Origin of the sequence: Bacillus sp. RE35 (genome assembly GCF_052146655.1) — a bacterium.
In the GTDB taxonomy this organism is placed as follows: Bacteria; Bacillota; Bacilli; order Bacillales; family Bacillaceae_G; genus Bacillus_A; species Bacillus_A cereus.
This window is the reverse complement of the sequence record NZ_CP197377.1, coordinates 2,530,582-2,588,252: the sequence shown is the minus strand read 5'-3', so window position 1 is coordinate 2,588,252 and position 57,671 is coordinate 2,530,582. Positions and strand designations below refer to the sequence as shown.

Here is a 57,671-nt window from a genome sequence, read left to right as displayed (position 1 = left end):
GTTGCAATAGGACTATACGCATGGCATGGTCGTCATCATACCGCTCATATTACCTCGTTAAGAAAGCGACTTAATTGGTAACATGGAGATTACATTAGAGAAGGCGACAGAAAGTGATGCAGAAGTTATATTTCAAATGCAAATAGACTCATTTAGCCCTTTATTACATAAATATAAAGACTATGAAACAAATCCAGCAAATGAAACTATCGAAAAAACTATTTGTAGAATAAATCATGTAGACGGTGGCTTCTATAAAATAATAGTGGCAATGAATCTTGTTGGAGCGATATGCATTTCACAAAAAGAAACACCCTCTAAATTTTGGATCAGTCCAATGTTTATTCACCCGAGTTATCAAGGAAAAGGAATTGCCCAAAAGGTACTTACATTAATTGAGGAAATGTTTCCTGAAGCAACGAGCTGGGAACTTGCTACTATTTTAGAAGAAGAGAAAAAAAGAAATTAAATGATGAAACTACACTTATTTATTACAAAAAAGAAAGGTAAAGCATATAAAATACGCTTTACCTTTTTATGTTATTTTAGATTAAATATACAAAAACAATGTATGTTCTTCCAAAATACTCGGGTTAGTAATTTTAAAAAATGAATAAAAATACAAAAACCACTACTTTGTCGTAAAGGTTACTAACGCTTTTTGAATGCTTAAAATACTATCGTCACCTTTAAATTCTTTCGTAATTGGATCCTCCATACTAGACACCCAAATTTTAAGTTCTGCATCTAAATCAAAATGCCCAGCCGTTTCGATGCTATATTGTGTAATACTTTTATAAGGAATAGAATGGTATTCTGTTTTTTTGCCAGTTACTCCTTGTTTATCTACTAAAATAAGACGACGATTTGTAAATACGATTAGATCACGAATTAATTTATAAGCATGCTCTACTTTTTCATCATCTAGCATAATCTTCTCTAAATCACGTTCTACACTTTCAGAACTCGTATTTGATGCATTTCCTAAAATACCGCTAAATAAACCCATATTAAATTCCTCCTTTAATATATGTGGAATGAATTACTTATATTGTAACATGTTACTCACAAAGATATTATGACATTACTTTAGTAGTTTCTGGTTATTGTTGTAATTAGTTTATATAACCTCATCTTAAAATCTTATGCTAATATGAAATTAAGAAAAAAGAAGCAGAGGGATATAACATGAAGAATATTGGTTTAGTATTAGAGGGCGGAGGAATGAAAGGTTTATATACTGCAGGTGTACTCGAATATTTCATGGAAAAGAACTTATTCTTTCCGTATGTAGTCGGCGTATCAGCTGGAGCCTGTATGGGAGCAACCTATTTGTCACGTCAAAAAGGTAGAAATAAGAAAGTAAATACAGAGCTAGTATCAGATTACAGGTATATATCTTATCGAAACTTAATTCGAAAACGTGAATTATTCGGAATGGATTTTTTATTTGATGAAGTACCTAATAAAATTGTACCATTTGATTTTCAAACTTTCTTAAAATGTAATGAACAGTTTGTCATAGGGACGACTGATTGCGAATCAGGACAAGCCATTTATTATAATAAAGCAGAACATGGAAATGATATTTTAAAAATCATTCGCGCCTCAAGCTCTGTACCGTTTATAGCACCTGCTGTAGAATATAATAATCGAAAATTATTAGATGGAGGGATTATAGACCCTATACCAGTTTTGAAAGCCCAAAAGGATGGTTATGAAAAGAACGTTGTCATTATGACAAAGCCAGAAGGATATGAGAAGCAGCGAAATAAATTTTCAGGCCTGGCTAAAATTTTATATAGAAAATATCCGAAAATCGCAGAGAATTTAGTAGACCATTATCGTTTTTATAATGAGACGATATCTTATATGAATCGAGAAGAACAAAAAGATAATTTTTATGTAATTCAACCAAGTGTACAGCTTCCTATAAGCGGAATAGAAAGAAATAAGGAAAAGCTCGTTAATCTATATAATCTTGGGTATATCGATGCTCAATATCATTATGAAAACTTATTAAATTGGATAGATAAATAAAGGGGTGGAAAGTTGAAGTTAGGAAAACGAATTATTTTTAAGGAATTGCAGAAAATGCATAGTCCACTTCATAAACCGTTTCCTTATCGTGCTACAGCAAAATTGCAGCGAAACTTAAAAAGTAAATTTACCGAAGATGACTGTATAAACGCTGATTTTAATCATTATTGGATGCATACAGCAGCTACTTTAAATTCTATACTAAATGGAAACGAACAGAACATTACGTTTCAACAAATAAAGTGGTTAAGAAAATCGTTTTTTGAGTGGTTTCCGCAATATCGTTTTCTAGAAACAGAAATTGTGAATTATCCCATTTTGTATAGAGATTTCATAAGTTATGAGAAGACCAGGAAGCTATTACTTTATTACCTTATTGAATAAAAGCGAAAACGTACAGGTTACATTACTTGTACGTTTTTTTGTTCATAAAACATTCAATATTAACAACTAGTTTATATAGGAATTCTAATGAGAAGAAAGAAGTAAAGATAATAGAATGATACAGGGGAGGAGAGAGGAATAGCTGTTTTACTTTAAGTTATTGTCCAACTCGAATACAGTTAGTTATTTATGTTAAAATATTTCGAGTGAAATCAAGCTTTTAAGGATTTCATTAAACATTAAACAAAACAAGTTAGCAACGTAGAAGGGATAACATTAACATGAAAAACGTATCAAATATAGATAAAGTAGAATCAATAAAATCTTTACAGTCAACAATTAGTAAACTTGAAAATGCCTTATCACAGATGACTCAAAAAGGATCAAATACTACTTTAGTGAAAAAAAGACTCAAAGCAGCTAGTATCGGCTTAGCTATGTTAGAAAGTGTTTGGAAGCAAGAAACTCATCATTATACTCAGGAAGATTTAGCAGAAGCTCGTAATGTTCTAATTGGTTTGCTTCCATCAATTGAAAAGATTTACGTTAAGTCAAAGCTTGGGAGTCCTCAAAGAACGCTTTTAGAAAGAAGAATAAAATCATTAGAACTTTCTATTCAGGCAATTGATTATTTTTCTAATAAATAACTTCGCTAAACAAATAACTTACGACTACTTTTATATAGGGATTCTAATGAAAAAAACTACATATAGAATACTACAAAGGAGGAAGAGAGGTGACTACAATAATCAGTCCTAAGTTAGAGAAGCTTAAAAATCAATTAAAGAATGGAAACGAAAAAGCTCTTTATACTTTTTTGCATGAAATAAAGTCAAATCACACACCACTAATAGAACAATGCCCTGCAGATAATCAGTATAAGCTTATAACGTATATATGGTTAGGGGATCAAAACACTGAAAACGTTTATGTATTCGGTAGTTTTCCTGGTTGGGATTTGTCTGTAAATCAATTACAACGATTGTTACAGACAGATATTTGGTATGTTACGTTTAGAACAAATAAGAGTTTTATTTCAACTTATTATTTTACAGTAAATGATTTTTTCGAAAATAATTGGATAAAGCGTAGTGAACAGTATCGATTAGACCCATTTAATAAAAATACATTTGGAGAAGGTACCAATAAAGCGTCTGTGTTAAAAATAAGTATGGACATGCAGTATAGCAGTCGTTTCCCTTCAAATCATTATCCATCTGGGAGAATTGAAACATATTCTTTTCATAGTTCGATTTTAAATAACACACGTAAAATTCATATTTATACGCCTCATGATTATTCTCACACTCCACATCTTCAAGAACTTCTCATTGTATTTGATGGGAATTCATTCAGAGCCTTTCAATTGAAAAAACACTTAATTATTTAATTTACGAAAAAGAAATCCCATCTTGCATTGCTGTTGCTATAGATCCTGTCGATCGATTAGAAGAGCTAACTTATAACGATAAAATGAATGCATTTTTAACGAAGGAATTACTTCCGTGGATTCAAGCTAAGTATCACGTTTATCAAGAAAAGAATCATACAACAATTGCTGGTTTCAGTCTTGGTGGCTTAGCAGCTTTTTATGCAGCACTTCAAAATCCACATATTTTCGGAAATGTGTTGTCAATGTCTGGATCCGTACATTGGAAAAAGGATAATTATGAAAATACAATTCCTTGGATTGAAAATCAAATTTCATCAATAAATTCTAATGCGACTCATCTACATTCTTACATAGCAGTAGGTGAACTCGAAAACGAACCTCTTTTAACGGCTAATAGACGGCTATATAAAGCTTTAGAAGCAAAGAAATACCAAACCACTTACGAAGAGTTTCAAGGTGGACATGATAGCGTATGGTGGCGAGAAAAGCTATTCTATGGATTAAGGGCATTAGAATTTACAAAAACGACATTAGAAAATAAAAAGGAGAGAGAATCTATGAATCAAGAAGAACTAGATAAAAAACTAAAAAAACAAGAGATTTTAGTAAAAGATGAGAAAGTTTGGTCTTATACGTATGAGGATCATATTAGTTCTATCGTTAAACAAGCAGAACAGAAAGGAGCTTTTGATCATTTACCTGGTAAAGGGAAACCTCTTAATCTTGATAAAGATCTTTCGTACAATCCTGAAAAGCAACTTTATAGAACTTTAGCAAATAATCACGTTTTACCTAGGTGGATTGAGCTTTCAAAAGAAATTGATGATTTAAAAGAAAAGCTAAAAGAAAATACAAATACTGCAGAAGCAGCGGATTTAATTCGAACTATTAATAAAAAGGTATTAGAACATAATCTACTTTGTCCACCAAGCGCGCAAAAAATGAGGGTGAAAATGGATTTTTAACGATTTTCAATTAAGCTATCGCTTACTATATAATTAAGTTAGGCATTTTCAATTCATTACTAAAAGGAGGCAAATATAGTGAAGAATACGTATCAACTTCAAATTCCGAAAGAACTAGAACAGTATCGTAGTATTTTAGAAGAAAGTGTGAAACCGTATGTTAAAGTGTCTGGAACATTAGCAGAGACAACGCTTTTTGAAAGTAAGTTTGGTGGATATCCGTATTTACCTATAGATCAAGAGCATCCTAAAGACTCAAACGGACAACCTATGATGCTACTTGCGCAGTTAAACCTTGAAGAAATACCAAACATTGAACATATGCCTCAACATGGAATGTTACAGTTTTTCATAAGTGCTGAAGAAGATCTTTTTGGAGCAGATTTTGATCATCCCACAACCCAAAAAGACTTTCGAATTGTTTATCATTCTACAATCACAGCGGATTTAACTAAGGTGATTACTGATTTTAGTTATTTAAACACTTTAGATTTAGAGAATTTTATCATACCCAAAGCAGCAAAACTAAAGTTTGAGTTGGCATATCAACCAGTAACACCAAGAGATTATCGATTTGAAATGATTTTTAATGATAACATTGATTGGGAAGAAATTGTTGATGAAGAAAATAATACAGAATTAGGCGAACTGTATGATGATTTATGTAAGGATCAAGGACATAAAATTGGTGGTTATCCATTTTTCACACAGACAGATCCAAGGGAATGGGAAGAAAAATACCAGCAACATGACATATTATTGATGCAAATCGATACAGACGATTCATTAAATATTATGTGGGGTGATTCTGGGGTTGCTAATTTCTTTATACGTAAGGAAGATTTGTTAAATCTAGATTTTTCCAATGTCATTTACAATTGGGATTGTTACTAGAAGATATAAATAAAATAATAGCAAACAAAAAATCTTCCTGAAGGTGAGGAGGATTTTTTTATGTTAAAAATAAGCGTTATGTTAACTAGAATAAAAAACAATGAGTGTAATGAAAGTCAAGTCTAAATGACAGAAATAACAACAAATAATGTAAAGTTGTAAAACATGTGCAAATAGCAATTAATTCATTAAGTAAAACATAAAATAAAATTACTAATTTATATTTTGTATAGAAATAATTTTTCTGTATAAAAATTTCTTGCCAATCAAAAATGTTTTTAATTCGTTAAATCTTAAGCGATTATTGATTAAGATTTGCTGTGATGAATTTATAACAAATAAAAACGATAAAAACTGAAGAAATTTGTTTAGATAAGATTTAATGTAAATCTCACCAAAAATCTCCGTTTCGTCTCATTAAGTATAGTTTACTTGGGTTTTGATACCTGGTATTGCTTTGTTTCTATAACTGCCTATAATATATATTATGTTAACTAACTTTAAATAATAAACTTATTATAGGTAAGTTAGTTTTTGTGATTAGCCTCCCCTCGTTCTTTTTAATCATTCTGTGTGATGGATTGTTTAGTTATTTATTTTATAAGTTGTTGATGAAAATGTCTCCAGATATAAATTATATTTAAGACAATAAAAAATGCAATTCGTTTTAACTGAACACATTAAACGAATTGCATTGATATGATTCATAATAAGTTTTTAAAATTAGTTTGCTACAGCAATTGCTTCGATTTCAATTAAAAAGTTATCGTTAATTAACTTTCTAACTTCTACAGCTGAACTTGCTGGTGGATTTTTAGTATCAATGTATTGATCTCGTATATCTCTAACAGTGGCCATTTGAGAAATATCTGTTAGGAAAAATGTTAATTTTACTACATCATTAAATCTTAATTCCGAAGTTTCTAATGCACTTTTAATATTTTCGAAAACTTGTCGCGTTTGTGTAGCTAAATCACCAATGCCAACTATTTGACCATCAGTGTTAATCGCTACTTGTCCAGATATGTAAATTGTTCGTTTAGCGTTACTAACTTCCACTACATGTGAATATCCAGAAGTTGGTGGCATCGTTTCTGAATTGATAAATTTCTTTTGCAAGGTGTCTCTCTCCTTTTTTATCAAGACAATTGTAAAATCTATGTATTTACTATATTCAATCAATAAAATTAAGAATCCTTTATGATTTAAAAATAAAAAACCTTAGAATAGCTATCTTCATACCTATTCTAAGGTTTTTTAGGATTTTATATTTAGTTATCGCTAGTGGACATTGTTAAATTAATCTTTTCATAATCTCTTTTAAATTGATTATCATTTTTTAGCCAACGTTTGAAAGGCGATTCGCTTATTTCTAAATTTGAACAAGTTATAGCATTACATTTATTTTTCATATATTCTTCAAGGAAACTTTGTTTTCTTTGCTTAACAGCAGTTTGAGTTTGTTTTAATTTTCGATCTTGTAATTGATCTAAACTCAGACTTTCTTTCTGAAACACTTCATATTTTCTATGCAAATAAATATCTTTGTCTTTATAAATCCAATTTGAAAATAGTTGTATTGATTTTCTTCCAGATAAAATAACACGATAATGTTTGTTTTGATTTAGTAAATCGGCTCGTAAATTGCGATTTTGAAGAATTTGATGTAAAGAATTCATAAAGTTATATGATCCACCTACGAAATTAACTGTATAAGTTTCATACTTGACGTAACCATCCCCATCAAAATATCCACGAACAAAATGATGTAAATATTCTTCTGGTACTAAAGGAAATTCAATGTTAAAAGATTTACATGGCATGATTCCGTGAATATTCATTAGATCGTCTTTTATTACTTTACTATTAATGTTTAGCATATATACGCCTGTTTTTTTGTTTTGATAAAGTGGCTGGTTTGTTTTTAGTTCTTTTTTTATATCTTCTAAAATATAACTTTCTTTTTGAGATATACTGACACATTGATTTTCTTTCTGTATAACACCATCTGCTGCTATAAACCCTAAAATATAAGCCATATTGTTTGACCACGTTTTAAAATAATCTTCTGTTATGTCATACTTTCTCTTCCAACTCCCTATAGCACGTCTTGGTACGTTATTGTCTGATAAAACCATACGAATATACCTTGCAGACACATTAGCAAGCATGGCGATTTCTGAGGTGCTCTTCCCTTCAGTATACAAATGCATGATTTCAGATTTTGATAGTTTACATTTTGATTTCTTTTTTCGCTCTATGTGCACTTACATCCTCTCCTTCCTTTCTTTTATTAGAGACATATTTTCTTCTATAACATACAACGAAACGTATGTTCTTTGTTGCGTATAAGAAGGAATTTACTAAATAAAAACAATTTACATGTACTTAATATTTGTTTTAGCTGCCACTGTGCAATTTGTACTTTATAGATACAAATAATGAATTTGACGAATTTATGAAACACAAGGCAATTTAGATGAAAGGTAAAATAATATAGTTTAAACTACAAATAGCTACAATAACAACATACATAAATTGTTAATCGTAAAAAGGAGAACGAATGAATAAGAAATATACAAATCAAATTCATACTGATATGAGTTTTAAACCGAAAGATATTATAAGTTTAATGACGGATTACTTTAAAATAAAATCAAAGCTGCGTCCTATAAAGGATTTGCCTATCGTTTTATCAAATAAAGATAATGAATCGTTAGAGAGTGTTACATGGTTTGGCCATTCTGCTTCTCTTTTGAAAATAGAAGGTAAAAAACTATTATTAGACCCTATGTTTGGAGATGCCTCTTCCCCATTTCCTTTGTTTAATAGTAAACGCTATAGTGGTACTTTTTCTTTAGAACGTGATGACCTTCAAGAAATTGATGCGATTATCATTTCTCATAATCACTATGATCATTTGAATTACAAAAGTATTATGCAGTTAAAAGATTGCGCAAAGCACTTTTATGTTCCAACTGGAGTTGCACAATATCTTATTAAATGGGGTGTTTCGCCTAGTAAAATTAGTGAACATAATTGGTGGGACGAAATTACGTTTGATAATATTAAGTTAGTATGTGCGCCTGCAAGGCATTTCTCGGGACGTGGTATGACAGATAGAGATCGTTCATTATGGTGTTCATGGCTTATTCTTGGTCAAGAGACTAAAATTTTCTTTAGTGGTGATAGCGGTTATGCCCCTCACTTTAAGGAAATTGGTGATAAATACGGTCCATTCGATCTTACATTAATGGAATGCGGGCAATATGATCCGAGGTGGTCTGCTATTCATATGTTGCCTGAAGAAACGGTACAAGCTCATATTGATGTTAAAGGAGAATTACTTCTTCCGATTCATTGGGGTGCCTTTACGTTAGCATTACACGAATGGAGTGACCCGATAGAACGTGTTACGAAAGAAGCTAACCGTTTAGGAGTTAAAATTACAACGCCTCAAATTGGTGAATCTATTACGTTAAAATCTACAAATTATCCTTCATCCGCTTGGTGGAAGGAAATTTAATTTTAAAATATAAAAAGAGCGAATCCTCTTATAAAGAATTCGCTCTTTTTTCTGTATTTAAACTTATTTCACAATATTGGATTTCCCACTATCTAAAACTCTATTTGCTGGTACACTGGACATTTCAACCACTGTATTCATACTCTTATCAGTCAGTTCAATGAGTTCGGTTTCATGTTTTATTTTATTTAAATCCCACACCATCCCATGAAATTCATTATACTGACCACTTACTTTTATAATGCTTTTTGTTTTATTTGAAGGCTGTATTTGAAGATTTGTAAATTGATTCCCACTAATTTCATTTGGCGTAGTTACTTGACTATCCATATAAATCATATTTACACAGTCTTCTAAAGAAAAGTTCATAAAACGATTGGCATTTATCCAAGCTTGTCCGGTGCTCGGTTTTTTTGCTACTAATTTTAGTCCGGTTTCCATTCCTACAATTTTAATGTTTTCGAAGTTAACAAACGAAATTTCATTTTCTTTTCCAGCAGAGTATAAAGAAATTCCGGTACCTTTATTCGTTTCCGTCCAATTGATAATATTTATATCTTTTATTTGTGTTTTGTTCCAAGTGTTATAATATTTATTTTTACCGTCTAAATAAATAACTTCAGAGTTAAATTTAGGATCGTCAATAGCTATATACGCTCCTTCAATGGATGCGTTGTTCTCCAGTTCTAGAACTCTAAAGTTTCCCTCAACTACAAATTGGGATCCATAACCAAATAATAATTTCACACCTTTTTTAACAATGATTGGTGACGTAATTTTATACTTCTTATCATCAAGTAATACCGTTTTAATTTTACTAGATTCTGCTTTATTAATAGCAGATTGTATTTTTATTGAATCATTTTCCCCTTTAAAGTTTTCTACATACAAGTTAGTACTTTTAGCTGCATAGTCTTTTTTGTTGTATTGATAAAAAGCAAAAGTAATTAAAACTATACCAATGAGTAAAACAATTATTTTCTTCATCATACTCACCCCATATCGATTAATCTATGGCTTTTATATTGAGGTTATTATTATTTTGCTTTGTATTTCAGATTATCATTGCTGCTTTGTCTATGATTGAATTATATTATGTAGGATTTAGTAAACTGTTTGCTTTACTAATACATCATTCTTATAATGTATTGATTTATGATTTCATAAATCAAAAGTCTGCTTGTACATAATGTAATTCCTTCCTCTATCCCTAATACGCTCTTACTGGTGATATAAGATGTACTGCTGCAGATTGTTCTCCTGCTTCAATCAATATCGGTCTCATAGAACCGCCAAAGCTTAAAGTAATCGTTTCTTCTTTTATTGCTCGTAAAGCATCAACCATAAAATGCCCATCGAAAGATATATTTAATTGTTTTTCACCTTGAATTGCATCTATTTGTTGCGTTTCGGATATTTGCCCAATTTGAGAAGCGTTTGAAGAAATTTTAATTGTGGATTCGTTTATGATTTCTAAGTTAACATTGTTATTGGCCCATTCACTTGCTAATAAACTTGATCGGTCTACACCTTGTAATATCTTTTTTCTATCTACGTTAATAATCGTTTTAAAATCATTTGGAATAAGGTTAGAAATATTAGGATATTTCCCTTCAATTAGTCTTGAATATAATGTAGTTGTTCCAAACGTAAATATAATATGACTCTCCGAAAAGTAGATATATACGAATTCCGAATTGCTGTTCATTAATTTTAGAAGTTCATTAATGGTTGCGCTTGGTACAATACAATTTGCTTTTACATCTGATGAAAGTAGCGTTTCACGTATCGCTAGTCTATGTGAGTCAGTTGCAGCACAAATTAACTTATTATTAGATAACTCTATATGCACCCCAGTAAGAACAGGTCTAGATTCATTTTTTGCTACCGCAAAAACTGTTTGTTTAAATACTTCAATCAATTGCTCTGTCTCTACTTTGATTTCTGCATGATTGTCTATAAGTGGTACATTCGGAAACTCATCTGCAGGAAATCCATTTAAACTTAATGTGATTTCTTCTGATTGTATCTTAATAATTTGCTCATTCTTACTTTTTATTGCTATATCACTTGGCATTTTCTTTATTATTTCAATGAAATACTTTGCAGGTACAACAATAGTTCCTGCCTTTAAAATAGTTGCAATCTTTTCGTCTTCAATTAAAACAGGAATGAATTTTTCAATAAAAATATTCGAGTTACTTGCAATTAAAGTAATTCCAGATTGATCTGCAGTTATTTTTATACCAGATAATATAGGAATTAAAGATTTTGTTGATATTGCTTTGTTGACTTCTGAAAGTGCTTGAGTGAATTGTTTGTGATTAACGATAAACTCCATGTTTTCCCCGCCTTACATGAGATAATATTTTTATGAAGATTGATGAACGATTGTTCCGTTAAAAAAATAAGGTACTGTTTCTTTCTTTTGTAATAAATCTAGTAAATGTTCTGGTATGCGTAAATATGGAGCTGCTATATGTAATTCCATCCAAGTAATCTCTTCAATTTCTTTTGGCCTTGATATATATGTCTCTCCGCCAATTATTTCACCTAGAAAATTAAAGAAAATTGCATGATGATCTCTTTCCTCGAAAAAGGCTTCGCTGATAGAACAAATCCCTTTTACGTTTATATGTAACCCTGTTTCTTCTTTTACTTCTCGAATTACTGCTTCTTCCAATGTTTCTCCTAATTTAACTGCGCCACCTGGTAATGTATAATAAGAACCATTTTCCCCTTTGTTTTTTACCATTAAAATCTTTTCATTAGTTTTATCGTACAAAATCGCGTATGTAACATTAACTTTTTTCATATGTACCTCCTCTATTTTTAATAAAAGGAATTTTCTGTCTCCTATTCATTCTACCATTAACTCCTTTTAATATATATAAGTTAGTTAAGTCTTGCCTTTACCACTATTGGTGGAGTTAATAAGAATAGGCTACTGATATAAAAAAAGAACGTACCTTAGGAAGATTATCCAAAGTACGTTCTTGCAGTTTTAGAATAAAAATTGATTCAATTAATACTGAAATTAATAATAACCTCGCCCTTATTGCATGTGTATTCCAAATACTAATGTTAACAAATTCTATATACTTTTTAGCCGTTTTTCTAAATAATAATGATTATGTCCTTTCGGATGATCTTCACTTACTCCGATTACTTTATATCCATGCTTCTTATAAAAATCAGGCGCCTGAAAACTAAAAGTATCTAAATTAATTAACCTACACCCTTTTTCAATTGCAAATTCTTCAATAAGTTTTATTAACTTGGTTCCATAACCTTCGTGTCTATATTCTTCAGAAACCCACAGGAAATCAACATGTACGTGGTGCCAAAATGTAATTGCAGTTATTCCACCTACAATTTTTCCCTTTTCATTTCTCACTATAAAACTAATTTTTTCTGAAGGCTTTTTCTCTTCATCTGAAATATGTTTTTGGTTATATTCAATTACTTTTTCTCTTATGTAATCACTATCTTCTTGGACCCATTGTTTTACTATTTTCATTTTAATTATCACGCTCCTTTTACGATAGCTATTCAACTTCATAATGCTAATGTCCTGTCTAAATAATAGTCGTAGATCACTAATACAATTGTTTCATTTCACTAAAATAAAAAAAGCCCTACTACATTTCATCTGTAATAAGACTTATATACATTGTGTAGAATCTAATTAATCTCAATGAATATAATTGCTCAAAAAATATTAAAATTGTTCAATTCTTTTTTATGAAAACTTCCGTTATTTCAACACCTTAGGAGAATAGTCCAATTGTACCACTACGAAAAAGAATGAACATTCCTAAACCAATTAGAACAATTGGAACAATAATATGACAGTTTTCCTCAAGTACTTTAGCTAGTATAGGAGCTTTTATCAATTTGTAGCTAATAAAACACCATATCGCTATCATGGAAAAAAAGATAACTAATGTAACGATATTTGTTTCAAGAGTTTGACTAGCAAACATTGGTATATAAATCGAAATATTGTCAGCTCCATTAGCTAATGTAATTGAAGCTACTTTAAATAATGAAACAGTAACGTTATCGATAACTTCATTACTTTTATAAGAACGAAGTGACAATAGTCCTTTAACCCCCATATAAATTGGCACGAATCCTAATAATCCAATCCACGAAACAGGAATGAAAAAAGAGCTTAAAGACCCAATGATACTTAGAAAAATAATCATACTAAATCCTAAATATTGTCCAATAACAATATAAAGTTTTTTTCTCGTAGCTTTTTCGCGGACAGCTCTTCCTTCTTTCCTAATTACTTCTGTTCTTACTTTTGAAAATAAAACAAGTAGTATAAAAATGTCATCAATATTTGTTGTAGCGAATGCCACAACAGAAGAAATTATGGTTGTAATCAATAAAAGCCAACTACTTTCATTGTAAACTGATAAGAAAATAATGGTCTATGAATGAAGTGCACGTTCCATCACAAAGTTTGTTAACTGTAATTTTCTAAATGTTTTTAGCAACATGTTAGTTCCTTTATAAAACAATATGAATATTCTAAGTATCTGCTACTCATTTCATTTTAAATTAAATAACTCTATTCTCTCTACACAAAAAATGTTTTGTACTAAAAAGAGCCCTATATTAGGACTCTTTTTAGTATTACGCCACTTTCCGATGTAAATGTTTTAGTTCCTTTTTCTTCTCTGCATTTGGTGGACGGATTAATATTGAAATAATGAAGGAAATAACACTTAAAACACCAATTATAATGAAAGTTGGTTGAAATCCTCCAAGTATCGCTCCAATGAATGATCCTGCAAGCGCACCAAATCCGAAACCTTGGTAGACAATCCCGTAATTTGTACTATGGTTTTTTAATCCAAAGAAATCTCCGACAATAGCTGGGAATATAGTTATATTACCGCCGAAGCAAAAGGCGACACTTGCTACACAAGCAAAATAGATTCCGTAATTTAGCGGAATAAAACTTAAAGTAAAGACTGACAATCCTATAATAATAAACGTTGCAGAGACAATTTTCATTCGCCCGATTTTATCTGATAACGTCCCAAGAATGATTCTACCTACTGTATTAAAGATTGCAATCATAGCAACGGCGTTTGCAGCGGTTGCTGCGCTAAGTCCAACGAGTTGTACACCGATATCTTTTACCATACTGATTAAATACAAACCACCCATACACGAGGTGAATAACATAAAAAATAGCAGATATACTTGTTTCGTTCGCATCATTTCACGCGGAGTATAGTCATTGTGTAATGTTTCAGTTACAGCATTACTTACAATTGCCTCACGTAAGAAGAACGATCCGATTAACACTAAAAGTAACACGATAATACCCCAATATAAGAATGCTTGTGATACACCAAGGTTATCGATAAGATTTCCGTTTATATATCTAAAGATTAAGCTGCCCATTCCATACGCTGATACAGATATACCTGAAATAAGCCCTTTCCGATTTGGAAACCATTTAATTAAATTAGATAGTGATGTAATATAAGCTGTTCCATCCGCATAACCAACAACGACACCAGCTAATAAATATAATAGTGGTAAGGAAGAAACTTGTGAACTAAGTATTAAGCCGAGTCCTAAAACAATTCCTGCAGTAGCAATAAGTTTCCGAAGTCCTAATTTTTTCTGTAACTTTTCTGCAAATAAAGTTGAGAATGATAAAGAAAAACTTGTTATAGAGAAAGTTATCGCTACTGCATTAAGATTCCATCCAAACTTACTTACAAGGGGTTGATTAAATAAACTCCATGTATAAATTGTTCCAAGTCCAATTTGAACAATGATTGTACCTAGAACAATTAGTAACGGATTTATAGAAGTTTGTTTCATACTAACTGTCCCCTTCTTTTATCTTGACATGAATTTTCACAGTTAGTATATCCATCATAAATTGCAAGATACTGTACGGAAAATGGTAATTAAGTTCATATACACAAAAAGACACTTCATAAAGAAGTGCCTTTTGCAGGTTATATCAGATGTTTCTAAAGAAAGCTTTGTTAAGATAAGCCATTTTCAAATGCTTATGTATATATGTTATCAAATAATTTCTTAAATGTGATGAGACTTAAGACGTATTTTTCATTCATCATATAGTCGGATGAAAAATTAATATTCGATTTCATCAAAATCCTTCGGCTGCGGTACAGTTTGCATATTAGCTGCATCTTTAGGATCGCTATAAATCGCATTTTGCTCTGTATTTACATCTTTTATATTTTGTTTTTTATTTTTGTTCACTTTATCTTTCACTTTCAATCACTCCTTTTTGTTATAGGAGTAATTATGCCCTATTACCGTTACTAAATGTATCAGCGACTAAATTACTAAATTCACGTAAATAATATAAGTAATTATCACCGCCGTAGTTATATCTTTTGTTATACATTTTTGCAACAACTACATTATATTCAGGTATTACTAAAATGGTCGGTCCAGTAATCCCTAATATTTGATACGACCCTTTTGGAACACGTTCACCAAGTTCGCTTAATTGCGCAGGCTCATTTTGGATGAACCAAAACAATCCATTTTGTGGTAGCTCTTTGTTTATATATGTTGGACTCTGCAAACTCGTAGCGATTTTTATAACTTCTTTTGGAACAATTTGTTTATCATCTATCCTACCTTGATTTAAATGAAGATTGCCCCACTGCGCAAATTCTCTAGCTGAGACAAACAAATTTTTTTCAGTACCGTCATCTACCGTACCAATTTCACTAATTGCGTCTTCATTTGGATTATTAACAACGTCAACTAAATTTTCATCACGCTGAACTCTCCAACCTGTTTCTTGAAAATTAGCAGACTTAAACACACGCTCCTTTAACAATTCAGGAAAACTTTTGTTATATAGCTGATAAATAAGACGTGTCATCATTCTTACATTAATATCTCTATACGCCCATGATTGCCCCGGTGCAAATTCACGAAAAATTGTCCTGTCATTCGTTTCTTCTAATCCGTGCGAATGTGTTACTAAATGTCTTATCGTCGTTTTACTAAGCAATGCAGGATCAAAGTCTTTAAAATATTTTATCGCTTCATCATCAATAGAGTTTATTTTCCCCTCATAAAGCGCATACGCTATCATTAATCCTAAATAACTTTTTCTAGCAGAAGCAACGTTAAATTGTGAAGATGCTGTTACTCTCTTGGTTGTAGATGTATTTGAGTGATAACCACTATAATGCTCTAGTACGATTTTATTATCTTTTATAATACAAAGTGCTGTAGCAGAACTATGATTTTTTTCTTTTATATCCTCTACCCAAGAAATCAACTTATCATATGTATACAAATAAATCCCCCTTAATACACATCAAAATTACAGCATGAAAGAAAAGTGCAAAATAGTTTTTACACCTTTCTTTCATATAAAATAACTTGAATTTTCTATACTTAAATAATCCACCAGTTCCAGCAATTAAAGCAACTGAAACATCCTGCGCATCCTATGCATCCGCCGCAACGACCTGCACAACCACCACATCTACCGCCACATCCACCGCAACGTCCACCACATCCGCCGCAACGACGTGCATCGTCTTGAATGTAATAGTATGGATATTGACTTTGTTGTTGATCCCAATACACAACATTGCCAGTTTGATAATCATTAAGGTTTAATGATTGTAGTTCTTGTTGAAACTGATTCATTATGAAACCCTCCATTTATAAATGTAAATTCCGTCCAAATATTAAAGTTAATAAATTCTTTTAAACAAAGTAGAAACAAGACTATAGACTAAATGCGTACATCAACAAAATATGAACTTACACTAGGTGATGTACCTTGTTTTTCAGCCTATTTTCTTTATATTCATTCGATGGACGTATTTACTATAAATAAAGTGATTTAAAAATTACTAATCCAACAATTTAGGAGTTCATCATTTAACTTACTTTCTAGTAATTCCTTTACTAAAGGCATTGGCATGATTTCATAATGATTTAAGGCTTCTTGATTATAAGCTATCCAGTGAAATACTAAATGAGACTCGCTAGATTGCGGTGTTAAGTCCGTATGTAAATCTTGTGACTCTACTTCAAAAATGTGGTTAATTTCATGATGAAGAATTTCTTTATCTTGCCATTGATTTTCTATGACGCCTAAAAATTGTTGTATACTACAGTTTACTCCAAGTTCTTCTCTTAACTCTCTTTTTAATGCATTCTCTGCTGATTCTCCAATTTCAACATGGCCACCAGGTAAAAAATAATGATGGCCGATATATTCAGCAACTAATAATTTTTCATCTTTTATCATGACTGCTCGTACAATATGATGAAATTTACTTTTCAATTGATATTCCTCCTAGTTATTTAATGTATAGTTTCTCAAAATAGTCATTTAGTATTGGTATAATATAAATCATAGGTGTTTCATACGGATGAATATCATTAATAACTTCAAGAGCATCTTTTACAAGTTCTCGTTTACACTTTATTTCAACTTTACATTCTTGTCCTTCGCATATTTGACCAATTTCTCCATTAAAAGGAGATGCCTCTTCTAAAGGTCTCCAATATCCTTTCACTGAACTATAGGAAAGACAATGGTCATATTCGCCCGTTTTACATGCTCCAATTTTATTTAATTCATCCCTTAATGTTTCAATATATTCTTCAGGAATGAACACTTCAATTTTCACTTCAGTAAATTGCATATTTCATTTCACACCTTTACTTCTTAATAGTTAAACAAATAAACGGTATACTTGCTCACCATCATACTCCTGTCCTAATGATATGAAACCATATCGTTCATATAATTTCTTTGCAGAGAGATTATCTTTATGTACGGTTAATCTTATTTCTTTACACGATTTAAAAGTATTTTTTATTATATCAATACTTTCTTGTAATGCTGCTTTTCCATAACCATTACCTTGTTGCGATTGATCAATAATAAATCCGTTAATCCAATACATATCCGATGTCTCTATTACAACAGCATGCATAACAAAACCAACCATAAGGTCACCATCGTATATAGCGAATGGTATGTACTCTACATTGTCACCATCTGGTTTTATATATACTTTAGCAAGTGAAACTGCTACAGCGGGGACAAATTTTCTTTGATCTTCTTTAACTTGTAACTTTAATGCATCTTCCCAATTGTCTCTCGTAACAACCTTTAACTGGACATTCAATATTGTAAGCTCCTTTATCTAGAGGATGTATTTTTATATTCAACGCATTGAAATAATTCCCTTTTTCGACAGCAACTTATAACATAATTTTTATAAAATCTTGAATGAATTTTTCTGCATCTATTTCTAAAGCTATACGGGCTCCTTCAGATTTAGAGTTAGGGCGAAAATCAGCAAATGTTTGTCCTTTCGTATCTCCGTATGTATCTACATTTACTGTACGATGCACAAATTCAAAAAAACTTGGATTTACTAATCCGCTTATTGCAACCACATCATGTAGCAAAGGTCCTTCCATAGATGGATTAAGTTTTTGGTATGCGGATAGATAGTAGTCATACATTGGTTTCATTATCATATGAAATGGATTCTTTGCATTAGCTTGAATATAGTTAAATACATTTGGTGTTAACACAGCTTTGTTTGTTACATTTAAAGGGAATATGAATAAATTCTTTGCTTGATGGAAAACAATTTTACTTGCTATCGGATCTCCATACACGTTTGCCTCTGCTAATGGCGTAACGTTTCCTACTTCTAAAAAAACACCACCCATGAAATAGATTCCTTTTACATTTAGCATTAAATCATTCCATAAATTAAAAGCAATTGCTAACGAGGTAGATCTTCCTACATCAACAATCGTTAAATCTTTTCCGTACTTTATAAGAATCGCAGCAATACTGCCGAAATTATATATTGGAATAGATAATATATTTTCTGGAACATGGATGGGCCCTAATCCTTCTGCTCCGTGAATTTCAGGATAGTACGTAGTGATTTCTTCTGTCAGTGGTTTTGTTGCACCACTAATGACAGGAATGTTTTGTCTATTTGCTAACTGTAAAATATACGCTGCATTATGTGCAGCATGTATATGCTCAACATTTCCGTATCCGGTTACAATACCGACAATTTCAATTTCGGGATGCAGTAAACCATACATAATGGCAAATGAGTCATCAATACCTGGATCTCCGAAAAATAATACTTTTTCCAAGAAATACTCTCCCTTCATAAAAACATAGAGTCATCAATAACTATGTATATGAAAAAAGCAAGTATATCTATGCGAATTTTAGAATGGATAATGTTTTACAAAACATTAAAAAGGAACTAGCGAATGCTAATTCCTTTCTTCAGTAACCATTCTCAAATTTAATTAATTATCGTATCCTTCATAAATCGCATCATTTGTTAGATTTTGTGTTTTTTTATCATCAGGTACAGGCTTCCACCAATTTCCTGTAATAAATAACATAGTTAATAAATTATAACTATCACTAAAATAACTTTCTCTCTTATTCTTCATCCAATCCCAACCACTATTTACCCACTTTTGATTATTGCTACTCGTTATACTTGCAGCAATAAACGGTGAAACAAATACAGCAGTTGGATAACTACCAATATTGGATCCATTTAATTGATAACCATCCACAATTTTAGAAGGATTTCCATTCGTTTTATTTTGAATCCATGAAGAGACTTTATCAGAAATGACTTTACTTCGCTTCTCGCCGTACATCGCATAGTCCATTACAATTCTTAAAGGTACTCGACTAGCATTATAATAATATGCATTTGTATATTCTGACTCATCTAAGAAGTCTTTAGGTGCGGGTTGTGGTGGGTTTTTTACAACGAAATCTGAAATAAGTCCTGTATTTGGAGAGTACTTATTACTAAATTGCGTATAAACATCGTACAAATTATTAATAACAGTAAGCCAAGTTTTATCACCTGTAAATTCATAAAATGCTCTAAGGTGTGACATCATCCAATCAGATGGTCTCGTATCAAGTGAACTTTTAGAATCCCAATCTCCTAAATTTAGTCGGTTATTATTTGTAACATTACTAGCTTTAATACCTTTTGTAATCATGTCTTGTGCTTCTTTCAAATAATTAACTGTTCCATTAGATCCCCACTGCTTATGAGCAAGAAGAAGAGAATACGCAATATCTAAATCTCCATCAGTAGCAGAATCAAAATGACCTTGTGCTTTTTTACTATCTGCGACAACCCATCCCATTAAATTAGGATTTTGAGAGCTTTTAAAAGTTCTTGCTGTTTTAAATAATCCGTCATATATTTTTTGAGCATTCGAATCATAACCAGCCATTAATACTGTAATTATCATCCCATACCCTTGACCTTCTGAAGTTCCAAGTGGCTTAAACCCATCCGCATCACCTGTAATCTCTCCTTTTACGTAATAACCACCAGGTAAAGAAGATAAATCATTTTTCAAATATTTCTTTTTCCAATTATCGTAGTAACTTCTTACAGAAGCATTTAAACTTTCCTGTGTAACATGATTCGGTTTTATAACACCTGCATAATTAACTTGCTGGGGAAATGGTTTCATTTCCTTTGCAGCAGCTACTTGTTGATTAACTACGGGAATAGAATTTTGTATTGAATTGTCCGTTACACTTGCTGCGAAACTAGAATTAGAAAAACTAGCTAGTCCGATTCCTACAATAGAAATACATGTAAAAATATTTCTTTTTCCATTCATTATGTTGTCAGCTCCTTTTAAAATGCTTACTGCATAAAATGTAACATACAATATTTAACTGAAATACAAAATATTATATTTATCAACATAAGAAAGAAACTATATAAAAAAGTATCATAAAATTATTATTGAATTACATTATACGGATTGATTATTTGCTAAATTCCTATGTTTTTCTTTTCTTAATATTGGTATATGAGCAATCACAATTCCAAGTATAGTAATTCCTCCGCCAATTATCGAAACTAAAGTTGGCACTTCTCCTAACCATATCCAAGCAATGAAACACGCAGTTATTGGCGTTAAATATAGAGAACTTGTTGCTTCAGAAGCACCAGCACGAGATATAATATAGGCCAATGCAATATACGGGAGTACTGTTGGAAAGACACCTAAATATATAACGCTCAAGTTAACTTCAAGAGGAGCTGCTAGTATTTCTTGATAAACTCCGGGTAAGAAAATAAGCATACATACAGTACTAGACAAAATTGTATATATGGTAAATGGTAAGAAGCCGTATTTTTCTAAGTAAGATGTTTGGAAAACGAAAAATAGACTTTCTGAAATCGCCGCTAATAATATAAATAATCCCCCGCTATTCAATTGAATAGCATCGCCCTGGCTAAATGAAATTAAGGCAATTCCTGCAAAACTAATTACACCACCAAGCCAACCATTTAATTTCATTTTTTCATTCAAAAAAACAGAAGCAAGAATTGCCGTTACTATTGGAGTGACTGAAATTATTAAACTTGCAGATCCAGCATTTACTGTTTTTTCGCCGTAATTTAATGCGATGTGATAAATAGTAAACCCTAAAGCACCAAATATAAAAATTGCTGGGATATCCTTTAAATCCGGTAGTCGTAGTTTGTATATAAATGAAAATAACAAAAGTATAAATGAAGCGATTAATAAGCGTAGTAAAGTAAGGTGTTCAGGCGTATAAGATTCAAGCCCCATACGAATTGCTGGAAAAGCAGTTCCCCATATAAGAATTGTAAAAGCGTGAGCACATATAATGCGTAAATCCCATTTTTTATTATGCATATTTTTTCTCCTTCCCTAAAAAACCAACCATTTTTAAATTACCAATTATTTCTTTTCATCATATTTAATAGTTGATACAATGTCTTCAACCAGTTATTTATCGGAAAAACCAACCACTTTGAATCTTTTAAATAAACGAAGGAGTTTTTTATATGACGACCGATAAAAAAGTGCCCAAATATCAGCAGATAATAGACTATATGAAAGAAAAAATTGAAAACGGAGAATGGCCAATTGGAAGTAAAATCCCTAGTCAGCGGCAGTTAGCAAAATTATTTCATGTAAATCGAAGTACTGTAATTACTGCGCTAGATGAACTTATAGCAGATGGTTTAATTCAAGGACAAATCGGAGCAGGAACAATTGTAATGAATAATACATGGTCATTATTAGCAACTAATCCTCCGCCCGATTGGAGTGAATATGTAAAAGCCGGTATTCATAAACCAAGTAAGTTAATGGTGCGAGAAATAAATGAAGCAGAAGCAAATAAAACGCTTATCCATCTTAGTAAAGGTGAACTTGCACCTCATCTTTTCCCGCTCGAAACTATGCAATCTATAATAAAAAACGTCAGTGAGGAATTAGATTATTTCGGATACGAAGAACAAAAAGGTATTTATCCGTTACGTGAAGCAATAAGCAAATATGTAAGATCATTTGGAATACATGCATCACCGAATTCTATATTAATAGTCTCTGGTGCACTCCAAGCATTACAATTAATATCGATTGGTCTTTTACATAGAAAATCAACTGTTTTACTTGAACAACCTTCTTACTTATATTCACTTCATGTTTTTCAATCAGCAAATATAAATTTATCCGGTATATCAATGGATCATCACGGTATTTTACCTAACGACTTATTAAAACGAATTAAATATAGTCAAAAGAATAATATTTTATATTCAATCCCTTGTTTTCAAAATCCAACGGGGATATTGATGTCCAAAGAGCGAAGAAAAGAAATATTAAAAATATGTGAAAAAGAGCAATTGCCTATCATCGAGGATGATATATACCGAGAGTTATGGCTTGATGAATCACCTCCAGCTCCTTTAAAGTCAATGGATAAACATGGACATGTATTATATATTGGTAGTCTCTCTAAAACACTTAGCCCAGGACTTAGAATTGGATGGATAATCGGACCAGAACCTGTTATTGATAGATTGTCAGATATAAAAATGCAAACAGACTATGGATCCAGCTCTTTATCTCAAAGAGTAGCTGCTGAATGGATAAATGAAGGTTTTTATGAAGAACATGTAGCAAACGTAAGAATGCACCTGAAAGAACGAAGACAAATAATGATACGAGCTTTAAATAAATATTGTGCAGATATTGCATCATGGGATATTCCTAGTGGTGGATTTTTTATATGGCTAAAGGTTATACATAACATTCCGATGAAAAAACTCTTTTCAGAGGCACTATCAAAAGGAATTCTTTTAAATCCGGGACGTATTTATGAAGAAGAATCAGATCAGTACATTCGTTTATCATATGGATATGCTACTCCAGAACAAATGACTAACGGAATTAAATTGCTCAGTGAATTAATTCGGAAGTTAACGGCATAAAAAAATCCTCTTTTGTTTTTGGAGGATTTTTTTATGTATCTTATTTACCACAATTTCATTTCCTGCCCTAATAAAATAAGCTCTTCATAAGGATCTCCGTCAATATTTAATACTTGAGCAAAAGCAGGTTCTGTTTTTAAACCTTGTTCCTTTAAGCGAATAACTTCTTCCCTTATATGGGGATGCTGCATTAATAGCATGTGCTCCACTATCATGTGTCTATATGCATTTTGATTACGCACTGGCTTCGGTTGAGCAAATAATTCAAATTCAAAACCTTCGAATTCAAAATTCACCTTTATCGATTCAGTACCTTTAATTTTTTTCTTTTTTATGTTGAACCCTCCATAAGAACCATATAAAGATCTCATTTCCTGCTCAAAAACATCAAAATTATATACTTCCATTACAATATCTAAGTCAGATTGAGGAGTATCAATTCTTATAGGGATTGTCCCGCAAAGAACTTGATTATATAAAGCTAAATCCTCCATTATGTTTAGGCTATTCAAAACATCATATATTTTTTGTTGTTTCTCATTGCCAGATTGTAAATATGTAATAGATGTAAACATAGAAGTCTCTCCTTCATTTAACATAATAATCATCTCACTAAATATTAAAATCATTGGGTTTTGTTCTAGGAGTACCTTTATTTCAATATATTAAGCCGAACTAACTATATTTTTCAACTTTTCTCCTATACTGCAATACTATAAAAATAAAAAAGGAGGAATTATTATGAGCATTTTCAACATTTTTTTAACCATACACATCCTATTTGGAACAATATGCTTAATCACTGGTATTGTAGCGATGGTTGCCCAAAAGAAGAAAGGAAAACATACCGAATGGGGCGAAATATATCATGCATCCTATGTTGTCATTACCCTTACGGCAATAATATTATCCATTATCAACTGGGATAAAATCGCATATTTATTTTATGTAGCAATCTTCTCTTATTCATTTGCGATTTATGGATACCTTGCACGAAAAAAACGTTGGAAAAATTGGCTCCATCACCACATTAGAGGCATGTTAGGTTCTTATATTGGTGCAGTCACCGCACTTTTAGTAAATGTCGGCATCCATATTCCCATTATAAATTTACTTCCGCCAATATGGTTTTGGTTTTTACCGACCTTAATTGGTATCCCCCTCGTAGCCAGTGTATCAAAAAAATATAAAAAGCGTAGTTGAAATTAATTACATTTTGATTACTTTCTGATTATTAGAATGAAAAATTATACTCTATGTATCACGAATGATATTATAAGTGTTCGCCCTATGAATATTTAAAATAAAGTGCCGCCCAACTGGACGGCTCTTATTTTCACTTTACAAACGTAACATATTCACCAGAAACCCATTGATTTCCACCAACATTATACCAACCATCTTTATATCCAAACGATTGATATTTTTCACCTTGATACACGTTTTTCACAATGCCGTAATTTGTTCCAGGGCCGGTACGAACACGTAATACATCCGCGATTATAGTAACTACACCTACACCATCATTTGATGATTGTGAAGTTGCTGGTACATTTCCTCCCGTATAACGAATGTATGATGGATCGTTATAAACCCACTGATCGCCACCTAGATTTAACCAGCCATTTGATTGTCCAAATACTTTGTAGGACTCTCCTTTCCCTAATTGACGAATAACGCCATATCCAGTACCAGGTCCTTTTCGTAAATTTACATTACTACCGTTAATATAAGCAATCCCTACACTATCATTCGACGGGGGAGGAGTCACTACGTTTTGAGCACCTTTTCCAAAAGTATCTGTTCCATACCCTTTGTAGTTATATTGCAAATGCGGGCTATCCACAAATCCTTTCCAGTCACCGCCCCATTCGAAACCAATTTGTTTAGCATAACGAATTGCTGATGCCCACGGTTCTTTATTATAGCCATTCCAATCTTCTGTACCATTCGACTGAATTGGAACAAAATCTAATGCCTGTCCTACTAAGTGATATGAGCGCATCGTTTGTGATGCTCCTTTACGAACATATTCACGTTGTTGCTCGACCGTACGGATTGTTTCATAAATTAATACTTCAATTCCATTGTCGATACAGTACTGATACCACTTAAAAGCTGCAGCTTTCGTATTATCCGCTAATTTATTCAGATTACTTACATTTCTATTGTGGTATTGCAATATGCAACATCTCCTTTTCTATTATCCTATGCAAAACTCGTCTCACGGGTTGTACATATACCTAGAACGATACGAAGTACAAATACATAGGAAGCCAATTCAGCTAAAAAGGTTTTCACTTCTAGCTTCAAACTTTGTAAGTTGAAATCGAAGCAATAAAAAAACCACAACCTAAGTCTTCAAGTTGCGGTTTTTGGTATTTTCTTTTTATATGCTACATGCCTTCTTGCATTGATAATCCTAATATGCAGATTTTGTAAATTTTTCCTTTATGAATAACACTTCTTATTCATGACTTTTCAAATCCAATAATATTGAATGTAAACGATCCGGATAATTAGTAAACATCCCATCGACTCCCCATGAAAGTAACTTTTTCATATCTTTTTCATTATCTACTGTAAATGGATGAACTTCTAATCCGCTTTTCTTTATTTTCTTTACATAATCTGAATCAATATATTTGTAATTCATACCAAGACCTATGCAGTACGTTTTATACTTTTCTATCTCTAATTCTGTTAATTGAACTGCTTTTTTATAAGGTAATAATTGTACTAAGGATATATTACTATTTAAGCCATGAATCTTTTGTAGACTTTCTTCACTAAACGATTGAATAATAACTTTATCCTGTATTTCGTAGTGATTAATAATTTCTAATAATTTTTCTTCCATTCCTGGATATTCATCAGGTGTTTTTGTTTCGATATAATAGTTCGCGTTATGCCCAAACGTTTCAATAATTTCTGTTAATGTTGGGACTTTTGCATTTTCAAATTCTTTCTTGGCTAAGTTCGGATATTTTTCATTAAAAAAAGAACCTGCATTTAGTTGCTTTACTTCTTCTAATGTATGCTCTTTCACTAGCCCTGTACCATTTGTTGTACGGTTTAAGGTTTCGTCATGCATTGCCACTAAATGCCCATCTTTTGTCATTTGGAGATCAATTTCTATATAATCTCCATTTATTTTTTGTCCTAATTGATATGCTGCTATTGTATGTTCAGGCGCGAACGCAGAAGCACCTCTATGTGCGATATTTTTTATATGATTTGATTGATTCATAGCTTTAGTATACTTATGTTCATTAATTTTCTGAAAAACAAAGATACTTATTATTATAAAGGCACAAATTATTGTAACGAGATATATCTTTTTCATAACGATTTATAAGCTCCTATATAAAGACAATTTAACTTGAATGATTTACTCAATTAAATGTCGATTTTCCAATACAGTCATTTTGCCGATAGCTTGAAATCCCGATTTTTTATAAATATTGATTCCATCGGTTGAAGCTTGTAATACACAATACGTATTTTTAAATTTTTGTGCTTCTTGCAGTAGGAAATTGAACATAGCAGATCCGAACCCTCGTCCTCTCATTCCTTCTTTCGTTGCTATGTCATAAATACCAATACTATCTTTTGAACATATCAATGAACCAACAGTTACGATTTCACCTTCATAAAACCCTAAAAATAGTTTCATATTCTCACTGTTCCATAAATCAAGATTAGAAATTTGATTATAGAATGCTTGTACATGTATACCTTCTTCTGATGTGCCGAATAGATTAGCTAACGTTTCTCCAAATTTTTTTATTAGTCCAGGTGAAGATGCTTGTTGAATTGTAAAACTTACTGGCATGTGTATTGTTGGAGAAATTGTTTTTAAGTCTGCTACCATCGCAATATTTTGCTCCGCTTCTTTTAAACCGATTTTATTTAACCCGCTTTGTATATCCCGCTCTTGCTCCTCATCCCATAACCAAACACTCATTGGAAATTTCTTTTGATTATAGTATTCTACCTCCTTATATAATTTCTCGACCCCTTCCGTTAAATTATTGTTCAGTAGAGTAATGATATTGAATGTATCGGCAGGTAATCCACAATCAACAGCAATATAATCTTTCGTTTCTTTTATACTCATTCCGGGCACAAATTGTGCAACATATGAAGTTTTAAATGCAAAGTTTTCTAGTAGTAGTTGTTTATAATTCATCAATAGTTCTCCTTTTCATAAAAAGTAACACTCGAATTTTTCTATATTAAATATAACATATTAGAAATTTACCATTTTCTATAAAAAGTACCTCTTTAAATTGTGCTCTATAGTTTAAAATAATTAAAAATGATATAACGTTGTCGGAATGAAAAAAGTGGTATATAATAAATATTAACATTACTAGTAATTATTTTAGGTATTCCTAGAATAAAGGAGCGATACATATGAAAATTACTATTTATTTCGGAAGTCATGAAGATCAAGATGTTCGTACTATGGACTGTCATTTAGATGTAGAAGATACAGAAGAGATTGTTTCTGTATCATAATATAAATAGTTAGGGTAAACCCTATCCCTTACAGCGTTTAAGGCACCTTTTATAAGGTGTCTTTTTTGTTATATTTTCATCAAAAACCCTTTACTTTATAGCGTTTTAATAGTAAAATGTAAATATACGAACAAACGTTCTTTTTATTTTAAACGTACATGAAGGGATGATTTTAACAATGGCTCCATTAAAGCGCAGAGGAAGAAAAAAGCAAGCACCTATTATTTCAAATACAGGCTTTATCGGCTCTGTCTTTATTGATACATTGGAGTTACAAAAGAAATCCTATTATTTCGCTCGTAAAAAACTTCAAATTGTTCATCACGTACTAGATGGTCTCTCTGGAGCAACAAGCGCTTTGTTTAAAGAACATAACATTTCAGCATACATGTCATGTGTGTATTTACATAAACAAAAGAAAATTGGTTTTGTTCTTTCAACGAAACCATTTGAACAAAGTGATGGCGTTGCTTATTTTGTAAATTATTTAATCGAAAAGAATTTTTATGGCGGCCATGATGAAGATGTAGAATATCAAGAAGTATTTAATACAGGTTTTATCGGTGTAGTATTCGCTGATTTATCTAGTATAGATCGCTTTAATTTCGAGTTTGAAATGGGTATGCTAACAAAATTAATGAAAGATATGATTATTCCAGTTAAAGAACTCTTTTTACGCCATAATGTACCGGCTTACATCTCCACTTCTCATTTAGAAGAACAAAACAAATTAGGTTTCGTTCTCTCTGTAAAGCCATATGACGAACGCGCTGAAGCAGATTTATATTTTGAAGCATATTTAAAAGAACGAGGATTATTTATTGGTGATGAAGAAGATGAAATTGATAAAATCGTTATTAGAAAAACAGCTGAATTACGATAGAAAAGCGCAGGATGCTAATCCTGCGCTTTTTATAATTTATGAAACTGATTTACCAAATAAACGGTATTAATTTTTTTGTTTTCTGTTTATAGACTGTAAATTGTTCTCCATACTTTTTCTGTAAGTAACCATCAGATTTTGGAATATATTCAAAAACGAATACAAAGAACAGGCCTAGAGGTATAAATAAACTATAAATATTGCTAGCGATAAATGCTAAACCTAACACCCAAAGGCAATCCCCCAGATAATTAATATGAATCGCATATTTAAATAAACCACCTGTATATAGCTTACCTTGATTTACAGGATTGTCTTTAAAGGATTTTCTAAGTAGCTCTGAAACTGTGTTTAACATACTTCCTCCTAAAAACAATATCCAACCTATTGTAAGTAATATTAAATTAGGATCCTGATTACTAGTAATCATTAAGATTGGAAAACCTAAATAATAAATTCCAAAAGCAATACTGTTCATAATGGCTTCTTGCCATGAAATCCCTCTAGGCAACCATATAAACATCATAGCCGTTAATCGTAAAGCGGTGATAATTAAAGCTATAAACAGCCCTATTGAAATGCCTGGTTTGAAATAAGTAATGAAAAGTAAGTAATACGCAATGATTAGATAGATAATCTCAGTAACTAAAATTAATATTTTTTCTTTTATTGTTGGCCGGTTTATACCATACATTGTGATACGCTCCTCCCTTTATTCATTTTATAGGAAAATAAACTTCTATGATATTATTCTCCTCCTGTGTGCTATAAGGATTCGTTTTATAAACTTCAAACGGAGCTCCATTCAGTTTATAGTTATTTTCTTCAATCCAAACGTGTAGCTTTGTATGAATAAAAGGTAATTCTTCGTAAGAACCAATAAGCGTAGCCATTGCGCAAAGACCGGGATTAAACACTTTTGTTTTATTTGTGGCTTCTGCAAGGGGAATCGCAATTTCCACATCATAATTTTCAGGTACATATTCTGAACTATGGAAAATAGCAAGTGGTTTTGCAATAGGTAATAAATTTTCAAATGAAATTTTACTAAACAACTCATTAAAGTGTGTTAGGAAATCAACGGTATTAATTTGTTTTCGCTGAGATGATATATTATAGGTTAAGTGATTTACAAGATTAATCTCAATATGATTTAAGTAACCTATGATACTTTCTTCTTCATCTAATTGTTGAATATCACGCTTTAATTTTTTTAATAAAGAAGAATAATATGTTATCTGCTGTGTTAGATTTTCTTGTTTGGTTTTCATTTTAGAGTTAAGCAATTCAGTTTTCTCCCGATTTTCTAAAATATCCTTAATTTCTTCCAGCGAAAATAAATAAGTTTTTAATCGTGTAATCAATAAAGCTATTTCTAATTGGAAAATATCATAGTAGCGATATCCATTCTTAGGGTCTATGAAAGCTGGTTTTAAAAGCCCAATTTCATCATAATAGCGCAGCGTCTTCATTGTAAGATGAGATATTTTTGAAAACTCTCCAATTGAAAGCATAACACTCACCTCCTGTAATTAATTATTTTAAATATACTGCTTCCTGTAAGGGGAAGGTCAATCAACAAAGTTAAATTTTCTTATTGTATTTAGAACGATATTCATCCCCCTCAACCTACAATTTTAAAGTAGTCTCCAAAACGAATATGTAATCTTTTCAAAATTGTTCATGGGAAATCAGCCGATTTTTTCATTTTATAGTATTTGCATTTCTTATCTTGAAAAATGTAGCAGTATCCATTATATAAATAATCTAAGATCTACTAAGCGCTATAATCTTTCGAATGAACTTCTAATATGAAACAATTCGATGAAACTTTAATTACTATTAAATATAAGATTCCCCCTACAATTGTAATCATGTAGGCTGGAATATAATTTAATAATAGACCGGATAGCGCCATTGCTATAGGAAGCATCATTTTACTTATACTTAATCCAATGCTGAGAACCCTCCCTCTATATTCATCAGGAATCTCTTTTTGCATGAAATAAGCTATAGGTATATCAATAAGCACTATAATTAGTCCTAAAAAGAACATAACAACACAATAGGTAATAACGTATACAAAATCATTTACCTCAAAACTTTTGAATAAAACTGGAATTCCTGAAATAATCATAAAAACCGCCAACATAAAGCTTAACTTTTTCAAAAGATAAGCGTAAGAAAAACGATCGGTTATCTTTTTTACTAAAATCGCACCAATTATCATGCCTACTGGAAAAGTCCCTTGAATCATACCAAATTGTTTAGAACCAAGATCGAGAACTGTATTAATAATGTATGGCAATGGAACAGTTACAGCAAACCCTAAGAAGAAATTAAGTGAAATTAAAATACTGAACGTATTTTTTAAGCTTTTCCGCTCCATTAAGTAAGAGTATCCCTCCTTTATATCTTCAATAAAATTAATTTTTCTAATTGAACATTCCTCATTTATGTTTTGCTCAAACAATTTAAAGTTAATAAATAATATGGAAATAGCCGAAAGGATAAATGAAATACCGTTTATAATTATAAAAATTTTCATATCAAAGACTGCAAAAACAATACCACCTAACATAGGACCTAGAATTAAAGATATAGAATCGATAATTTTACTTATAGAGTTAATACTCATTAGCCTCTCTTTGGAGACGATATTTGGTTTTGCAGCTTCTAATCCTATTCCAAAAAATGTTGTAAATACCGTTATAAGAAAGGTAGTAGCATAAATGGTGAATAAGTCTAATCCATAATTACTGCTAAATATATAAACAGTAATTAATAAGCTTCCACTTAGTAAATCCATACAAATGACCAATTTCTTTTTATCAACTTTATCTGCAATTACACCAGCAAATGGATTCATAACAATCATCGGAATAGTTCCTAAAATAAGCGTAATGGCAAAATTTAATGCTGATCCGGTTATATGTAAAACATATAATCCTAATGCAAAACTATAAATAGAGCTACCAAATATTGATACTGTTTTCCCGAATGAATAGAGACACATATTTCTTAGTTCTTGGTTTCTATTTTTATTTTCTATATGTAATCGTAAACTTCCCATCTTTTTCCCCCCTGCATAACTTTGTATTACGTACATTGTAAGTTCTTGGGTCAACCCAATAGCAATATGTACGATTTGAAAAGTTTTAAGGGAAAATAAATAAAAGATGGAGTTAACCCCATCTTTTTCCGAAAAATGAATATGTATAAATTTCTTCTCCTTGAACAAAGAAATCCTCGTACTTTCCGCCTCGTTTTAAATAATTTGAAGTGCTTTCATCAATCGATTGAAACTGTAAATTTTGGATTTCTTTCGTTACTTTTGCAGATGTAAAATTCCCTCGGAGTCTAGGTGCAATTTGGCTATTTATACTAAATTTATTAAATAAAATAAATGAACTTAATAAATAACAATTGTGTTTAAAAAGGGAATTTAATTCGCGCAATAAGAACTCCTCATGTTCAAAACTATAATTACTTGTACCTGATTGATCGATTACAATATCAATAGAACTACTCTGAATAGGTATGTTTAGAAAGTCGGCACAAATAAATACAATATTTCTTTTCACATTTCTTCTCTCAATTACATCTTTTAAAAGTAAAAGTTTATTCAAATCTCGATCAACAGCAATATATAAACAATCTTCCGGTAGTTCTTCATAAATATTTCGTAAAAAGAACCCAATACCAGACCCTAAATCAAGTAGTATTTTTTCATTTAAATCTAATTGCATTAGTTTCTTTTTCGCCCATTCTCCTCCTCTTTGAACATTTTCCAAAAAAGCAGTATCCGTTTCATGGATATAATCTGAAATAGAATCTTCAAGTGATTTCCTCTTATACACCTCAAATAATTTTCCAGTTGTTAAAACTCCGGAAGTAATCGCGTATTCTTCACCACAATTACAAATTAATTTCCCCTCAACAATTTGATTTTTATTAATAATGCCATCTTCAAGAATTAAATTTCCATTACACTTAACACATTTAAATAAATGAAGTACTTTTAAATCTACCCCTAAAATTGAACTCGAAATTTCAGTTTCTATAGATAAATTATTTAACGTTTTCTTTAATTTATCTTTTCGTTCCTTTAAGGTTTTTATCTCTTGCTCAATCTTTTCATATTTTACTTTAAATAAAGATTGATAAAAATTATCCTTTTCATAGTCTAAGGATTTCCCTAAATTTTTATAAAGAAACAGTTCTTTAATTTCATACAAGCTAAACCCTAGCCATTTGTACTCTAATATAAGTTCTATATCCTTTTGACAATACTCGTCAAAAAAATAGTGACTTCCTTTTTTCTCGGGAATAAGGAGTCCGAGGTCCATATAATGTCTAATCGTATCTACACTTACATTATTTACTTCTGCAAACTTACTGATTTTCATCCTAATCACTACCATTTATATATTTGTTTATACATAATTCTTTATTATTTTACAAAATCCTTTCATCTCCCTATACAAAATTATTTATGCTATGAAAAAGATGTAATTAATTTTAAAGTTCCGCCACATCCCCATTAAGCTAAGCTTATATAAGTTTAGCTCCTCTTTTTTAATCTTGAATTTAAAAAAGAGGCGCAGGTATTACGTTTATGTCTATATATCTAAAAACTGTGAGTTCATGGATGAATTTAAAACTGCGGCGTAAGTACTGCAGTTTCTTCCTTTTTCATTGAGTTGAAATATGTAAAGTTACGTACTTTAACTGTAGCGGACTTGTACTACGCGTTCATATTAATTTTATAGACGTTTAAGGATTTTGTTTTATGGTAAGTATTCTTGCTGTGAAATCAGGATTATAAATATAGATGAACGTGATTCAAATCAAAAAAAGGTACTCCTAGAAGTACCTTTTTTACTATTCTACATGTGCGAACGCTTTCAAAATTATTGGATATAAATTGATGTACGCATTGTATTAAATGGGGCATTTATAGATGTCTTTTGGTACTCAAAAGTTCCTTGTTGGTGTCCAGAAGCATCCCATTTATAATACCAGCCAACGATTGGTCTTCCGCCAATTATAGTGGAATCAATACTTTTTACATTAGAACCATTCATTTTAGCAAATGGGTTTTGGCCATAGCCCATTTCTTTCGTTGTAATATATAAGTATTTTCCCCCGTGGTTACGCGATGTACTGAAGCTGTTCTGATTAATTGTTTCTACCCCGCCTAGCTCAGACTCTACTTGTACGACGTTTAGTGAAGTAAGTGGTGCTGCTGGTCCAGCTAAAGCTTCTGTTGCCATTCCTAATCCGACGAACGCTGTGATTGCTAACGATGAAATCCCTAGTGCTGCTTTTTTAAACATAAAAAACATCCCCTTCCATCTATTGTTTTCTCTTTCATTTTCAATATAATCCTAATAACCTTATATGTAAATAGATTGTAGTTTTATAAATATTAGTGCGAATATTCTATTATATATTTCTACAATTCTATTACTCAATATGAATGATTTACAGTGCAAAACGAAATACATACATGTCAAGTTTGTAGTGTTGACATAAAAATTGTAAACTGGCTTACGCCTCGTATTTATCATATTTTATATCCAATATTCCTAAGCTTCTGTATTCTAGAATGTTTTTACTACAACTATTCATTTTTTCTTTGCAGGAACAACTGTGATAACATCTCCTTTATCATTTAAAGTCAGAGAATGTAGAAATTATAGCTAGCTATTGATATGTTACCTACTACGTACTGGAGCGCAACCTATCTGATAGGTAAATGATTCATGTGAAAAAGGAGACGCTACCAGTTCTATAGCATCTCCTTTTTATTTAATAAGTTAGACAGAAAGAATAGAAATAATGTTTTTCTTGTTTCACTATCCTTTTGTTTGTAAATGAACTGAGTTTTGAAAAACTATCCTATATAGTATGAATCGGGTATAGACATTAAATAATAGAATAGGGCACCTATTACTCCACAAGTAAAAATAGTAACTCCCATATTTCTTATGCCTTTAATTTTTGACCAAAATCCAATAAATCCTGTTATTAACCCACTTAAAGAGAATAGTGAAAAGTTGGAAACGGGTGTAAGAAGAAATTCCGCATTAATCCCTGTCCCCCAACAAACAATAGGTAACACGACAAGGGTAAGACAAAGTAATCCCATTACACTTACAAGTAATTTAAGATATTTGATACCTGCAATAATTAAATAGATTCCACCTATAAATCCACATAACCAGTAAATTGGCATAAAGTAAATCCAAAGAAAATGCAAGATGATCATATGTAATTTCCTCCTATTTATTTTCGCTCATTGTAGTTCTGGTTATTTGATGTTCTGAATTCGTTGCTAATTTATTAAGTTGATTTAGCGTTTCTTCTAAATCAAACGAATTAAACCAACGGTAATCCTGTCTGTCTAGAATACGATAATGCTGACTAATTAGATTTTGTTGTAAGCGAAAATTCCCTTTTTCTTGAATCTGTTTCCACCAGACTTTTCCTCCCAATGTTTTTTCTTTGAAGTTGTTAGTGCTATTGTGGGCCATTGTTTCGATTACTACTAATGGATCATCCCCAAGAGTATTCTGTAAAACTTCACTATCTCTAAACAATGCACAAATAGCAACAGTGTTGGTCCAACCTGCATTCGTTCTCCCTTTCTCAATTTGAACAAGCGTTTTTTTTGATATGCCGAGAACTTCAGCCATTTTATCTTGTGTATATCTTTTTTCAGTGCGTATTAACTTTATTTTCGTTGAAATAAGTTCAATTGCATGCTCCTTATTCACTTTACCTCCCCCTCAAAAAGTAACTAATGTGTTATTTAGTGTAATTTTACACTTTAATCAATTCATTTTCAACTCAATCCTCCTTAAATCTTGTAAGAAATAATTGGATAAGTCATAAAAAAAGCATTCCACAGTTATCTATGAGAAGGTAGCTCGACCATCGATTTCTAACCTCGATGGAGATATGTCGAGATCACATTTCATTTTAATTAAATAAAAAACCCGTGAATTATTCACGGGTTTTACTTTAATAACTAATTGCAATTGTACCTTCACCTGCATGAACCGCAAATGAAATTGGTAATGGATATAATTTGAAATCCATTTCAGGGAATGCTTGTCTAATATCTGCAATCCATTCCTCGGCTCCATCTTTATCATTAGCATGGAACATATGAAGTACTTTTGGTAATTCTTTTTCAAGTTCATTTTTAATATATTCTCGACATTTTTGGATTTTACGAACTTTCTTTTCAAGTAAAAGCTCTCCACCTTTTACTTCTAATATTAAGTTAACACTTAATAAACTTCCAAGTAAAAATTGAATGCCCTTTACACGACCACTTGCATAAAGGCCTTTTAAACTTTTCGGGAATACGTGGAAAGGTCTTCTTTTTTCATCTACTAATGTTTTGTGTATATCTTGTAAAGTCATACCATCATTGTATAACGATTTCGCTTTTCTAATTAGTTCATCCATTGGATAACTTGTTGTTTCACTGTCTAATACCGTTAATGGAAAACCTGCCATTTCTGCAGCTAGCTTCATATTTTGATAGGTTCCACTTACTTTTCCGCTAATAGCAACTGCAAATCCCTCTTCATATTCTTCTTTGCATTTCGAAAATAAATCTACCATTTCCCCTATGTTAGGCTGTGATGTAGTGACAGTTTTACCTTCATTCAAAGCATTATAAACGCGCTCACGCACACCTTCTTCACAATCTTTGTACGACACACCATCAATAATAACTTCAATTGGGATAACAAAGTTATCTCCTTCTGTTTTAAAACTCGCAGTTGTACTATCAGTAATCCAAGCAACACGCTTCATGTTGTTCCTCCCTTAATTCAATTCCTCTTTTCTGACTTTTCTATATATTTATGTTACGAAAAGAGAATATCCCTGTAATAGTAACAGGACTTTATTGTTTTGGCTATAGTAGATGCATATTAATTGTGACTATTTCTTGTCTATTTCACAAATAAAAAAGAAAATCAAGGAATTTGCTCGATTTTCTTCTTATCATATACTATTTAAAAGTTTCATTATCTAAAATTACTACATAATCATTCGTTAATCGTCCAGCTTCTTTTGTATAACTAACAAGCCTTTGTATATTATCACAGCAAATTTTTGCTCCCCATACGAGTAAAGGTACGCCAATAAAATCAATATGGAACCTTCTAGAAAACAGCCCACCGAAAGTCATTGGTAAAGGCACTGTTGGTGATGTGTTAGAAAATATAATCTTTTCATGGCTTTGATAATGTTTTTGCAAGATTTCTCCTAAATGCTTCATCGCTGGTACAACAACTTTTGATGCGCCACATCCAATCGTATATACAGGATGACCATGTTCATCGATTCCATGAAAAATAATTTTTCCCATATCTTCTGTTTTCAATTTATTAAAGTAATCTACATTCAAAATTTCTTCTTTCGTTAACTTACGATCCGTTGGTAATTTATTTAAATGATACGCTGCAGCAAGTGAAGTTGTATGAGTACCGCCGAAGTCTGTGTAAATGTATATCATATTATCATCCCTTGTTGTAAAAGTTCAATGTTAATTAGTATTACCGTTCTTAGCAATGTTAAACAAGGGATGTTATTTGTCCCATATGAATAATGGACTGGATTGTTACAAAGCACAACAAAGCCGGAATGAGCCAAATACGGTTTATTTTCACTTTTCGTTCTTTACTTTGCATCAAAACAATAATAAGAACAACAAGTAAAATATCCATTTAGAATCCTCCTATAAACTTGTTTATCTTTAAAAATTATATTCTCCTCTTTTCATTCCATACTTGAAATACGATAGCTACTTTCAAGTGTAAGATGGAAAATGTGATTTCTCATCAGCCTTAAGCATTATTTATAAAAATAAAAAGACGTACTTTTTACTCGTACGCCTTTAATAACTCGTTTAAACTCCTATTTATCAACTAATTCCACACCTTTAGAATTAGTTTTACCCAACACTCGAATGTTAAATTTATTAATGGCTTTTAAAAAGATATTATAAATAGAATATCCAATAATAGAACCTATAACATTACAGATAACATCATCAATATCAGTAATACGTCCCACTCCACTAAATAAAGACTGAATTAATTGTAGCAATTCAATACTAACTGATATAGTAAATCCTAATAAAATAGTATTTTTGAACTTTTTATATTTATCCCATAAAATTGGTGCTAAAAATCCTAAAGGCATTAATAATAAAATATTCCCGCCTACATTTCTTACAATTAGACCAATCATAAATAGGGCATCCCCATCATAAGCACTACCAATTTGATTGATGTCTTTAATAATTGATGCAAATGGAATTATATTGACCGAGCGATTCAGATTTTCAATATTAGAAGGAAAACCGATTGGTAAAGGGAATAAAGTTACTGCAACAACCATACAAATGTAAACCACGAATAAAAAACTTACTATTTCTTTCCACCAAATCACATGTTTTTTATTTTTGGTACCAATTAATATTCCACGTACAATTAAATAACAAATAACCCCTAAAATAATAAACAAACTACCGTTGATCATATACAAATTGTTAACACATCCTTTCATATGAAGTAATAATTAAAATTTACAATTATATAGTAATGTTTTTTAATTTAAAAATCCATATAATCATATGTAATTGTGCAGAATTACAAAAACCCCTTATTTAATAAATAAAGGGTTCCTCGTTAACTAAAATATTTTTCAAAACAGAAACAAGCATGAACCCGTTTAAATTATTTTCGTATCTCTTCTTTTATATCCATATAATTAAAAAGCTCTTTCTATTTCTGTCATTAATTTTTCGGGTCCTGCCCCTTTATTCGATGGAATAACTAAAGTGATTCCTAATTCTGGATATATAGCCGCGCGAAAACTGACGCCTGGATCATATCCCATTACATGATATTTGAATACCTTGTTTTCTCGTGTTTCAATCCATATTCCATATCCGTAAGATTGTTTATCATTTACTTGAATGTGGGGAGTTAAAAGTAACCTTGTATATTCCTTTCCTAAAATTTCATTATTAAATAGTGCCGCCCAAAATTTCAGCATGTCTGGTGCAGTAACATATGCACCTCCATCAGCTCCTCCTTTTATTGGTATAGAGTAGACGTTTGTTCTCCAATTTTGGTTGGTTTCGTCCTTTATATATCCTAGAGCTGTATGTCTTGGTAATCTATCTAACGAAAAATAGCCAGAATCATTCATACCAACAGGATTAAAAATGTTTGTTTCTATATACTCCGTGAATTTAAGTCTCGTCTGTTCTTCTATTATTAATCCAAGTATAATAAAACCTGCGTTGTTGTAGTGAAATTTATTTCCAGGTGCAAACATCATATTATTGTTTTGAAATAATGGTAAAAAGTCTTTTACGCTCTTTAGTAGATACATAGGTGTTTGTTTCCAAAGGTCTTCGAAGTTATCCATAATACTTTCATCAAAATAATCTGGTATACCAGCACTATGCGTTAGTAGTTGATGTATTGTAATATCTTCATCGAAGTTTGGAAATTTTATCTCTAGACAATCTTTTAATTTTGTATGAAAAGAAATAACACCTTTTTCAACAAGTTGACAGATGCCAATTGCAGTGAAAATTTTACATCCTGAGGCAATGCCGAATCTTGTTTGTATCGTATTGTTTATACATTCACTTTTGTTTGCGTAACCCATTGCTTTTTCATAGATTAAGTCTTTTTCTTTTTTTACTAAAACTACTCCAGAGAAATCTATTGTCTTTTGTATTTCTTTTACAATTCTATTAATTTCATCTTTTGTTTTTATCACGACAACCACCCTTGTCTTTCGGTATTGTTCTTTACCCTTATTAATTTTTCCATATAAAAGAGAAAGAACCCTTTTATTAAATACGATAAATTGTTAATGAGAACACAAAGTTCATTTCGAATGTATTCCGCTATTTGTGGGCAGTAGGACCCCCATCTCAAAATTCAGCGAAAGCAAAGAAGTTAAGTGGGGACCCTGCTGCCCGTAAAAGCCCGATTGGTGAGGGCTGATAATCAGTGGGGGATGCTCCCCTGATTAAAATTTCACTTTATTGACTCAGTAGAATACAACTTAGATTGTGATGGGAATAAAGTAAACACACACAAGACGATAGTAATAAATAACATTATTAATGACCCTACAATAACTACAAGTTGTATAGAAATGAACTGAGTCGCAACACCAGATAGTATTGTAATAAAGATTGTTACTAACGCAATAACAAGTCCATATATGCTCCCGATCCGTCCCATTATATGAACGGGAACATTATTTTGGTAAAATGTATAAAATCCTGTATTTGCATATGCCATAGAGAAAGATAAAATAAAGAATCCAATAGCAGCTATTAAAAATACATTTGAAAAAGCATAAATTAAATAACCAATTGCGATGAATAATGATCCTATTCCAATTAGAAATGAAGGTGCTAATTTTTTTGACAAAATTGTATTTGTTATGGCACCTAAAATAAATCCTGCACCAGCTATACTAACTAGAAAACCGTATTCACTATCTGTTAGTAGTAATACCTCTTTCGCAAACGATAGTTCAAGTGAATCAGTAGCAGTTGCTAATACGAACATACTTTGAAATAAGAAATACACACATACGACATACACATGTTTTCTACTAAAATTTATAACAGTGTTCCAATCTTTTTTTAATACTGTAAGTGATAATGTATTACTAGTTGTATCCGAATCTTCTTTCTTATCAAGATTCGGTAAAAGTAATGTAATGAATCCTGATAAGAGAAATGCTATAGCATTCATATATATAGCAAACTCTGGTGTACCTGCAATTAATAATCCCCCCGCTACTGCTGGTCCAATTAATGATGCACCAGATCCTATTAAAGTACGTAATGAGTTGAAACGTTGTCTTTGCTCTACTGGAATTAATTTCGTCATATACGTCATAGCAGTTGGCTCATAAATTGCACTGGCCATACTTATAAAGAATACGAATACATAAACAATCCAAAGTGACGGAAGTAAAGGTAAAATAGCGATAAATAACGCACGATATATATCGAGGTGAATCATTAATTTCCGTTTATTTAAACGATCAATCATACTCCCAGACCAAGCGTTTGTAAATAAAGTGGCTAATGGTTTTATTACATATAAAGTAGCAACAGCTAAGGCTGAGCCACCCATATTATAGACAAGTACATTCAGTGCTATTAAGTAAATCCATGCCCCTAAATTCGCAATACCAACTCCGGACAATAGTAATAAAGGATATTTCCAATCTTTAAGTAAATTTTTCATTTTTGGCCCCCGCTTTCAAAATTGTTTTACAACAATAAAAAAATCCCACCCCCAAGACTTTTAATCTTAGGGACGAGATTTATCATCGCGGTGCCACCCTAGTTTGTTAATATGTCACCATACTAACCTTATCAGGTACTGCATTCTAATTCATGCTTATACCATAGCTCTATAACGGGAGCTCCCGTCACACCATCCCCTAATAATAGGTTCCGATGTGCTGCTCAGAGGCTTGGTTCAATAAAGAATTTTTACTCCTTTTCAGCTACATGGAGCTCTCTGTGAAAAATTCATTTTATTTACTCTTCTCTTCACTGCATTTATTTTTTCCATATTATCACATATAAATTTAACTGTAAATAAACAATAATCAGATATTTAATAACGTGTCACTGTTAGTTCTTTTATTTATTATTTTTTTAAAAAATTACGGTGCGTGAAATTACTCGCAACTCTAAAGAAAGAGCTATTTGCATATAGCTCTTTCCAAATGCCTGGATTAATTCGTATTCGCCTCTGTTAACGGTTGTAACGGCGGTTCTAATTCTAGTTCTAGTGTATCTCCTTCTTGTAAATCTTGTCCTTTTTCAATACTTTGACTCGTTACATAACCCGTACCAGAAGTTTTCAAATCTAATTTCAAAAGTTTAGAGAAATGCATAACATCACGCATGGACCACCCTTTTACATTTGGCATTTGTGCGTTATTCCCTAATAAAAATATACGATCACGATCACCTTCACTCATTACCTCGCCAGACTGTGGATATTGTTTTATTATTTTTCCTTCTCCTAAAATTACCGGCTGTAGCTTCTCTTTTTCTACACTTTTCTCTATTGTATCCATCGATTGATTTACATAATTTTGTACTTTTAATTGAGATTGTTTCGCTGCATCAGCTATTTGTTTTTCTGTATACGGTTTCACCTTTAAATATTCAAGGCTGTTTTTTATAACAGGTTTAAATATTTCAGCAAGAGGCTGAGCTCCATACTCATCTCCTTTTAACTTTGGCTGCTTAATAGCTAAGTATACGATTAACTCCGGATCGTCAATTGGAGCCATTCCTAAAAAGGAGAAAATGTAATTCTCTTTCCCTTCCATATATCGGCCATTTTCAGGATTCGGGATTTGTGCTGTTCCTGTCTTACCTCCAATTGGATAACCATCCACTTTATACATTGTACCAGTTCCTTTTGAAGATGTTATAACACGCTCCATTAAGCTTCTAACCTTGTCCGCTGTTTCTTTTTTTATCGGATTCCCAATTTCTTTCGGTTGATTTTCCATAATAACTTCTTTGTTTGTTGGATTTACAACTTTATCAACGATATATGGTTGCATCATTTTCCCGTCATTTGCTATAGCAGTAGCCGCTTGGATTAATTGAATCGGAGTTACTGTAGAACCTTGACCGAAAGAAGTTGTAACCTGTTGAATTTGTGTATTTAATAATAAAGTATTTTTCCTTTCTCCAGGTAAATCTATCCCTGTTTTTTGATTGAATCCAAATTTATTCATATATTGCTTAAATTTATTTGGTTTCAGTAACTGATCTTCTAAAATAGAAAAAGCTACGTTTGATGACCTTTCAAATCCTTCATCAAATGTAATTGATCCCCATCCAAATCCACCATTATGGTCTTTTATATCAGATGAACCAACGGAATATTTTCCAGATTGAAAATATTCTTTTCCGTTATATACACCTTCATTAATGGCAGCTGCTAATGTAAAAACTTTCATTGTTGAACCTGGTTCATATGCATTTGCAATCGGGTCATTTAAAAAGTATTCGATATCACCTACATTAGGATTGTAACTAGGCTTACTAGACATCGCTAAAACCTTTCCTGTTTTTGGATCAGCAATAATACCAATTAACATAGAAGGATCATAATGTTCTTGCGCTATATTCATCGCTTCTTCTAAAAAACTATTAATTTGTTTATCAAGCGTTAAATATACGTTATTCCCATTTTTAGCTGGTTCTACTTTACCTATATCATTTGTAAGCGGAATCCCTCTTCGTGTACCCACATATTCTATATTCCCGTTTGTAGAGCGCAAATATTTATCCAAACTCTTTTCAAGCCCAAACTTCCCTTCCGTATTCCCTTTATCATCTGGTCTAGCAAAACCAAGTATATAAGATGCAAAGTCTTCATTCGGATACACTCTTGCTTTTTCCGACATAAAGGATACACCTGGTATTTTTAAATCATTAATTTTTTCCTTCTTTTCCCTAGATAAGTTCCGACCAATTTTCCCAATTTCAACTTGCGTACGCCCTTCATGAAAGTTTTTTAATACTTCTTCTTTATCAATTTCAAGCGCATCGGCTAATTGTTGTGCGGTTTCATCTTTATTTTTCACTTTATCTTTTCCTTTTAAATTCACAACAACTCGATATGTTGTAGAATCTTGTACTAACACCTTTCCTGTTTGGTCATAGATAGTACCACGATTCGCTTCTAAAACACCTTTTTTATTATGTTGTTCATTCGCGAGATCCTTTACATTCACATTATGCACGACTCCTACTGCCTGAATATAGAATATACGCAAAATCATAATAAGAAACAAAACAATAAAAGCAATCATCATATATCGAGCGCCTTTATTCGTTTGAAGTTTTTGCATGCTTATCTCCTCTCTTTTGGAATGGATTCGTACGAAGATGCGTTTTAAAATTTATAGTTTTTGTTTGCGATACTATATGTTTCGAAGTTTTCTTTTTAATTCCTTTAAAACAATGCAAAACTAACTGTTGTTATTTTGTGTTATTATTTTATATATTTAAAATACGGTGCGTGAAATTTCAGAATATTAATTAGTACAACTTGATTACAGAGCACTCTAAACTCTTTTCGTATTTCCTATAAAAAAATTCCCCTCTGGATGTCCAAAGGGGAACTTTTTATAGGAAAATTATGCGATATGGTTATATTTTGCTAAGAAAGGAATTCGTCTCGCTACTAATGCATACATTTTGAATACAAGTTTCGCTATTGGTTCAAACATACGTGTACTTTGCATTACTAAAGCACTCGTAATAAGTGTTAAGAATGCTGCACCAAGTATATCTAAAGGATAATGAACACCTACGTACATACGTGATATACCGACTAGTACTGCCCATAATAGCGCGATATATTTCAGTTTTTCTCCTCTAAGAATAAATACGAAGGCGATTGAAAATACAAGTACAGAATGATCACTAACGAATGATGAATCTGCTGCATGTGGTACTAATTGATGTACATCATGTGATACGAACGGACGCGGATGGTAATATACCGCGTGTATAAGAACATTTACTAATAATGCAATAATAACCGAAAGCGTCGTATATAAAACTGTATATTGTTTTCTAATTGCCTTTTCTTTCTTTCCATTATTAAACCATAAGATAAACATAAATAGAACGGCTACGTATGCAGCGCTATTTGTAATAGCAATCATTAACGTATCTAATAGTTTGGATGAATCAGCAAAATTATTAAACCACTGAAATACTGTGTAATTCATTAAACTCTCTCCTTACATACAAGTGTTCTTGATTTACACAGTATACAATACCATTATGAAAATAGGCTTAAACTTTTTTCATCTAATTCTCATTTTACTATTACTCATGTGACAATTATTAAACAAATTTTATACGCTATTTATGTATAAAGCCGGTAAGCCTTTATAATAAGGCGGTTCGTATTTTTTTCATGTTTGAAATACATAACATATTCATTTAAATATACTAATTGCAAAATCATATTTTTTAATTCATTTGAAGTACAATATTTCCGAATTGTTCCCCATGTTCCATACGGCTTAGTGCTCGAATTGCTTCTTCTAACGAATAAACCTTATCAATAATTGGTTTAATTTGATATTTTTCAATAAACTTTATCATCTCATTAAATTCCTCACGGCTACCCATGGATGTTCCCATAATATCAATTTGATTATAAAATAATGCGCGTAATGGTAATTCAATTTTATCTCCTGAGCTTGCACCAAAATTCACGATTCTTCCATTTGGTTTTAATACATCAAAATATTTCAAGAAAGTTGCCGGGCCTATACTATCTATTATTAAATCTACTTTTTCACCTTGTAAGCTCTCTTCCCAATTTCCGGTACTATTAAAAGAAATATCTGCACCATATTTTTCAGCAAGTTCCCTTTTATTCTCTACCCTTGAAGTAACACTCACTTTTGCGCCGATTGTTTTCGCGAATAACATGGCAAATGTAGCTACACCACCTCCTATTCCCGGAATTAAAACATGTTCACCGCACTTCAATCTACCCTTTGTAAAAAGTGCTCTATATGCAGTTAATGCAGATAAAGATAAAACACCTGATTCTTCCCAAGTAAGATATGACGGCTTTTCTACTACATTTTCAGCTGGTACAATTACATATTCAGCAAACGTTCCATCTTTCGGCCCACCTAGTACTTCCGGTAACTCCGGTACTTCAGTAGCATGTTCCCATCCAATACTAGGATTAATAATAACTTCTGTATGTAGTGTAATATTTGAAACTCCTTCTCCTATTTCTGTAACAATTCCTGAGCCATCTGAACCTATTACTAATGGGAGATCCATTTCTTTTCTATTGTTTATAATAAATAAATCCCTATGATTCAACCCTGCAGCTTTTAACTTTATTTTCACTTCACCTGCATTAGGACTTATCTCAGGTGAAAATTTATATTCTAACCCCTCTAATCCTTTTTCATATTGATGTACAATAGCTTTCATTGCTTAATTCCCCCTTAATATTTCCAATGTACTAGAAATATCAAAATAAATAAAATAGTTTGCCTCCAATAATTAGAAATTATATATTTTATTATGCAAAAAATCCTCTCCCTATAAAAAGTATAGGAAGAGGTTTCAAAACTAGTTAGATAAGAATCTATAAATTTATTGAATTCTAGCCAATTCTAATATTTTTCGAATAAACGGCGCTTTTGCCTTTGTATATGAAACACGATCAAAAGCATATGTAATAGCAAGCCTCTCTTTTAATTCTCTATATTCTTTACGTGCCCATTCATGGCTTATTAGAAAGTCACGAAATAAAATATTGTTTCTCCACTCATCACTATTATAAATATAAATATGCAAATGATGAGTACCCGCTCTCCATTTTCCCTTTCTAAAAAAACGCCAATTCGTTGCATCTTTTGGAACATACTCATATCCAATTTCCGATAGAACTTCAATCCACTTTTCAGCTATTTGCAATTCTGTTACGCCAATCATCATATCAATAAGAGGTTTAGCTCCTAATCCTTCTACTGCTGTGCTCCCTATATGTTCAACAGCAATTATTTCTTGTCCTAACAAGGAACAAAATTTCTCTTTTTCTTTTATATACTCTTCACCCCAGTCTTTTTGATATGCTTTAATAACAATTTGTTGGTCCATTGTATTCACCTCTTTATAAGTATTTATCATTATATTTATAAAATTTTATATTATTAGCATAGGATTTCCATAAAATATGTCGAATAGTGGAATGTACAACTTAATTATATTAAATGTGAGGTAATCTATGAAAGATAATTCAGTCGAAATTCAGTTAAATAACGTAACATTCCAATTAAAAGAATATCATAATTTTGATTGGCTTATTAAATTAGGGACCGTATTTGCAGTTTTTGACCAGCAAGATTCAGGGAATATAAGTTTTGGTGTAGAAAAAGATGGGCATAAGAAATTTATCAAATACGCAGGAGCACAAACAATTGCATATGAAGGAACAACGGGTGATGCTATTAAAAGGCTAAAAAATTCAGTTACTATCTATGAAGATTTAAAGCATGAATCGCTCATAAGACTAATTAATCATTTTCCAGTCCAATCTGGATATGTATTAATTTTCGATTGGTTTGATGGTGAATGTCTTCATTCGCATTGGAGTTTCCCACCTCCTGAAAAATATAAAAATCCAAACTCACCATTTTATAAATTTAGGCATTTATCTGCTATAGAACGAATTCATTCCTTACATTCCATTTTTTCTTTCCATAGTTATGTAGAAAAGAAAAACTATGTAGCAATAGATTTTTATGACGGTAGTATTTTATATAATTTTAATACAAACGAAACAAAAATTTGTGATATAGATTTATACAGTAAAAAACCTTACATAAATAGAATGGGCCGGCTATGGGGTTCCTCCCGTTTTATGTCACCAGAGGAATTTGAACTAAACGCAATAATTGATGAAAGAACAAATGTATTTAATATGGGAGCAATGGCTTTCTCACTTTTAGGCGGCGAAAAAGATCGTTCTTTTCTAAAATGGGAAGCAAGTAAGGAATTATATGAGGTAACGTATCGTGCTGTAAATGCCAATCGAGCAGAACGGTATGCATCAGTTATAGAATTCTATGAAGCGTGGTTAAAAGCGGCTAATGCGGAAAGGATATAACCCTAAATTATTAAAAGAAATATAGAGTTTATACTATTATCATGTATATTAAAAATGGTTTTATGAACGTTTCGTACTAATTATAACTCGAGTTAATGACTATAACATGAATAGAGTTAATAATGATGTGAGAACTCGAAATGTAAATACGACAAATGATTTAAATGATAATCAGAATAAAAATAATAATTGGGATTGGCTTGGTTTATTGGGACTACTAGGATTATTTGGTCTTAGAAAAAAAGACAAAGATCCAGAAACATGTTAATGTAGAACATTGTATTTAATTTTAAAAGATATTTATTTATCAAAAGAATGCAAAATGAACCGCCTTTAATAAGGCGATTTTTTATTTTTTAAAATCAATAACAATCACAAAAAACGGATGCAATTAATCGGAAACAATGAATTTCTTAACTTAATAGTAATAGAGCATTACATCTATTGGACAAACTACGCTCTTTTTTATACCTTTTCTTCACTTACCCATATCTTATATTTTGTGTAACTAATTTAAATGCTACAGCCCTTGATATTCATAGCTTCATAACACTTCCTCTTTTGAGTTACACAACACATTAAAAATGAGTAACTGTATAGAATGGGGTAGAATAACATAGTCATCAAGTTAAAAGTTTAATGTACCAACAATTAGGAAGCTTTGTATGTTAGAGAATTTCAACCTAAAAAAGTCGGATTCCTATACGTTAAGTAAAGTGAATAAAGTCTGTTACACTCTCTTCTTTAGGAACGTTTCCATAATATCCTTCTTGAACCATTCATAATCAAACTGAAAAGCTACATTATGCGTTTTATAGCCTGGATTTGTAACAAAACGAAAGTCTGCAATGCTTTGACCAAATCCTTCCCCTTGATCAGGAATTACTTTAATGGGTACCCTTGAAAGACTAACAGCCTCTTGATTCAGCAAATACCATACCGTTACAAAATCATGCATAGGACTTCCACTTATACCAGGATTAGACTTGGAGTAGAAATTATAATAATAATCTAACATAGGTTTGATGATGAGTCCTGCAAGATCCTGTGTATTCCGATGAAATGCATCAATTTGTTGGACCATTTCGGGTGTAACAATCGCATGTTGAGTCACATTTAAAGGAATAATCGTCAAGTTCTTTGCATGCTGTAAAATTAAGTTTGCTGCATAAGGATCTGCGTAAAAATTAGCTTCAGCCACAGCAGTTACGTTACCTGGATAGAAAAAAGCTCCCCCCATGCAAATGCATTCTCTTACATTTCGCATTGTTTCTAAATTTAATACAAAAGTCGTAGCTAGCGAAGAAAGTCTTCCTAAATTGATAATGGTAAGATCTTCTAAATTTGATTCTATAATTTGATAAATATCATTTAAAGGATAAACTGGATATGAAATTTCAGGTGGAATAATAGGTCCTAATCCAACTTTTCCATGTACCTCAGGGAAATACTGAATTAATATACCTGTCAACGGTACAGAAGCACCAAGGAATACAGGTATTTCTTCTCTTCCCGCAATGTACTTTAAATAGTTTATATTTCTTATTACATTTTCTCTTGATACATTTCCATAATCGGCCACAATTCCTACAAGTTGAATGTCTTTACGAAAAAAGATGTACAGTATAGCAAAGGCATCATCAATCCCTAAATCTGTAAACAGGAGAACCTTTTTTTGCATATCTCTTCCTCCAAAAAATTTATAGAATTCTACTTTCACCAATGATGTATTGATTAGACTACGCTTGTATATATTTTTTTTATGTATTCTTAAAAAATGGATTCTATTCACTTGAAATAGCTTTGCTCATCTAAATTTTATTTTATGTTCTTAAGTCGTTTGGTCTATTGGGAAGTATTTTAAATCCAAAGTCTCAATACCATCTACAGTAAGTTCTCCACCAATTGGCTTACATTGAAAACAATGAGTGATAGTCTGAGCTTTATCTCCGTTCGGAAACTCACCAGAATATTTAGAATAGACACCTATAAGATGTTCAACTTCAACATTTAATCCTGTCTCCTCAAATATTTCTCGTTTAGCGGTTTCTTCAAGAGATTCTCCAAGTTCCATAGCACCAGCTGGAATACCCCATTCATTTCTATCTCCCCGTTTTTGTAAAAGAATTTCATTTCGTTCGTTATAAACAATACCTCCAGCAAAATTAAGAAATATTAAATCATGCCCTACTTTTCCCCGGATATAACGAATGTAGTCCTTATTTGTAGTCATAAATTCCCTCCTAATTTATATATAAAATACAAATTAATTATATATAAATATAGAAGAAAATGGTAACGAAAATGATAATATTCCTTATTCTCATAAGGGATTTTCCCTTTACTTTTTATCAATCTATGCGTTTATTAACCATTTCTATTCTAATACCTTCATTTCCCAAATCCCCTTTCAAAATAAAGAGAACACCATTTCTTAAAACAATTTTATCGCAGTTCTAAAAATTGGTGTCCTCTAGTTTTCTAGCCGGACTATATTCTATTTTCAAGCCCATCTCTACCTCCCTATGAATAAAACTCAACGTTCTGTTTATACTACAACTACATCTAGAGACACATCACTGTTTAGAGCGGCTAGGTTTTGTTAGCTGCTCTTTTGTGTTTTACACAAATAAAATCAATAACTCAGCATATAATATCTATGTAGCTAGACTATTACCTCTGTATCGAGCAGTTAGGCTGGGCTAAATGCTCTTTTATTTATGACAAAATAAAACTTTTAAACAAAATTACTTTCGTATAACATTTTCAATCTCGCCTACACTATAACTGTAACTTTAAATTACACATCTATTACTTATAGGGCCTAATTTTCTTTTGTGGAACAGGTGGTTAGCTCATAAAGTTAACCACTTTGTTGCGTTAAATATTTTTTATTTCTCAATACTTAATACCTGGAATTAATTCTAATTTATTGGTATTAAACTATTGACATTGATTTTCCTCATATGCAATTTTTGAAAAGGCCTTTTCTCTCATATCAGGCTCTTTTATTTATTAAAAAAAGATTATTTTATATAGATTACTATAAGCATCCATAAAGCCAAAGCACCAATGATAGCGAGTACTATACGTGTTGATAGTATCCTTACTTCAAAGTCTGTTTTCTTGGAGGGTTCAGGATATGCAATTATGTAAATTCCCTTTAATAATGCAAGCCATGCAATAACCGTTAGGAATCCCTGCCAGTTGAATACCCATACATTATGTAGAATTACAGTACCTAATCCTAGGAAAATCGATAGAAAACCATACATAATACCAAATCCTCTGTCTTCAACCACTAATTTTTTTAAGTCACGTAGCACAGATGGACGGACGAAAAGTATTCCCGATACGATAACCGTCATCCATCCCCAGAACAGCCCTAAAAAAGTACTAGTTTCCATTATTATTTCACTCCCCTCAATTATATTTATATTTCAGATATTCCTTCCTTTAGAACAATTCCAGCACTTTTCACATTTACAATAACTAAATATCCCCATCTTACCAGTTTTAAAATCTTCATTGTCATGACTATTAATAAGTTTATATCTTTGTATACATTTAGGTTATTTTAATTTACCCAACCAATTTCCTAATATAAATTAATTCCTTTCCTCTCGAAGATATTCTTTCTATTCCCACCCTCTTAAGGATATATCGGAAAATATCTCCAATCATTGTAACGTGGTAGCTTGTTTTTCTTTAAACAAAAGGATTATTTTGTCTAAAAATTCATTCCAATTTATAACCACTATATTTTTCTTATATTTTCCATTAAAATTTAATAGCAATATTTTGATAACAAAGGAGCAACCTATGAAGCATAATATAAATCTATGGTCTTTTTTTTCATTAGTTTGCATTGCTTTTTTTCTTTTATATCTTGAAGTATGCACACCTGAAATGAATACGTCGTTTATAAATATCGTTTATTTTCACCCTTTATTTTTTGTACTCATTTTTTCAATAGGAACTTTTTTTGCTGGTATTAAAGGATTCTCTAAAGCAGGTAATTGGATAGCAATGCTTAGAAGCATAGTAACAGTTCTGCTAACATTGTTATTATCAGTGTTTTTAACACTAACTTTAATCGTTGGTTATGCATTAAGTTAAACGTAATTCTTCACGAATAAAACTAAATATTACGTCAATACTATATATGACATTAGATTTTCTCCTTGTTCCCCCTTGGAGAAGAGCAGTTAGCTTTTGCTAACTGCTCTTATTTTCTACAATTGGTTTCATTTACCTGATGTATTTAACGTAATATTAAGTTACAATATAAACGAATAAAATATATTTGGCTGTTATACCATTACCCTAGGAAACTAGGGTTTTTATTTCTATAAAATGAAATTTTTATTGTAATTACTCACCCATAGTTTTATATTTTTCAAATATTCCATTCTTCCGGAGAGTATTTACTAGCTGCCTTATCGTTAATTCCGTTCTTCCTAATGCTAAAGCAATTCCCTTCATCTTTCCGAATCCATAATACTTACATATGTAGGCTAATTCTTTCGTTGTATACGGCTTCTTATGATTCGGATGGTAATCGGTTGGTACTTCATTCGGCCCTGCGCATCATATTGAACTTCCACCTTGATCACTTTCCTTTCAAATGAAGTTTTTATTAAGCTACTTGATAAGCTTTACAAACCCATGATTCATCTTCGTCTGCGTCAATCCGCAAAGAATATTTCTACCTTCAATTTCAAACCATTCTTCATTACGGCCGTCGCCTCAAATACTCCGCTTATATGATCAAATTTCTTGATATCCTCGTCCTCTAACATTCCGAATTCTTCTGGGAGACTATCGTAGAATTTTTCTACTGCATTTTCTAAATCATACTGACTTTTATATGTTTGTTCGTGAATTAACTGGACCTCCATTTTCATCCTCCTTTTCTAATAAAATAGCGTTTTTGTTTAGTTTCACTCTAAAAGTAAAATTTTCATTTTTTCATTCAACCAAGTTCATAACATATTCTTTTCCCCCGATAAAATAATGATTAGGTGTCCCATGCGCATTTTATTCATTGGAAATAATACCTTTCACGTACTTACGTATTAGAAACTTCATTTCTGCTTCTTCTCCACTAGCAATTTTGTTCACTTTTTTGATACATTTATGAAACATTCACATGTTATCTTCAATATGTTCTATTCTTTTTGAAAAACCATGTGAGAATAATACCAAAATAAGAAGCCCTAGAGCCCTAACTCTAGGGTTTCTTGTTTTCAAATAAGGATTTTGCTAAAAAACTACACATTTATTAAGAACATGCATAAAATATAATGTGGTATTCTTTTTCAATATTAATGTTTATCCGAGAGCGCCTTGAATGGCGCTCTTTAATTTCCAAATAACATTTTTAGATAATTACGAGAGCGGATTTTATTATGTTGTACAAGCACTACTTCACTTTATTAAATAGACTATATAGATATTTAAAAGAAGGGAGCTTTAAATTCATATGGCTGATTACTTTTATAAAGATGGTAAAAAATATTATAAAAACCAATCACATTCCAACAATCAAAAAAATAACTGTTTTATTGAAACTCATACGATAGCTGGTTCTGCAGAAAATGAAAATGGAAATATACCTGTGTCAGTTTTCCTTGAAACCACCGCTCCACAAACTGTATTTGAGGATTTTACAAACAATCATAACAAAACATTAATTCAGTTATTCGTTGTCGGTATGAGTGCACCCGTTCAAGTAACTATTCTAACAAGAAGATCTAGCGTACCAATTACTACTACATTACAACCTGTTCAAACAAAAACATTTCAAGTTGAAGATTTTCAAAGTCTTACTCTTACAAAGCAGGAAGGTTCTACTAGTGTAGTTAGTTTATTTGTTCAAAAAACATTTTGTATATGCTGTAACGATAATAACGATTCATGTGATGAATATTACCAAGAATGTAATTGATAGATTAAATCACCAGAAAAACCCTTTATATAAAGGGTTCTTTTCCTTTTACTCCCCCTCATTTTCCCGTTTTTTATTAAAATAACGATTTTATTATGTTTCCTAACTTACAGTAATGTCCTTAAAAAACATTCATATATATTTATCAGATGCACTTTTAAATCCCAGAGTATCAAATACTTTTAAGAGTTGACTGACCAATAATATTCGAATTATCTTTAAAAACTTATTAAAAATAACTTAGATACAAAAAAGCTACGTTTTATATAGGATAAAAAATTATCTTACGTAAAGGAGCTTGATTATTTGTGAATTATCAAAATGATAACAACTCTAACATTCACAAACCTTGTTCTTGTCCATCTCCCACGGCTAACAGTTTAAATGTTGTTCAAACTACCCCATCAATAGTTTCTGTAAACTCTGCGATTCCACTAGATACTGTGGTAAATTCTAATGGCACGGCAATCTCATTCACACCACCAACAACTGTTTTACTTGAAGGTGGAAGAACCTATTTGGCAATCTATGAAGTGCAAGTTATCATTCAACCAGGAGGTAATTCGGCAGGTATCACTATGTATCTGAATAATAATCCAATCATTGGATCAGGTACTTCTCTAGGATATACAGCCGGATTCACTTCTGTATCAGCCCCCGCAATTTTCACTACACCTCCAGGTATAACAAGTACTCTTACTGTTAATGTAGGACCATATTCTAATACATTAAATACGTTGGGCTTAACTCTTGCTGTTGTAGCATTGACATAATAAAATGTAAAACTCTCTACAATGATTTTCTTTGTCCTTTAACTGTTTTTTGGGTTAGCCTCTAGGAACTCAACATAACTACATATAGAAAAAGAACATTATTTGGTTCGATAGTAATAGGTGACTCGGCTAGCAAAATTGCTGAGTCACCTATTTATCTATAACAAAATAAAGCTTTTATTTTATTTAATTTATTACTTGTTCTTTTTAATGCATTATTCTATTACAATTCATTTTCATGTTATAATTACCAACAGTACATATTTTAATAGGCACAACAAATTCCTATTATTTCTAAATGGATTAACAAATAAAATGGATTAACAAATAAAAATACGTGTAGAAGAATTCAGAGTTTCACTGAATTCTTTTTTTATGGATCTTTCAAAATCTTTTACAACTTCCTTCATTCCTTCTTTTTAATAAACTTCAACTTTTATTACAATAACGCTTTTTTTAAATACAATCGTTTTTCTATAAACTTTGTAACCTTCATTTCCTTTCCTATGATTACAATTTCCTCCTAGCAACCAAGTATTGGCTATATCCCCATATGAACACCTCAATTTTATTGGCATATACTTTGAAGGAAAAAACATTTCAATTAAACATATACCTACAAATTCAGTTGCTAATAATTTACCAAAAATTACTTAACATTTAATTTTTTAAAGGAGGTATTTATGAGATATAATCGAAAATCAAATTCGTGTGATAAATTTCAGCAACCCTGCTTTGTTTCTATATCCCCTTGTGATCAAAGTAATTGCTGTACACCTGTTTTTTTCTCGAATGCTCAACAACAAGAATTATTGCAAATAATAAATCAATTAAATCAAGCCATCCTTTCTTTTTTCACAACACCAAATCCAACAACTATACAAATACTCCAATCAGCATTACAGGCATTAAATGATTTATTAATAGCAGTACAACCAAATACACCAAATAGAAATTTAGTTATAAGAACTATAAATCAATTAATTAATTCTTTACCTACCGCATCTCTCACTCAAATCTCAGCATTATTCCAATTTCTATTCCAAAGCTTGTCTTCACTTATAAGTTGTTCAAATATATCGGACCCCTTATTACAGCAAACATTCAACTTAATTTTACAAGGAATCTTAAATAGTTCGCTATTAAGTAACATCGGAACACCGGGGCCGACTGGAGCCACTGGACCTAGAGGATTTCCTGGACCTAGAGGCGCTCAGGGTTCTCAAGGTGTGCAAGGAATTCAGGGGCCGGAAGGACCAGAAGGACCGGAAGGACCTCAAGGTGTGCCAGGGATTCAGGGACCGGAAGGGCCGGAAGGGCCTCAAGGACCTCAAGGTGTAGAAGGACTTCAGGGGCCTGAAGGACCAGAAGGACCGGAAGGACCTCAAGGTGTACAAGGGATTCAAGGACCACCAGGACCACCTGGGCCTACTGGTTCAGGGACCGGAATGGGAATTCCTGGACCACCGGGACCTACTGGGCCTCAGGGTATCCAAGGGATTCAAGGACCGGAAGGACCGGAAGGGCCCACTGGACCTCAGGGTGTACAAGGAATTCAAGGGCCGGAAGGACCGGAAGGAGCCACTGGACTTCAGGGTGTGCCAGGAATTCAAGGGCCGGAAGGACCACCAGGAGCCACTGGACCTCAAGGTGTGCAAGGAATCCAAGGGCCGGAAGGACCACCGGGACCTACCGGAGATTGTGATTGTCCACCGGGACCTACTGGACCGACCGGACCTACTGGGCCAACCGGACCTGCATGTAATTTCCTAGTATATGCTACAAATGCAGGACTCATAGATGACCCTACAAATGATACAGTATCTGTAATTAACACCGGAACAAATATAGTAGTTGATACAATTACTGTAGGTAATGCACCACTTGAAGTAACGGTTTCACCAAATGGAGCTCGTGCCTATGTTACTAATATTTTTTCTGATACCGTTTCCGTTATTGATACTGCTTCGAATACTGTTATCGCTACCATTCCCGTTGGAACTGATCCAATCGGTGTAGCTGTTTCTCCAGATAACACAACTGTTTATGTTGGAAATCATGGTAATAATACTGTTTCTGTTATTAATACAGCTACCAATGCAGTTATCGCTACCATTCCTGTTGGCCTCGCTCCACAAGGAATCACTGTTTCACCAAATGGAACCTTTGCATATGTTGCAAACGAATTAAGCAACACAATTTCTGTTATTAATACTGCTACCAATGCAGTTATCGCTACCATTCCTGTCGGTATTCGTCCTAGAATAATCGTCTTCACACTAGATGGTACTCGTGCTTATGTCACAAATCAAAACAGCAATACTGTTTCTGTTATTAACACCGCTACCAATGCAGTTATTAATACAATTAACGTAGGTATCGAACCTGTTGGTATAGATATTACACCGGGTGGAAATCTTATTTACGTTGTAAATAAAGTTAGTAATAATGTATCTGTAATAAATGTGGCGACAAATACTGTAATTGATACAATTTCTGTTGGTTTATCTCCTGATCAAGTAACCATCATACCTGCTGGCACTCGAGCATATGTTACAAATCAAGCTAGTAATACTGTTTCCGTTATTGATATTGCTACGAATACTATTATCACTACTATCCCAGTAGGTGTCGCTCCAACCGGAATAGCTACTGGAACTATTTGTGAATAAAATAAAGAAATGAAAGCCACAGATAGTTTTTATTAACATTGATAGTATGTGATATTCTTTCTTTAACTACGTTCAAACAACCAGGATAAACCTCTATATTCTGTTAATATTCTTTTCTGTTTTGTCTTACAGAACCTGCCGAGCCGCTAGCTGTTGTTAGCTGCTCTCTTTCTATAAAATCCAAATCAAATACCAATCAATTTACTGAAATTGATTTTTTTGGAATTACATGATAATATTTACCTATAAAATTATTACCCTTATACAAAGAGCTATGAGCCTTTCCACTCATGGCTCTTTTTTATTACGATTTTCACTTCACATCTACACGATCAACTTTACCGTTTATCCAAACCGCGACTTGCTCACCAAATCCACTCATTGGTGGATTGACTACTGTTACATTTCCGCCCTTCACTATTAAAAGTTTGTTGCTACCAACATCAATTTCTACTTTTTTCAAATGTCCATCTCCCTTTTACTACCGCATGTACTCGACAACATCAGTTTTAAAGCCACTTCCCAAATAAACCCTTACTGGAATTA

General features: G+C 31.9%; 56 protein-coding genes, 6 pseudogenes and 1 other annotated feature (1 of these 63 running past the window's edge). Of the genes and pseudogenes, 17 read left to right on the top strand and 45 right to left on the bottom strand.

From position 1 onward, the window contains the following. Positions 1-81, top strand: partial view of a YfiT family bacillithiol transferase gene (locus ACTL4X_RS13340; protein ID WP_000999070.1) — the 3' end only. Its footprint begins 441 nt before the window's first position; the window shows 81 of its 522 coding nt (coding positions 442-522); its start codon lies off the left edge, out of view; its stop codon occupies positions 79-81. A gap of 1 nt (position 82) precedes the next feature. Further along, a pseudogene (locus ACTL4X_RS13335) lies at positions 83-510 on the top strand (GNAT family N-acetyltransferase). A gap of 121 nt (positions 511-631) precedes the next feature. Here ACTL4X_RS13335 and ACTL4X_RS13330 read toward each other — a convergent pair. Beyond that, positions 632-1,009 carry a PH domain-containing protein gene (locus ACTL4X_RS13330; protein ID WP_000522472.1) on the bottom strand — a complete coding sequence of 126 codons (378 nt, stop codon included), beginning with the start codon at positions 1,007-1,009 and terminating at the stop codon, positions 632-634. Positions 1,010-1,188: 179 nt separating this feature from the next. Here ACTL4X_RS13330 and ACTL4X_RS13325 point away from each other — a divergent pair, with 179 nt between their 5' ends. The 5 genes and pseudogenes from ACTL4X_RS13325 (at position 1,189) to ACTL4X_RS13305 (ending at position 5,676) form a co-directional block, all read left to right on the top strand. Continuing rightward, a complete protein-coding gene (locus ACTL4X_RS13325) occupies positions 1,189-2,040 on the top strand; it encodes a patatin-like phospholipase family protein (RefSeq protein ID WP_000789276.1) in 852 nt (283 codons plus the stop codon). Between the two features lie 12 nt (positions 2,041-2,052). Further along, positions 2,053-2,424 carry a YxiJ-like family protein gene (locus ACTL4X_RS13320; RefSeq protein ID WP_000765937.1) on the top strand — a complete coding sequence of 124 codons (372 nt, stop codon included), beginning with the start codon at positions 2,053-2,055 and terminating at the stop codon, positions 2,422-2,424. A gap of 281 nt (positions 2,425-2,705) precedes the next feature. Next, a complete protein-coding gene (locus tag ACTL4X_RS13315; RefSeq protein WP_000800305.1) occupies positions 2,706-3,071 on the top strand; it encodes a hypothetical protein in 366 nt (121 codons plus the stop codon). A gap of 89 nt (positions 3,072-3,160) precedes the next feature. Then, a pseudogene (locus ACTL4X_RS13310) lies at positions 3,161-4,782 on the top strand (DnaJ family domain-containing protein). Between the two features lie 78 nt (positions 4,783-4,860). Continuing rightward, positions 4,861-5,676: a YwqG family protein gene (locus ACTL4X_RS13305; protein WP_000799806.1), complete on the top strand. Its 816-nt coding sequence runs from the start codon at positions 4,861-4,863 to the stop codon at positions 5,674-5,676. Positions 5,677-6,399: 723 nt separating this feature from the next. On the opposite strand, the gene ACTL4X_RS13300 is transcribed toward ACTL4X_RS13305, so the two are convergent. Continuing rightward, positions 6,400-6,795, bottom strand: coding sequence for a RidA family protein (locus tag ACTL4X_RS13300; RefSeq protein ID WP_001169723.1), 396 nt, complete (start codon positions 6,793-6,795; stop codon positions 6,400-6,402). Between the two features lie 152 nt (positions 6,796-6,947). Continuing rightward, positions 6,948-7,943 (bottom strand): LAGLIDADG family homing endonuclease, encoded by a 996-nt coding sequence (locus ACTL4X_RS13295; protein WP_000546830.1) that lies wholly within the window; start codon positions 7,941-7,943, stop codon positions 6,948-6,950. A 296-nt stretch (positions 7,944-8,239) separates the two neighbouring features. On the opposite strand from ACTL4X_RS13295, the gene ACTL4X_RS13290 reads away from it, so the two are divergent. Further along, positions 8,240-9,202: an MBL fold metallo-hydrolase gene (locus tag ACTL4X_RS13290; RefSeq protein ID WP_001037059.1), complete on the top strand. Its 963-nt coding sequence runs from the start codon at positions 8,240-8,242 to the stop codon at positions 9,200-9,202. Between the two features lie 63 nt (positions 9,203-9,265). Here the strand turns inward: ACTL4X_RS13290 and ACTL4X_RS13285 are convergent, their stop codons facing one another. The 15 genes from ACTL4X_RS13285 to ACTL4X_RS13215 form a co-directional block, all read right to left on the bottom strand. Then, on the bottom strand, positions 9,266-10,189 hold the full coding sequence (locus ACTL4X_RS13285; RefSeq protein ID WP_000721080.1) for a hypothetical protein: 924 nt from the start codon (positions 10,187-10,189) through the stop codon (positions 9,266-9,268). Positions 10,190-10,412: 223 nt separating this feature from the next. After that, positions 10,413-11,543 (bottom strand): DNA polymerase III subunit beta, encoded by a 1,131-nt coding sequence (dnaN, locus tag ACTL4X_RS13280; protein WP_000394471.1) that lies wholly within the window; start codon positions 11,541-11,543, stop codon positions 10,413-10,415. A gap of 30 nt (positions 11,544-11,573) precedes the next feature. Then, positions 11,574-12,017, bottom strand: coding sequence for an NUDIX hydrolase (locus ACTL4X_RS13275; protein ID WP_000757601.1), 444 nt, complete (start codon positions 12,015-12,017; stop codon positions 11,574-11,576). Between the two features lie 279 nt (positions 12,018-12,296). Beyond that, complete coding sequence (locus tag ACTL4X_RS13270; RefSeq protein WP_000706723.1) at positions 12,297-12,722, bottom strand: GNAT family N-acetyltransferase; 426 nt, start codon at positions 12,720-12,722, stop codon at positions 12,297-12,299. Positions 12,723-12,972: 250 nt separating this feature from the next. Then, the gene (locus ACTL4X_RS13265) at positions 12,973-13,599 is read right to left on the bottom strand and encodes a cadmium resistance transporter (protein ID WP_000633405.1); all 627 of its coding nucleotides are present in this window, start codon (positions 13,597-13,599) and stop codon (positions 12,973-12,975) included. A gap of 250 nt (positions 13,600-13,849) precedes the next feature. Further along, a complete protein-coding gene (locus ACTL4X_RS13260) occupies positions 13,850-15,058 on the bottom strand; it encodes an L-lactate MFS transporter (RefSeq protein WP_000815121.1) in 1,209 nt (402 codons plus the stop codon). A gap of 279 nt (positions 15,059-15,337) precedes the next feature. Further along, positions 15,338-15,481 (bottom strand): hypothetical protein, encoded by a 144-nt coding sequence (locus tag ACTL4X_RS13255; protein WP_000653680.1) that lies wholly within the window; start codon positions 15,479-15,481, stop codon positions 15,338-15,340. A 31-nt stretch (positions 15,482-15,512) separates the two neighbouring features. Then, positions 15,513-16,529 (bottom strand): serine hydrolase domain-containing protein, encoded by a 1,017-nt coding sequence (locus tag ACTL4X_RS13250; RefSeq protein WP_000288896.1) that lies wholly within the window; start codon positions 16,527-16,529, stop codon positions 15,513-15,515. A gap of 101 nt (positions 16,530-16,630) precedes the next feature. Next, on the bottom strand, positions 16,631-16,888 hold the full coding sequence (locus ACTL4X_RS13245; RefSeq protein WP_001071393.1) for a heterocycloanthracin/sonorensin family bacteriocin: 258 nt from the start codon (positions 16,886-16,888) through the stop codon (positions 16,631-16,633). Positions 16,889-17,087: 199 nt separating this feature from the next. Beyond that, entirely contained in the window at positions 17,088-17,534 is a 447-nt protein-coding gene (locus ACTL4X_RS13240; RefSeq protein ID WP_000836829.1) for an NUDIX domain-containing protein, read from the bottom strand. 16 nt (positions 17,535-17,550) lie between these two features. Next, the gene (cutA, locus tag ACTL4X_RS13235) at positions 17,551-17,898 is read right to left on the bottom strand and encodes a divalent cation tolerance protein CutA (RefSeq protein WP_001160791.1); all 348 of its coding nucleotides are present in this window, start codon (positions 17,896-17,898) and stop codon (positions 17,551-17,553) included. A gap of 30 nt (positions 17,899-17,928) precedes the next feature. Then, positions 17,929-18,387: a GNAT family N-acetyltransferase gene (locus tag ACTL4X_RS13230; protein WP_001102671.1), complete on the bottom strand. Its 459-nt coding sequence runs from the start codon at positions 18,385-18,387 to the stop codon at positions 17,929-17,931. Between the two features lie 76 nt (positions 18,388-18,463). Beyond that, a complete protein-coding gene (locus ACTL4X_RS13225) occupies positions 18,464-19,387 on the bottom strand; it encodes a nucleoside hydrolase (RefSeq protein ID WP_000416797.1) in 924 nt (307 codons plus the stop codon). 162 nt (positions 19,388-19,549) lie between these two features. Further along, positions 19,550-20,911 carry a glycosyl hydrolase family 8 gene (locus tag ACTL4X_RS13220; RefSeq protein WP_078386070.1) on the bottom strand — a complete coding sequence of 454 codons (1,362 nt, stop codon included), beginning with the start codon at positions 20,909-20,911 and terminating at the stop codon, positions 19,550-19,552. A 138-nt stretch (positions 20,912-21,049) separates the two neighbouring features. Continuing rightward, positions 21,050-21,964 carry a DMT family transporter gene (locus ACTL4X_RS13215; RefSeq protein ID WP_000551622.1) on the bottom strand — a complete coding sequence of 305 codons (915 nt, stop codon included), beginning with the start codon at positions 21,962-21,964 and terminating at the stop codon, positions 21,050-21,052. A 152-nt stretch (positions 21,965-22,116) separates the two neighbouring features. Here ACTL4X_RS13215 and norG point away from each other — a divergent pair, with 152 nt between their 5' ends. Then, positions 22,117-23,550: an efflux pump transcription regulator NorG gene (gene norG / locus ACTL4X_RS13210; RefSeq protein ID WP_000205591.1), complete on the top strand. Its 1,434-nt coding sequence runs from the start codon at positions 22,117-22,119 to the stop codon at positions 23,548-23,550. Between the two features lie 44 nt (positions 23,551-23,594). On the opposite strand, the gene ACTL4X_RS13205 is transcribed toward norG, so the two are convergent. After that, positions 23,595-24,125, bottom strand: coding sequence for a DUF4269 domain-containing protein (locus ACTL4X_RS13205; RefSeq protein ID WP_441395064.1), 531 nt, complete (start codon positions 24,123-24,125; stop codon positions 23,595-23,597). A gap of 166 nt (positions 24,126-24,291) precedes the next feature. On the opposite strand from ACTL4X_RS13205, the gene ACTL4X_RS13200 reads away from it, so the two are divergent. Further along, positions 24,292-24,753, top strand: a complete 462-nt coding sequence (locus ACTL4X_RS13200; RefSeq protein ID WP_000021720.1) for a DUF2306 domain-containing protein — start codon at positions 24,292-24,294, stop codon at positions 24,751-24,753. Between the two features lie 133 nt (positions 24,754-24,886). Here the strand turns inward: ACTL4X_RS13200 and ACTL4X_RS13195 are convergent, their stop codons facing one another. From ACTL4X_RS13195 to ACTL4X_RS13185, 3 genes are all read right to left on the bottom strand, one after another. After that, the gene (locus ACTL4X_RS13195) at positions 24,887-25,732 is read right to left on the bottom strand and encodes an SH3 domain-containing protein (RefSeq protein WP_001199272.1); all 846 of its coding nucleotides are present in this window, start codon (positions 25,730-25,732) and stop codon (positions 24,887-24,889) included. A 285-nt stretch (positions 25,733-26,017) separates the two neighbouring features. Further along, positions 26,018-26,896 carry a glycerophosphodiester phosphodiesterase gene (locus ACTL4X_RS13190; protein ID WP_000725646.1) on the bottom strand — a complete coding sequence of 293 codons (879 nt, stop codon included), beginning with the start codon at positions 26,894-26,896 and terminating at the stop codon, positions 26,018-26,020. A 45-nt stretch (positions 26,897-26,941) separates the two neighbouring features. Then, entirely contained in the window at positions 26,942-27,742 is an 801-nt protein-coding gene (locus ACTL4X_RS13185; protein ID WP_001107092.1) for a GNAT family N-acetyltransferase, read from the bottom strand. A 510-nt stretch (positions 27,743-28,252) separates the two neighbouring features. On the opposite strand from ACTL4X_RS13185, the gene ACTL4X_RS13180 reads away from it, so the two are divergent. After that, positions 28,253-28,957 (top strand): hypothetical protein, encoded by a 705-nt coding sequence (locus ACTL4X_RS13180; protein ID WP_000035356.1) that lies wholly within the window; start codon positions 28,253-28,255, stop codon positions 28,955-28,957. A 49-nt stretch (positions 28,958-29,006) separates the two neighbouring features. On the opposite strand, the gene ACTL4X_RS13175 is transcribed toward ACTL4X_RS13180, so the two are convergent. From ACTL4X_RS13175 to ACTL4X_RS13095, 17 genes are all read right to left on the bottom strand, one after another. Continuing rightward, positions 29,007-29,651 carry a methyltransferase family protein gene (locus tag ACTL4X_RS13175; RefSeq protein WP_000274258.1) on the bottom strand — a complete coding sequence of 215 codons (645 nt, stop codon included), beginning with the start codon at positions 29,649-29,651 and terminating at the stop codon, positions 29,007-29,009. Between the two features lie 22 nt (positions 29,652-29,673). Further along, entirely contained in the window at positions 29,674-30,471 is a 798-nt protein-coding gene (locus ACTL4X_RS13170; protein ID WP_000948769.1) for a MerR family transcriptional regulator, read from the bottom strand. A gap of 263 nt (positions 30,472-30,734) precedes the next feature. Beyond that, on the bottom strand, positions 30,735-32,030 hold the full coding sequence (locus ACTL4X_RS13165) for an MFS transporter (RefSeq protein ID WP_042883742.1): 1,296 nt from the start codon (positions 32,028-32,030) through the stop codon (positions 30,735-30,737). 112 nt (positions 32,031-32,142) lie between these two features. Next, positions 32,143-33,366: a methyltransferase domain-containing protein gene (locus tag ACTL4X_RS13160; protein ID WP_000703277.1), complete on the bottom strand. Its 1,224-nt coding sequence runs from the start codon at positions 33,364-33,366 to the stop codon at positions 32,143-32,145. Between the two features lie 504 nt (positions 33,367-33,870). Next, on the bottom strand, positions 33,871-34,296 hold the full coding sequence (locus ACTL4X_RS13155; protein ID WP_000472909.1) for a DUF4879 domain-containing protein: 426 nt from the start codon (positions 34,294-34,296) through the stop codon (positions 33,871-33,873). Between the two features lie 560 nt (positions 34,297-34,856). Continuing rightward, positions 34,857-35,231 (bottom strand): hypothetical protein, encoded by a 375-nt coding sequence (locus ACTL4X_RS13150; RefSeq protein WP_000584711.1) that lies wholly within the window; start codon positions 35,229-35,231, stop codon positions 34,857-34,859. 13 nt (positions 35,232-35,244) lie between these two features. After that, positions 35,245-35,739: a helix-turn-helix transcriptional regulator gene (locus ACTL4X_RS13145; RefSeq protein WP_001031007.1), complete on the bottom strand. Its 495-nt coding sequence runs from the start codon at positions 35,737-35,739 to the stop codon at positions 35,245-35,247. A gap of 247 nt (positions 35,740-35,986) precedes the next feature. Beyond that, a complete protein-coding gene (locus ACTL4X_RS13140) occupies positions 35,987-36,793 on the bottom strand; it encodes a DegV family protein (RefSeq protein WP_000831929.1) in 807 nt (268 codons plus the stop codon). 199 nt (positions 36,794-36,992) lie between these two features. After that, on the bottom strand, positions 36,993-37,499 hold the full coding sequence (locus ACTL4X_RS13135) for a DUF3189 family protein (protein WP_000639421.1): 507 nt from the start codon (positions 37,497-37,499) through the stop codon (positions 36,993-36,995). Between the two features lie 58 nt (positions 37,500-37,557). After that, positions 37,558-37,710: a hypothetical protein gene (locus tag ACTL4X_RS13130; protein WP_000353713.1), complete on the bottom strand. Its 153-nt coding sequence runs from the start codon at positions 37,708-37,710 to the stop codon at positions 37,558-37,560. 190 nt (positions 37,711-37,900) lie between these two features. Beyond that, a complete protein-coding gene (locus tag ACTL4X_RS13125) occupies positions 37,901-38,533 on the bottom strand; it encodes a VanZ family protein (protein ID WP_000281842.1) in 633 nt (210 codons plus the stop codon). A 225-nt stretch (positions 38,534-38,758) separates the two neighbouring features. Then, positions 38,759-39,784: a serine hydrolase domain-containing protein gene (locus ACTL4X_RS13120; RefSeq protein ID WP_441395063.1), complete on the bottom strand. Its 1,026-nt coding sequence runs from the start codon at positions 39,782-39,784 to the stop codon at positions 38,759-38,761. A 263-nt stretch (positions 39,785-40,047) separates the two neighbouring features. Next, positions 40,048-41,280 carry an MFS transporter gene (locus tag ACTL4X_RS13115; RefSeq protein WP_000793348.1) on the bottom strand — a complete coding sequence of 411 codons (1,233 nt, stop codon included), beginning with the start codon at positions 41,278-41,280 and terminating at the stop codon, positions 40,048-40,050. Positions 41,281-41,345: 65 nt separating this feature from the next. Then, positions 41,346-41,604: a binding site (T-box leader), on the bottom strand. A gap of 175 nt (positions 41,605-41,779) precedes the next feature. Further along, positions 41,780-43,924 (bottom strand): penicillin-binding protein, encoded by a 2,145-nt coding sequence (locus ACTL4X_RS13110; protein ID WP_440037078.1) that lies wholly within the window; start codon positions 43,922-43,924, stop codon positions 41,780-41,782. A 288-nt stretch (positions 43,925-44,212) separates the two neighbouring features. Further along, positions 44,213-44,812, bottom strand: a complete 600-nt coding sequence (locus ACTL4X_RS13105) for an undecaprenyl-diphosphatase (RefSeq protein WP_001110124.1) — start codon at positions 44,810-44,812, stop codon at positions 44,213-44,215. A 247-nt stretch (positions 44,813-45,059) separates the two neighbouring features. Further along, the gene (locus ACTL4X_RS13100) at positions 45,060-46,049 is read right to left on the bottom strand and encodes a zinc-binding dehydrogenase (RefSeq protein ID WP_000644515.1); all 990 of its coding nucleotides are present in this window, start codon (positions 46,047-46,049) and stop codon (positions 45,060-45,062) included. Positions 46,050-46,214: 165 nt separating this feature from the next. Then, complete coding sequence (locus tag ACTL4X_RS13095) at positions 46,215-46,721, bottom strand: GrpB family protein (RefSeq protein ID WP_000372673.1); 507 nt, start codon at positions 46,719-46,721, stop codon at positions 46,215-46,217. Between the two features lie 127 nt (positions 46,722-46,848). Between ACTL4X_RS13095 and ACTL4X_RS13090 the strand changes: the two genes are divergently transcribed. Both ACTL4X_RS13090 and ACTL4X_RS13085 read left to right on the top strand, forming a co-directional pair. Then, positions 46,849-47,730, top strand: coding sequence for a protein kinase domain-containing protein (locus ACTL4X_RS13090; RefSeq protein ID WP_440037076.1), 882 nt, complete (start codon positions 46,849-46,851; stop codon positions 47,728-47,730). 79 nt (positions 47,731-47,809) lie between these two features. Then, positions 47,810-47,998: pseudogene (locus tag ACTL4X_RS13085) on the top strand (WGxxGxxG family protein); the annotation flags it as partial. A gap of 462 nt (positions 47,999-48,460) precedes the next feature. Here the strand turns inward: ACTL4X_RS13085 and ACTL4X_RS13080 are convergent. The 3 genes and pseudogenes from ACTL4X_RS13080 to ACTL4X_RS13070 form a co-directional block, all read right to left on the bottom strand. Continuing rightward, positions 48,461-49,411 (bottom strand): nucleoside hydrolase, encoded by a 951-nt coding sequence (locus ACTL4X_RS13080; protein WP_001170283.1) that lies wholly within the window; start codon positions 49,409-49,411, stop codon positions 48,461-48,463. 159 nt (positions 49,412-49,570) lie between these two features. Then, positions 49,571-49,963 (bottom strand): annotated as a pseudogene (locus ACTL4X_RS13075) (NUDIX hydrolase); the annotation flags it as partial. Positions 49,964-50,756: 793 nt separating this feature from the next. After that, positions 50,757-51,137 carry a hypothetical protein gene (locus ACTL4X_RS13070; protein WP_000450247.1) on the bottom strand — a complete coding sequence of 127 codons (381 nt, stop codon included), beginning with the start codon at positions 51,135-51,137 and terminating at the stop codon, positions 50,757-50,759. Positions 51,138-51,552: 415 nt separating this feature from the next. Between ACTL4X_RS13070 and ACTL4X_RS13065 the strand changes: the two genes are divergently transcribed. Further along, the gene (locus tag ACTL4X_RS13065) at positions 51,553-51,849 is read left to right on the top strand and encodes a hypothetical protein (protein WP_000682204.1); all 297 of its coding nucleotides are present in this window, start codon (positions 51,553-51,555) and stop codon (positions 51,847-51,849) included. Between the two features lie 255 nt (positions 51,850-52,104). Here the strand turns inward: ACTL4X_RS13065 and ACTL4X_RS13060 are convergent. Both ACTL4X_RS13060 and ACTL4X_RS13055 read right to left on the bottom strand, forming a co-directional pair. Next, positions 52,105-52,337, bottom strand: a pseudogene (locus tag ACTL4X_RS13060) (DNA-entry nuclease). Positions 52,338-52,369: 32 nt separating this feature from the next. After that, positions 52,370-52,631 (bottom strand): annotated as a pseudogene (locus ACTL4X_RS13055) (hypothetical protein). A 584-nt stretch (positions 52,632-53,215) separates the two neighbouring features. Here ACTL4X_RS13055 and ACTL4X_RS13050 point away from each other — a divergent pair. From ACTL4X_RS13050 to ACTL4X_RS13040, 3 genes are all read left to right on the top strand, one after another. Continuing rightward, complete coding sequence (locus ACTL4X_RS13050; RefSeq protein WP_441395062.1) at positions 53,216-53,680, top strand: exosporium protein D; 465 nt, start codon at positions 53,216-53,218, stop codon at positions 53,678-53,680. A gap of 308 nt (positions 53,681-53,988) precedes the next feature. Continuing rightward, positions 53,989-54,453: a hypothetical protein gene (locus ACTL4X_RS13045; RefSeq protein WP_001109242.1), complete on the top strand. Its 465-nt coding sequence runs from the start codon at positions 53,989-53,991 to the stop codon at positions 54,451-54,453. A gap of 683 nt (positions 54,454-55,136) precedes the next feature. Further along, entirely contained in the window at positions 55,137-57,125 is a 1,989-nt protein-coding gene (locus ACTL4X_RS13040; protein WP_441395061.1) for a YVTN family beta-propeller repeat protein, read from the top strand. A 313-nt stretch (positions 57,126-57,438) separates the two neighbouring features. On the opposite strand, the gene ACTL4X_RS13035 is transcribed toward ACTL4X_RS13040, so the two are convergent. Continuing rightward, complete coding sequence (locus ACTL4X_RS13035) at positions 57,439-57,588, bottom strand: DUF3954 domain-containing protein (RefSeq protein WP_000754941.1); 150 nt, start codon at positions 57,586-57,588, stop codon at positions 57,439-57,441. Between the last annotated feature and the right edge of the window lie 83 nt (positions 57,589-57,671).

Excerpts from the sequence above, each read along its gene's own strand:
- ACTL4X_RS13330 (WP_000522472.1), bottom strand. The coding sequence starts at position 1,009 with ATGGGTTTATTTAGCGGTATTTTAGGAAATGCATCAAATACGAGTTCT.
- ACTL4X_RS13325 (WP_000789276.1), top strand. The coding sequence starts at position 1,189 with ATGAAGAATATTGGTTTAGTATTAGAGGGCGGAGGAATGAAAGGTTTA.
- ACTL4X_RS13315 (WP_000800305.1), top strand. The coding sequence starts at position 2,706 with ATGAAAAACGTATCAAATATAGATAAAGTAGAATCAATAAAATCTTTA.
- ACTL4X_RS13290 (WP_001037059.1), top strand. The coding sequence starts at position 8,240 with ATGAATAAGAAATATACAAATCAAATTCATACTGATATGAGTTTTAAA.
- ACTL4X_RS13285 (WP_000721080.1), bottom strand. The coding sequence starts at position 10,189 with ATGAAGAAAATAATTGTTTTACTCATTGGTATAGTTTTAATTACTTTT.
- dnaN (WP_000394471.1), bottom strand. The coding sequence starts at position 11,543 with ATGGAGTTTATCGTTAATCACAAACAATTCACTCAAGCACTTTCAGAA.
- ACTL4X_RS13275 (WP_000757601.1), bottom strand. The coding sequence starts at position 12,017 with ATGAAAAAAGTTAATGTTACATACGCGATTTTGTACGATAAAACTAAT.
- ACTL4X_RS13270 (WP_000706723.1), bottom strand. The coding sequence starts at position 12,722 with ATGAAAATAGTAAAACAATGGGTCCAAGAAGATAGTGATTACATAAGA.
- ACTL4X_RS13260 (WP_000815121.1), bottom strand. The coding sequence starts at position 15,058 with ATGAAACAAACTTCTATAAATCCGTTACTAATTGTTCTAGGTACAATC.
- ACTL4X_RS13245 (WP_001071393.1), bottom strand. The coding sequence starts at position 16,888 with ATGAATCAGTTTCAACAAGAACTACAATCATTAAACCTTAATGATTAT.
- cutA (WP_001160791.1), bottom strand. The coding sequence starts at position 17,898 with ATGCAATTTACTGAAGTGAAAATTGAAGTGTTCATTCCTGAAGAATAT.
- ACTL4X_RS13220 (WP_078386070.1), bottom strand. The coding sequence starts at position 20,911 with ATGAATGGAAAAAGAAATATTTTTACATGTATTTCTATTGTAGGAATC.
- ACTL4X_RS13215 (WP_000551622.1), bottom strand. The coding sequence starts at position 21,964 with ATGCATAATAAAAAATGGGATTTACGCATTATATGTGCTCACGCTTTT.
- norG (WP_000205591.1), top strand. The coding sequence starts at position 22,117 with ATGACGACCGATAAAAAAGTGCCCAAATATCAGCAGATAATAGACTAT.
- ACTL4X_RS13205 (WP_441395064.1), bottom strand. The coding sequence starts at position 24,125 with ATGTTTACATCTATTACATATTTACAATCTGGCAATGAGAAACAACAA.
- ACTL4X_RS13200 (WP_000021720.1), top strand. The coding sequence starts at position 24,292 with ATGAGCATTTTCAACATTTTTTTAACCATACACATCCTATTTGGAACA.
- ACTL4X_RS13190 (WP_000725646.1), bottom strand. The coding sequence starts at position 26,896 with ATGAAAAAGATATATCTCGTTACAATAATTTGTGCCTTTATAATAATA.
- ACTL4X_RS13185 (WP_001107092.1), bottom strand. The coding sequence starts at position 27,742 with ATGAATTATAAACAACTACTACTAGAAAACTTTGCATTTAAAACTTCA.
- ACTL4X_RS13180 (WP_000035356.1), top strand. The coding sequence starts at position 28,253 with ATGGCTCCATTAAAGCGCAGAGGAAGAAAAAAGCAAGCACCTATTATT.
- ACTL4X_RS13175 (WP_000274258.1), bottom strand. The coding sequence starts at position 29,651 with ATGTATGGTATAAACCGGCCAACAATAAAAGAAAAAATATTAATTTTA.
- ACTL4X_RS13170 (WP_000948769.1), bottom strand. The coding sequence starts at position 30,471 with ATGCTTTCAATTGGAGAGTTTTCAAAAATATCTCATCTTACAATGAAG.
- ACTL4X_RS13165 (WP_042883742.1), bottom strand. The coding sequence starts at position 32,030 with ATGGGAAGTTTACGATTACATATAGAAAATAAAAATAGAAACCAAGAA.
- ACTL4X_RS13160 (WP_000703277.1), bottom strand. The coding sequence starts at position 33,366 with ATGAAAATCAGTAAGTTTGCAGAAGTAAATAATGTAAGTGTAGATACG.
- ACTL4X_RS13155 (WP_000472909.1), bottom strand. The coding sequence starts at position 34,296 with ATGTTTAAAAAAGCAGCACTAGGGATTTCATCGTTAGCAATCACAGCG.
- ACTL4X_RS13150 (WP_000584711.1), bottom strand. The coding sequence starts at position 35,231 with ATGATCATCTTGCATTTTCTTTGGATTTACTTTATGCCAATTTACTGG.
- ACTL4X_RS13140 (WP_000831929.1), bottom strand. The coding sequence starts at position 36,793 with ATGAAGCGTGTTGCTTGGATTACTGATAGTACAACTGCGAGTTTTAAA.
- ACTL4X_RS13135 (WP_000639421.1), bottom strand. The coding sequence starts at position 37,499 with ATGATATACATTTACACAGACTTCGGCGGTACTCATACAACTTCACTT.
- ACTL4X_RS13130 (WP_000353713.1), bottom strand. The coding sequence starts at position 37,710 with ATGGATATTTTACTTGTTGTTCTTATTATTGTTTTGATGCAAAGTAAA.
- ACTL4X_RS13115 (WP_000793348.1), bottom strand. The coding sequence starts at position 41,280 with ATGAAAAATTTACTTAAAGATTGGAAATATCCTTTATTACTATTGTCC.
- ACTL4X_RS13110 (WP_440037078.1), bottom strand. The coding sequence starts at position 43,924 with ATGCAAAAACTTCAAACGAATAAAGGCGCTCGATATATGATGATTGCT.
- ACTL4X_RS13105 (WP_001110124.1), bottom strand. The coding sequence starts at position 44,812 with ATGAATTACACAGTATTTCAGTGGTTTAATAATTTTGCTGATTCATCC.
- ACTL4X_RS13100 (WP_000644515.1), bottom strand. The coding sequence starts at position 46,049 with ATGAAAGCTATTGTACATCAATATGAAAAAGGATTAGAGGGGTTAGAA.
- ACTL4X_RS13095 (WP_000372673.1), bottom strand. The coding sequence starts at position 46,721 with ATGGACCAACAAATTGTTATTAAAGCATATCAAAAAGACTGGGGTGAA.
- ACTL4X_RS13090 (WP_440037076.1), top strand. The coding sequence starts at position 46,849 with ATGAAAGATAATTCAGTCGAAATTCAGTTAAATAACGTAACATTCCAA.
- ACTL4X_RS13080 (WP_001170283.1), bottom strand. The coding sequence starts at position 49,411 with ATGCAAAAAAAGGTTCTCCTGTTTACAGATTTAGGGATTGATGATGCC.
- ACTL4X_RS13070 (WP_000450247.1), bottom strand. The coding sequence starts at position 51,137 with ATGGAAACTAGTACTTTTTTAGGGCTGTTCTGGGGATGGATGACGGTT.
- ACTL4X_RS13065 (WP_000682204.1), top strand. The coding sequence starts at position 51,553 with ATGAAGCATAATATAAATCTATGGTCTTTTTTTTCATTAGTTTGCATT.
- ACTL4X_RS13050 (WP_441395062.1), top strand. The coding sequence starts at position 53,216 with ATGGCTGATTACTTTTATAAAGATGGTAAAAAATATTATAAAAACCAA.
- ACTL4X_RS13040 (WP_441395061.1), top strand. The coding sequence starts at position 55,137 with ATGAGATATAATCGAAAATCAAATTCGTGTGATAAATTTCAGCAACCC.